The sequence below is a fragment of the Bacteroides graminisolvens DSM 19988 = JCM 15093 genome (assembly GCF_000428125.1).
Classification (GTDB): domain Bacteria; phylum Bacteroidota; class Bacteroidia; order Bacteroidales; family Bacteroidaceae; genus Bacteroides; species Bacteroides graminisolvens.
In genome coordinates, this window is the sequence record NZ_KE386628.1 from 59,057 (window position 1) to 100,193 (window position 41,137).

The following is a 41,137-nucleotide window of genomic DNA, read 5'->3' on the forward strand; positions in this document are numbered from 1 at the left end:
TTTCAGGATGTTTCCCTCTAAACTGTTGATAATACAATTTGATTTCACGCATATCTTTATCCACATCACCGGAAGGAATAATAACCTTGTTTGAAGTGATTGTCTTGCTTGGGTAATCAATAGCAACCAATATGATGGGCACCTCTGCTTTCATTGCAATATAATAAAAGCCTTTCTTCCAGTTAGGATTTGCTGTACGTGTGCCCTCAGGGGTTATTGCCAAATGAAATCTTTTACTTGTGCGAAAATGATTAACCATTTGGTCAACTAATGATGTTTTACGACCGCGATCAACGGGAATTCCACCAACGGCTTTAAATAAAAGTCCCAGAGGAAAGAAAAACCATTCTTTTTTCATCATGAAACTAGTCTTTCTACCAATGGCACCGTAATATAATTTTCCGATAAATAAATCCCAGTTGGTTGTATGAGGAGCTGCACATACTATGCACTTGTCGTAGTTAGGTACATCAAGAACTACTTTCCATCCTAAGATACGAAAGTAAATAAAGCTGTAAATTGCTTTTTTCATTCTAACAAATACTCTGACTATTAATTTAGCTTACCGATTGAATCAATGATTTCGTTTACTTTGGCATCGAAATCAGCACGCAATTTTTTGTAGAATGCTTTTACATTACCGGGTTCCGTGTGGCTTATGCGGCATACTATGTCATCTTGTACTTTAAGAATGTTAAGCATAATTTCTTCAGCTTTATCCTTATTAGTTCCGGGTACATAGTTTGTTTGTATGAGGCACTCGGTGAATAATTCTCCCAAGATATAATTTACATTCTTTTTTAGTTCTCTTCTACTTGCCATAATGTTTACAATTTATGTGGTTTAAATTAAAATATATGGGGTAAAGATAAGGAGAATCTTTGGATTTATGCTATTAAATGTACGTTTTTTCGTATTTTGAGGTACTTAGCAGGTATTTACTCCTCTTGTATTTTCATAATTCAGAAAAAAAAGCGAAATTTGCTCGCGTTTAAAAACAGAACTTACTAACCCCTTTAAATAAAAATAGAAAAATGACTAAAAGTGCATTGCAAATTGCAAGAGCAGCTTATCAACCCAAGCTGCCAAAAGCGTTGAAAGGATTTGTTCAGGTGAAAGAGGGAGCTGCTACACAATCGGTTGCAGATCAGGAAGCTATTAAAGAGCTTTTCCCCAATACCTACGGAATGCCATTGATACAATTTGTTGAATCAGCATCAGAAACATCTTTTTCTCCGGTCAATGTAGGTGTTATTCTTTCGGGCGGACAAGCTCCCGGCGGGCACAATGTTATTTCCGGATTGTTTGACGGTATTAAGAAATTGAATGCCGATAGCAAACTTTACGGATTTATATTGGGTCCCGGTGGATTGGTTGATCACAACTACATGGAACTAACTGCCGATATCATTGATGAATATCGCAACACAGGTGGTTTCGATATAATCGGTTCAGGCCGTACCAAACTTGAAAAGGAAGAACAGTTTGACAAAGGTTATGAAATTCTGAAGCAATTAGGAATCAAAGCTTTGGTTATTATCGGTGGTGATGATTCTAATACGAACGCTTGTGTTTTAGCAGAATATTATGCTGCTAAAAAATACGGTGTTCAAGTGATCGGTTGTCCTAAAACAATTGACGGTGACTTGAAAAATGAGATGATTGAAACTTCTTTCGGTTTTGATACAGCTTGTAAAGTATACTCTGAAGTGATTGGAAATATTCAGCGCGACTGTAATTCAGCCCGTAAATACTGGCACTTCATTAAGCTGATGGGTCGTTCGGCTTCTCACATCGCTTTGGAATGCGCACTCCAGGTTCAACCGAACGTATGCATTGTTTCTGAAGAAGTAGAGGCTAATGACATGTCTTTGGACGATGTGGTAACTTACATCGCCCAAATTGTAGCCAACAGAGCTGCTCAGGGCAATAACTTCGGTACCGTACTGATTCCCGAAGGTCTGATTGAGTTTATTCCGGCAATGAAGAGACTTATCTCCGAATTGAACGACTTCTTGGCTGCCAATGCAGAGGAATTTTCGCACATCAAGAAATCTCATCAGAGAGACTATATCATTTCAAAACTTTCAAAAGCAAATGCAGATATCTATGCTAGCTTGCCTGAAGGAGTAGCTCGTCAATTAACTCTTGACAGAGACCCTCATGGAAATGTACAGGTATCATTGATTGAGACCGAAAAGCTTCTTTCTGAAATGGTGGCTACTAAATTGGCTCAATGGAAAGCAGAAGGTAAGTTTGTTGGAAAATTCGCTTCTCAACATCACTTCTTTGGTTATGAAGGACGTTGCGCAGCGCCTTCAAATTATGATGCAGACTACTGTTACTCATTGGGTTATACGGCTTCTATGCTTATAGCAGACGGTAAAACCGGTTATATGTCGTCGGTTCGTAACACAACAGCTCCAGCCGATCAATGGATTGCAGGTGGTGTGCCCATTACGATGATGATGAACATGGAACGTCGTCACGGCGAAATGAAACCGGTTATCCAGAAAGCTTTGGTTAAACTTGATGGTGCACCATTCAAAGCATTTGTTGCACAACGTGACAAGTGGGCTATAGAAACAGCTTATGTATATCCGGGTCCTATTCAGTACTTTGGTCCTACAGAAGTTTGTGATCAGCCAACCAAAACATTACAGCTTGAACAAGCTAAATAATATTTTTTGAATACCGGCCGGTAATAAGCATGTATTTCTTCATGACTGTTACCGGCTTTTTATTTCTTTTCAGCCTGAGACATGACCGGAATTAGCACTGTGCGGGGCAGACGAACCTCTAAAAAATCAACAACTTCCCGAAGTAAATCAACGAAACGTAAGCGGAAAAAAACTTCCCGCTCCATGCCTGTGTGGTTACGCAATGTGCTGGCTTTGTTTCTCATCCTGGCTTTTTCTGCCAGTTTTTATTATTTCTTTATTCGTCCGTATGCTTACCGCTGGAAACCGTGTGGCGGACAAAAAGAATACGGCGTTTGTATGCCTTGCTGCTATGATGTTCACGGCATAGACGTGTCACATTACCAAGGAAGAATTGATTGGGAAGAACTTTTTGCTCAGAACCAAGAAACTGATTTCCCTATCGAGTTTATATTTATGAAAGCAACAGAGGGCGCAACCCTGGGTGATGATACTTTTCAAAAAAACTTCGCTTTAGCCCATAAATACGGATTTATTCGAGGTGCCTATCACTTCTTTTCGCCGAAGACCGATGCACTGAAACAGGCTGAGTTCTTCATTAAAACCGTCACTTTACGAAAAGGAGACCTTCCACCAGTACTTGATGTGGAGCTAACCGGCAGGAAAAGTAAAAGTGAGCTTCAAAAGAGTCTCAAGATATGGCTTGACCGTGTGGAGGCGCATTATAAAGTAAAGCCCATTTTATACACTTCCCACAAATTCAAAACCAAATACCTCAATGATCCCTCTTTCGATGTTTATCCGTATTGGATAGCACATTATTATGTTGATTCAGTTAAATACGCAGGTAAATGGTATTTTTGGCAGCATACGGATGTTGGCTCGGTAAAGGGAATCAAAGAAGAGGTTGATTTGAATGTATTTAATGGTACTCTTGAAGATTTAGAGGCACTTACTATTAAATGATTGAGCCTTTTTTATTTTGTCAGACTGTTTTTTTTATGACATTTTGCTCATAATACAAATCCCGTTACCACCCAAACTGTACCGGTACATTCTGTAACTCCGGTCTATTATTATACAATGATCGTGTGTCTTGTGATTGTGGATGCACTATGATGGCATATTTCCACCATACATTAGTAGCGTTGACAATATCTTCCCGTCGATATACTCTGTCACATCCCATGTAGAGACCATTGGTATAGGTTTTCCCTTTTGACCAGGGGTCATATATTTCAAAGAGAACAGTATTGTTAATCACCTAATACCCCTTTCGGGTAGTTCATTATACTGATGAGTGTACTTCGTTGCAGCCCGGTGTTAGGACTTGCTGTGATAAAAACGGTTGCGGTGTCATCTTTGTTAGCTTCTTTATTAATGTAAAGCCAGTTGTCTTCATTGCTTTTTATCTCCCATTCTGCATTTGATATGATTTGTATCTTTTGACTTTGTGCACCTTCGGCATCGAGATGGATTTCTTTATTTGTTATGGTAATTACTGCTCTCTCCTTTTCTGCAGAGCACGATAAGAGTACGATAACTCCAACTGTTATCGTACACCATATTTTTAAATCCTTATAATACCTTAAGGCTGCTATTTTTTTCATGTTCACCTTTTCATTGCTGATGCACGAAAGTAGCTATAAATTATTTTTTCTTCAAGTAATATTCACAGAAATTGATTCAATTATAATAGGAATCTTACATAATATATTATATTTGTTGTAAGTTGTTAATGTTTTAGGACTTTGATTAGTTATTTCGGTGGTTGTAGGCTATTTTGATGTTAAGAATATTAGACTATGATAGTAAAATGGAAATTTGTTTTAATACTTGTTGGAGTACTAATAGTATTCTGTTGCTGTGAATCAGGAAAAAAAATCCAAAATCAAGGGGTTAAGGATATATATGGTCATCCAATTGGCTTTTTATTTAAAGACAATAGATGCGTGTATTATTCTACAGATGGTAAGAGAATAACTGCTTGCTCAGGAGGTGTAGACTTTAATGGAGGACGAGATTCTTTGTCTGCATATCTTGGGCGAAAATATATTAATCATCCAAGTTACAATTATCAAGAATATAATATGCATGAATATTTCATTGTATTGTTTGATGAAAATCTAAAAATAAGAGAGGTGCGAATCTTATATCGAAAAGGCTACAATAATGAACGATTCTTTTATGATAGTATTTTTGTAAATGCCTTAAAGAACACTACTGGCATGTGGCATAAAACTATTGAGAATAAAAAATGGTACACTTATTTACATCGCCAGAAGATTTATTAAAATATGGAGACGGTTTGCAAGAGGCGGTACTACAGCAGTAATAAAAAGCAGACAGATGAGAAAATATAATTTAGACTCTGAAGGATGGTACTTTCTAATGAACAGGGTTGATATCGACAGAAAGCTGAAAAGATGCGTGTGTGAAATTTTTCAAAATGATTAGGGGCTTATAAAATATTATAATAAATGTATAACCGAAATATCATATAATGTATTAAATTTGCAAGTGACTTTTTGAAATTTATTTCGTGCCAAATGTAGTATTTATCTTTGATATATATGAATCCTGTAAAGAAGACATTATTAACCTTATTAGGTTGGATTATATTGATCTTTTTCGTTAATTTAGTAATTGGGGCTAAGGGCGATTTTAATTTTATTTTAACGGTCTATGCCTTTTATTTGATCCCTGTTGTAGGAATTATATCTTATGTATTGTTCTTGCTTATTGATAAGAAAAGTTGGATACGCGACAATTTAAGCATAACAATTGCTTTTGGTGGATTTTTATTCTTTTGGTTGCTGAGTATAGTCTTTTATATTTATGATCTTTTTGAATAAGATGATTGATTCAATCTCTGTTTTGTAAGCCTCAAAGAGGACTTTAGGCTAGCAGTAAAATTAGAATCAAAATCTTATATAATGTGTTAAAATTGTTGCTGATAGTTGTTGTTTATTTTATTATGAACACATGCACTTTGCAGCTTATAAGTAAAAGAAGTTATAACTGTAGGAGATTGTATACGAAGTCTGGATTTAATTTTTATGATTGTTTTACTTGTTAGGCTACCGCAAGGAAGGTATGAGCCTGTAGGTGGAAAACGCTAAAGATAGTAATAATGAACCCCATTAAAATAACTTTACTTGTATTGTTTGCTTGGATAATACTGGCAAAATTATATGTGTCTAACTTTATAGAGGATGTTTCAGAAAAACCGTTTGAAGTTGCGATGTATTCTTTCTATTTGGCTCCGTTTGTATGTATTATAGCTTTTGTTGCGAGTCTTTTCTTTTATCGTTCATGGATAATCAATAATAGAATTGTAATTACAATATTCTCATTAATACTGCTTGCATGGTCTTTTTTGATAGTTTTTTATATTAAATCATTATTTCAGTAACTAGGCTTTTTAAATTAAATAAAACATATGGCTGTTGACTTTGCTGAACTAATAGGTAGGGTGATTCATTGGTTAATACATAGTTGGAAAACAAGTTTGCAAGATGAAGTGGAAGGTAGCCTTGATGCTACTTGGGGCAGAATGTACGACATGGAAAACTATATAATTGGAGTGGTTACAGTTGTAATCATATTAGTAATTGTTCTTCTGTTAGTTTTTTTATCTTCTATTGAATGAGATAAAAGGCTCGGAATTTCTCTAATTTTGATTTAGCATTAGCTACTCAATTAGAGTACAGAATGGTTATAAAAATGATAAAGTAGAGACTTATGGTGTTGTGATATTTTTTTTTATAATTCAAAAGGATAAGTACCTCAGAATAGATGTTTTAATGTTAAACAATTTTTTGCTATGAAAATAAAGTATTGTATTTTATTGCTAATAAGTGTTTTGTGCATGGGAGTTAGGGCCCAAACTAAGCAGCTTGGGACCATGTTTTTATTTGAGAATTATCTAGAGACTTTTAAAAAAACATCTTTACCAATTAATTTGGATAGAGATGCTGTATTTGAAATAGTTAACAATGGGTCTCGATTACATGAAATAAATAATAGTTTTAAAAGATTTATCCCTACAGAACTTCTGAAAAGAAATCTTAATAGCACATTTAAAAGCTTGTATTTGCTTCCTAGTCGCGATAGTATTGTTGTTACTTTAGTAATGCAAGAGTATACAGATAAACATGAGATGGAGAATGCTAGAATTTATATTATAACCTACAATAAAAAAAATCATTTTGTTGATTATCAAGAGCTTGCAGGTGTCGTGGTTGATTTTTGGGAGGCTTTTGGAGAGATAAGTTGCGATTATGCTATCGTTAGTAAATGTTATCAATATAAAATGGGTAATAAAGTTGATATGATTAAATATTTTTGTTTTGCAGAAGATATATATGAGTATTATATTACTAACTCTGGGATGGTAAAAAAAACGAAAGAAACTAAGAGGAATGGCTATTTTGAATGTGGGGAGACGGGATATAATTATATTAAACCTATGAACAACTAATAAACTGCATAATTAGCCATGATCATGAACTGAATATTCCTTGTAATCACAATGCTAATATATTCCCTGAATAACCCTTTATTCGCAGAATACTGTATATGTAATAGGGAAAAGCTATAAAGGCTATATTTTCCCAAAAGAAGTTGTTATTGTAATGGAATTAAAATCAAAATAGCCTCTCCCCAAAAAAGAAAGAAAAGAAATAAATATGGTAGAAAAAAGACATTCCAAAATATTTAGGCATAAAGCATTCACAATTTTATCTCTTATTGCTGTAGTAGTGGCAATTATAATTTTACTCAGGATTAAGAGTTTAAAAGATACATACAAGTCTGAATCCGAGGATCTTGTTCCTTTAGTATCTTTGATTTCTACTGTTTTACAATGGAAAGACTCTGCTTATTGCGTGGTAGCAGAGAGCGGAGATTTATGTCCCATCTTGGAAAGAGAAAACGAAAAAATAAGTGAGTATAAAAAACTCACTTACAAAGAATTTATTAATCTCTCATATAGAGACACCTTGGTCGTTGATAGTATTTCTTTTGCAATTTTAAAGAAGTATGTTGTTCTTCCCCAGGCTCGCGTTGATTCCATTTACATAAGTAATGGAGTACAAGGTTTACTTTTTGCTTATTTTAAAGATGCATGGTTTAATGGAGATAGTTTACTTACTTTACCTGAGCAGCGGTATGTCGTTTTTTTGTTGCGACATAATCAGTATGATGTAGATATTGATGACGAATCAGGTTGCTTATACATCACTCCTCGTGATCCTAATTGAAAATAGCGAAAGAAAGGTGATATAATTGTAAGCAGAATCATTTTGGTAATAATGGTGTGATTGTAAGTGCCAGCGGTGGCGCTCAGAAATATTAAATGTATAATAAAATGAGATACTTATTATTGAGTTTATTGTTATTACTTAGCAGTTGTACAAATAAACGTCCTGCTTTTAACTATTTTGTAGGGACATGGGAATCTAAGGCAGGAGGACAGATAGTATTAAACGCAGATAGCAGTTGTATCGTTCAAAATGTGAATGATATAAGTGGTGCAAAGAAAAGCTTTCTAGGAAAATGGTTATTTAGGATGAAGGATGATCTAGATGAGAATAGATGTAATATATCTATACGGGAAGATGATGGAGTGGAATATATGTTGTTTTACATTTCAGGAAAAGGTCTGTTTGGAAATCAGGCACCATGGTATCTTTTTCAGTACATAGGAGATCCTGATGATTTTAAGAAATATGAGTTTAATAAGAACGTGACACAATATTAAAAACCACATTGTGTTAGTTGTTAAATTTTTAGATTTTCAGTGCTGTTTAGTAGTCGGCATTTAACAACTTAATTGCCCATGATCATGAAAGATACATATTACTTATAATATTTGTAACTATTTGAAAAGAGAAAAGGTTTATACTCATTCAATAAAGTAAAAATGAGATAAGTAAATATAAATGTCAATACGTGGACTTTATAACTGAAAATGGTGATATTTTTATAGCTTTTTTAAAAGACATTGATAATATGAATATGTTATCATAAGATATTGTTGCGATTTTTGTTAAAGGATTCAGTGTAAGCCGGCAGCCTTACAAGTACAATGAATGATCAGGAGAAGGATTGAAAGAATGATAGTATATTTGGAAATAAAAATAATGGAGGACAATAGCAATGAAAGGCCTAATTTTAAGTGTATGTATTTCTCTTTTGAGTGTAGCTGGTTCGAGAGGAACAAATCAGTCTAGCTTTATATATTGGGAGGATATGACTACAACTGAACAAGATAATATTTTATATTCTCCTGCAATCTGTAAAAATGCTGTTAGGTATTATCTGAAGAATTTTAGAACCACAGATAATAAGTTAACTGAAGAACTTTTAAGTGAGATAACCTGCAATGGTAATTCTAATCAAGAAGTAATATTTTATTTCTATATTTTCAATCAAATATGTTTGGAATCTGACAGTGCTTTAAGTGAAATTTTAGGAAAGTATTGTATGAAGTTCGCGTTGATAAATCCTGAATTTACTCTTTGGTATTTTAAGAAAAATCCCAAGGTTGAAAAGGTATATGCAGAGTTGATGGGAACTGAATTTTATTTTAAGGAAGATGGTAGTTCAGATATTGAGTACAATTATAAAGACTTTAAGAAGGCAATTGAAACAAGAATAAAAAATAACCCCGAGTATAAAGAAATAGCATCTTTATTTTATCATGAAATTGAAATTGTAATGAAAAAAATGGATTGATGGACCAACAAATGAAAGATATGCATACCTCATAGGCAAGCTAAACGAAACTTTATACGTATGCCTACGATCATGCGGGAAGACTGAGCAAAAATATAATAAGAATATAGTCAAAGTCTCATATTATATATTAAATTTGTTGCAGATTCTTAAGTCATATGACCAATGAAAACGGCTTATTTAAACTTATCAGTATGTCTTTTGCTGAGGTGTCCGCTACAAGTCAGCAATCTTATAAGTACAACGGTAAGGAACTGAATACGGAAAGAGAGGATGTTTTTTATAATTATTCTACTCGGTATATAGACTCTGCATTGGGGATTTATATTATGTATCCCTGAGGAGTGATTTTGGTGAAGTAATAGGAAAATGTGTTGACCGGACAATAGGAAAGGCTGTGCCAACTACTAAAGCGATTGTACATATGGGAAAAGATGGCGCACATATTGTTCCCACAAAACTTTAAATATTATGGAAAGAAAAGACATACTATTATCAGCACAAAGAGCTATGCTTGGCGCAGTAACGCCCAATATGCAAGCTATTACAATTGGCTATAAAAAAATGCCTGTCATCTTAAGAGTTTATTTTAAGACACAGCCAAGAGAGGATGAATGCGAATTGGTAAAATAAATTACAACTGAGATTGTTGCCGATTTTAATGAGAAAGAGATAACATACATAAAAGAAGAAATTTTTGTAGCTCAAAAACTTGAATGTTTAGACGATTGGCTTTATTTGCAGTATGTAAATATCTAATCATGTGACAAAATTGTTGTGTTTGTTTTTTTTTGTGAATCATATCAAAGCTTTGATTAATTGTTAATTCCAAGTAGCATACTAATTTAATATGAGAAAAAAATAAGAAGGTATATGAGGTTGCAACCGCTAAAGGTAATAATCTAATTACGCGATCGCTTAAAGAGATAAATTGATGAAAATTATGAGATAAAAAGACAATTAACAATGGAGAATTTCAATGAATTGCTAAAAGATGCAATAGCTTGTAATGATATTCATTTTTTAGAGATGAATAGACATAAATACGACATTAATCATCGATTTCCGGACGAAGATAATGATACATTGTTGTTATATTCGATAGGTGATTCCCAAAGTGATACTTATTCTTTTTTCATAGAAAATGGAGCTGATATAACACTAGTCAATGATTTGGGAGAAGGTGTTTTTCATAGTATTGTTTACTCCGGCTTAGTAGAAAGAATGGCTGATATTATTAATCAACCATTGAATGCTATTTGCTTGCTAAATACTCAAACGAAAGAAGGTGTGACTCCTTTATTGCTATCTGTATTATTAGAGAAAAATGACATTTTTGATTTTTTATTAAAGATGGGAGCAGATGTGAATCTGTCTGATAATACAGGAAATTCGCCTCTTCATCCTGCTTGCTTTCAAGGGCATAAAGAGATGGTTTCACGATTGCTCGAAAATGGAGCTAATCTACGCTTAAAAACGCACAAAGGAAATTATCCATTGGCGTTGGCTATTAACGGTGATCATGATGAGATTGCAAAGTACTTGTTTCATAGAATATATGATTAGTTCTTTATGCTTAACTTAATCTTCGGATAAGGTTAGCTATTCCACAAGCTGTAGATGGTTAACTAGTAACCAATTAATTAAATCATTTAATTATGGAAAGGGTAAATTTGTGGTTTATATTACTTGCTTCTTTTTTTTATATTGGGTATGTGTATATCTCATAGCTTTGATAATGGAATCACATGCGTCAGGATTTGAACAATATCTTTTAAGGATTATTGCCGAAGGCTTTGATTTGTTCCCTTTTTTTGAGATTATTGTTATGATATTAGTGGGTTTTATTGATAAAAAATGGTTTAAATATAACAAAGCAATGTTAACACTTACTGTTTTGTATTCAGGAGCTTATCTGCTGTTGAATTTAATAATTATATACTTGCCTGTTTGTTTCTTACTGTTCGTACTTTAGGTTGATTAACATCAGCCTTATTAGCCTTTTGCGGAATTGTACGATTGATACGCCTGTCTTTCAAATGATTTGTATTATTTTAATTTTAAATTTGTTGGTATTTTATGTTTTTCTCTTGATTGTTCAAAGGAAAGAGAATCCAATGGACCAACTAATCCCGATTTTATAATTCTATACGAATACGATTTGTTTAAATATTGTGATTTTTCAACAATACTATCAAAAGTACTTGAATCATTGAGATTTACAGGAATACTCTTGTCGATAATCCAATAATGCTTATTCGATTTTGCAATAATCCACCTTTTATCAAAATTGTACTTTTCAACTTTATCTTTTACAACATAATACCAATTGTATTTTTTTGTTGTTCCATTAAAAGAACGATAATAAATACTTTTATCCATTTCCAATGTGTAATTATTGCCAAAATCTATCTCCGTATACCAATTGTAAGTTGGCATAAAGAAAAAAATATAAATAAGTACAGTGACTATAATAGCAATTAATGAAATTGCTATCACTTTGATTATGCGTTTCATTGACTTTTGATCATGCAATATCGTCCGAAATACTAATGGTTGACTCCTCTTTCCGTATCCAGTTTCTTACCATTGTACTTGTAAGGCTGTTGGCTTATACTCGAGCTCCCAATCATTTTACTACACCGAGCACCGCTTTTAATTTCCGTCCATCGGCTGCATATGTATATATGTATCCGTGGCAGAATAAATTTTAAGTGTCTGCAGCAAATTTAATACATTATATGATATTTATGCTATACTTTTATTTTATTTTTTCAGTTTTCTAGCATGACCATAGGCGTAGGTCTTGGTCCTTATTAATTGCATGTTTATTTATGATGATTAGTATATTTCACAGCTATCCCATTAAAATCTATAATCGTCTTTTTAAAATATTAAATATTGCCATCACTGTTATCCAGTATGGCGAGATCAATGCTGTAGCTTCCATTTAATAGAATATATTTAATATAAAACGGTTGCCTGATAAAATATTATAATATTATTATAGCCCAGATTTCACATAACATATTAAATTTGCGGCAGATGAGGTCTGTCTTTTGCTGAAGGGTTCAGTACATGCCAACAATATAACAAGTATAATGGGTAAGGAGGAGCAGATGATGAAAATATTTATCCCTATATTACTTAGTCTTTTTTTTCTGTCAAACAGCAAAGCATAAGATTCAGAATTTAAAATGTATTTAAATGAATTTAGGCAAATATGAAAGGCCTCTTTTGGGGTAATGATAAACAGTTCTTTTTCTAATTTATTATTTTTATTATGGTAAAAAAGTTTTTTATTACTATCATGGTTCTTGCTATGTTTGTTTTCGTATGGAGCCAGTTTCGCCATTTCTATATAGTGAATAACATATCTTTTACTGTATGGAAAAGAGTGGGAGGATATTGTTATGTAATACCAGGCAGATATTACTCTTTAAAAAAACCTAAAAAGGATTATATACGCGTATCCAATGTCGGAAGTTTATTAATCTGCTTAAAAAATGATTCTAGTCTGGTTCTTTTTAACAATAGATATATAGATAATGACTCAGTTTATATTAACTTTAAGAATTATAAGTTTGAATATTATAGCCCTAACTCTAGATCTATAGATGAAATAAAAAAATGGGATGAAATGAGGAGCGTTAATAGGCGTAATTTACCTTTTTTAGAAGTTGATATTCGGGAAATGTCTGCTGTTATAGATGATAAAGAACAATAGTTTTATAGTTTCTGATAGTTAGGTTTATATACTCAGAAGACTGCTGTTCCGTTAAAGATAGGCTAATATATCTACATTCCTTTATTAATAATTCCTACAGAAGTTTTAGACAATCCTAAATACTAAGGTTGCCTTTTATTCTCAGGAGTTATTCTTGCTTCTGCACTTAAAAACAAATACTACAATATTATTTTGAAAAAAAGAGGAACTTGTATAAAGGCAAAGGTTTCTAATGTATATAGAATAGGAAGAAAAGGAACTATGAATGTCGAGTATGAATTTAAAGTTAACAATATAACTTATATGAACTTTGATATGGGTTTTGAAGAAGTTAGCGATACTATGCCTGTGGTTGTGTGCTTCCCTTTAAGTCGGACTGTTTGTAATTAGACAAATCTTATTAAATTTGTCAAGGAGGAATAAAAGATGAAAAAGTCAAGACTCAGTGAGCATGAAATCGTAAAAGCAGTCAATCAACTTGATAGTGGTTTATCTGCAGATGTTATCTGTCGTGAATATGGTATATCTCGTGCTACTCTTTATAATTGGAGATCGAAGTACAGCGGTATGGATTCAAGCCATATTAAGTGCTTGAAAGAGCTTGAAGAAGAGAATCGTCGCCTAAAGCAGATGTATGCTGATATAGCTTTAGATAATAAGATCCTAAAGGATGTCATCGAAAAAAGCTATAGAGCCCGAGGTAAAGAAAGACGTTGTAGCAGAAATAGTAACGGATTACAAAATCAGCATCACTCGGGCATGCAGGTTAATATCGATTCATCGTTCGTATTTCTATTATGCTGAAAAGAAGGATGATAATGAGGTAATTGATTCCATTCGAGAAGCCTCAGAGTTTGGCGATGGATTCTGGAAAATCTATTCAAGATTACGTCGGGAAGGTAAAAAATGGAATCATAAACGAGTGTATAGGGTTTATAAACTGATGAGGTTTAATAAGCGCTCAAAGCTAAAGAAACGATTGCCAGCAAGAGTTAAGCAATCTCTTATTACTCCAGGTCTTCCCAATCAAACTTGGTCTATGGACTTTGTAAGTGACAGCTTGGAGTGTGGTCGTAAGTTTCGTGTATTGAATATATTGGATGATTTTGACCGTTCCGCCATAGCTCAAGAGATATCAATCTCAATGCCGGCGGAACGTGTTATAAGAATATTGGAGAAAGTAATATGGCTTAAGGGAAAGCCTGAAGCTATAAGATGTGATAATGGACCTGAATTTATTTCAAATAAATTCCAGGATTGGTGCAAAGCTAATGGTATAACGATCAAATATACCCAACCGGGATGTCCTACACAAAACAGTTATGTAGAGCGTTTCAACGGTAGTTACCGAAGAGGGGTGTTAGATGCATATATCTTTAGAACACTAACTGATGTTAGGGAAATAACCGAAAAGTGGATGGAGGACTATAATGAGTGTCGCCCGCACCATTCATTGGGTGACATGTCACCCAATGAATACAGAAGGAAGTATGAAACTGATAATAATATTATTAATTTAGCAGTCTAATTAAATACCGTCCTAAAAAAGGGAAGCTGACATGGTATAGCTTACCAATGATCCGATAATTAATAGACCTAGTAATATTCTACATTATTAAAATACGATATTTCGTTAAATTGCAAAAAAGGCAACCTGACAAAATATTATAATAAAAGTATAACCGAAATATAATATAATGTATTATATTTGCCGCAGACGCTTAAGATCTCTTCTGCCAAGAATACATACACGTATGCAGTCGACGGGCGGAAATTGAAAGCTATAAAAATGTGGGCTCTTCCATGTCAATTCAAACAAGTGAAAATTCTTGTTTGAATTATTGATCGTCAGATAAGAAGTACTCTCGTGGGCATTGCAGCTGTAGAACTCGCAGGGTCGTTAGCAGGAAGAACATTGACCTTTTCAGGGTCATGGTTGAAAGCTCTTTTGAAAGGGGCTGTTAAGGAAGCCAACATTTAAAAACCTTTAGGATTAGGTTCTACGGGCAGAATCACAGCTGAAAATCTTACAGAATAATTAGCTATGGAAGAAACTATGTTCAATTCTACACTTGGCAAAACGATGATGACAGGTATGAAAGATAGTTGTTGGTTGGGTTGGAATAAGATGCAATGCACGCATACTGCATTGGATGGAACTAAAACTACCATACATTACGTGGGGAAGATTAAATGGTATTTGAAAAGCTGTTGATGATTTTGAATTCAAATAACTTATGAAAGTACGTTGCGTATACAATACAGGGGAAGCTTTAAGGGTGTATGAAAACAGCCCACAAAAAAAGAATGAATTTCGGCGATTTGGTAGTTCTGAGAATAGTCAGTTTAATGAAATAACAATTGGGAAAGAATACTTGGTAATGGGGATAATAGTTTTTGAAACTTACCAAGCCTATCTTATAGATGACCAAGGCTTTATTTCTGCCTGCCCTTGTCAATTATTTGAAGTGGTTAATGGTGAAATAAACACTAATTGGTTTTTTAGAATCATAGATAAAGATGAAGATATTTACCCTTTTGTACAAGCTATTTTTGGTTATCCTGAATTATGTTTTAATAAAAAATCTTATGTGAATCTTATTGTGGAAAAAGATGAAGAATCTCAAAGGATTTATTTTAGGTGCAAGATAGAGCAGGAAAAAGAATTAGCAAAATAAAGCAGAAGCCTTTCAGAGTTGGTACTTTTGTCTCTAATTTTAATGTTTATACTAAATGTATCAAGGATAGCAAAACGAGAAATTCTGATTTTACGTATGACGGCCTGAACATGACTTGTGCCGGCAATAAACTGGTGAAAACAGAAGACACAGGTTTCTCTGTGACTCTCTCTCTCAATCAATGGATTTTAAGAACAATGCCAACCTTGCAACAGAATACCTTTACGATAAAAATGGCGACCTGATAAAAGATTATAATAAAAGTATAACCGAAATCTCATATAATGCATTAAATTTGCCGCAGGCGCTTAAGAATTCTTCTGTTACGAATACATACACGTATGCAGCTGACAGGCGGAAATTGAAAACGACATATATTATTTTTACCTGACGGGTTATTTGGGTCTTAATCGTGTGATTGCCAGTGCTAGTATTGTTCTGAGTAGTCACTATTATCCGTTCGAATGCTGACTATATTGATATATCTCATGGCGGAATTAAGAGTCTGTCTTGGAATTTATCTGCAAATGAGAGGAGAGGTGTTGGTTATGAGATGGACTCAAAATATGCAAGTTACTTTTTGTTAGCATACAGAGATGATATTGGTATGGGTGCTGGTGTTGCTACTGATAATGACAAAAATAAAGGGTGTTCAATTCAATACCTTACCGACAAAATTTAAAAATTACCAGCAGGAGCATGTCAAGTGGTTAATGGTGAAATTATTCCTCGATAAAGAACATAAAAAATAAGATATGAAAAAGTGGAATCCTTTGTTAATATTGTTTTTATTATTTATTTTTTATTGGATCATTTTGTTTATTGTAGCAATTACAGTTGATTCTCAACATGCAGGTGGAGAACAATACTTCCTGACTATTTTTGCAAAGGGAATTGATTTGTCTCCAATAATTGGAACGATTTTGTTGGGAGTTATATGTTTAATATATAAAAAATGGACTATTAGACATAAACTATTGTCGACAATTCTGTTGATATTCCTATTGGTAGCATCTACGTTCTTATTGTTCTTTGATCATTCGTAAAACAAATAGTTCTATAAAATAAACGTCCTGTATTTCGGGTGTTTATGTGTATATGCATTTTTATTAAATAAGTCTTTAAACTTCTTGGCGATATGCATTCCGAAGGTTATGGCTATCAGCTTGGCAATGTCTTGTTTTGCTTGGCTAGTCCATTCTTCCAACATTTCCGTATGAATTGGTATCTGAAACTAGCTATTTCAATCCGGGAATAATGGTTCTTACTATAATGATACTTATGCCGGCAATCAGTTGGTGGAAACTAAAGACACAGGTTCGGTTGTGACTCTCTCAATCGATGGATTTTAAGCATAATGCCAACCTTGCAACAGAATACCTTTGCGATAAAAATGACAACCTGATAAAAGATTATAATAAAAGTATAAGCGAAATCTTATATAATGTATTAAATTTGCTACGGACGTTTAAGATTTCTTCTATCGCGAATACACACACGTATGCAGTCGACGGACGGGAATTGAAAACGGCACATGCTATTTTTACTTGACGGATTATTGGGGTAATAATCGTGTGACTGATAGTGACAGTATTGTTCAGAGTAATCATCATTATCCGTTCGGGATGTCTTTTGTTGAGGGTTTCGCTACAAGCCAGCAACTTTACAAGTACAACGCTAAGGGACTGGATACGGAAGACTCAATCTTTATGATTATTCGGTAACTTTCTTGATGGCTCAGGCACACGGATGCAACTCCTGCAAATTAACCTATATAGCCAAATTGGTACACACCCTAAATAATATAAGGCTTATGAAATATTTAATAGGAATGTTTTTAATACTAAGTTCATGTACAATGAGCAAAGAACTAAATACCGTAAAATACAGTCCTAAGGCTCATTTAAAATATTTATTAGATGTGCCAAAAGGTTATGAAATTAAAGGATACGAAGTTACCGTAGAAAAAGAAAGGCGCTATGTTTATAAAGACTCATCTTTTGTCTATATCACAAATTTTAGGAAAACGCATAATTATGAAAACATAAAGAGTTTGGGGGATAGCGTTCTACAACTTAGATTTCAAAATGAAGAATTGACAAAACAAGTTAATGAGCTTTTAGAAAAAAAACAGGTTGCAGTTTTGCCAGACACTTTTGAATTATCCGGGGTGAATAGTAAATTACTGTTTTGGAAGGATGTTAAAATTGGAAGGGTAAGTATCGGATATGATAATGTTCCAAAGGAAAAGAAAGAACTCTTTGATAAATCTTTGAAAACTCTTAAAATGAAATAGCATAAAAGCCCCAGCAATCAGGCTTTTTGCTTATACTGCAGCGATATTTTTCTGAAAGGAATATTTTATAAGCGTTATGTTAATCATTGAAAATATAATGCCTTTATGCTTTTTGTCGAGTTCCTGGATAAGCCTCATTTGCTCACTGGTGGTCTTATCTTCAATCATAATCTCTTTAGGCACTTCGCCTTCCATGTATATAATGGCGTCAATAGAAACACCGTAAATCTTGGCCGGTTTGTCTAACAGTTTTGCAGAAACTTCACGCTACCTGTTCTCAATTTTGTTGTAATGGGAAATCCCCCAATCCAATCTCAATGACTACCTGTTTTTGCTGTAACCCTTTGTTTTTCCCTGAAGCGCTTTATATTATCGGCTAAACTCATATAGTCAATGTTTTTATAACGTTTCAAAGATAGCCATTAAGTCAATAAACATCCAAATAGTCATAAATATATTTGCAGAATAGTCAATTTGTATTTAATTTTGCGATGTATACATTGGCAATGTTTTTTTGACTATGGAAATAAGTGAGATTAAACAACGGCTATCAATGGCAACCGTGTTGCAGTGTTACGGCCTTAAACCCGACAAGCATAAACGTGTCTGTTGCTCGTTCCACGACGATAAGTCCCTGAACATGCCGGTTTATTACAAGACCTAAATGGCATACTGCTTTAACCCCAATTGCAAGACCCACGGCAAAAACTTTGATGTTATTGTTTTTATCATGCACAAAGAGATCCAGCAGAATCACAACGCCATTTTAAAAGCAGACTGTTTGGCAATGGCCTAATGTTGCTCAATAGGATTCAAATGTAATAAAAGTTGTAATTTTTATAGATGATGAAAAACGATAATATGAATGATAACTGTAGTATCCGTATTTTTGGCAAGAAAATTTCTTCTCACAATTTTTTTGCACTAATATTATGTACTATAATTGGTGTTTTTATGATATGCACTACTCTATATAGAAATAAAAAACTTTCCACTAATACAGATGTTGTAGCTGCTAAAATAATTGATATTAACCAAGTCCATAATGGGATAGGATTGTGGGGATATGAAATGAAATATACATTTTATCTTAATGATAAAATGTATACTGGGACACATTCTATTCAAAAAAAAGAACTAGACATAATCCATGTTGGAGATTGCATAGAAATAATAGTAAGTTTAGATAATAAGAAAGTCCAAAAATGGAACAAATCAAAAGGTCTTTTAAATTGTCAATAAATTTACAGTCAGCTTTTACGAGACTTTCTTTAGGGATAACTTAATTAAGCTTTGTTGAATCTGCCGCTCTAATGCTTGAAGAAAATGTAAAAAAATAGATATAGATGGTAATTAAAATGTTTCTGTTCTTCTTGTAAAAGATCGTTCTCGAAATGGATATGGGATTGCGGTTGTAACTGATAGATATGGTAATGAAGTTTATAGATTTAGTGTTAGAGCAGAAGGCTCAGGAGGAAGGAATCGGATGAGTAAAAATGCTGATACTTTTTTAGGGACTTACGATATACCCGATAAAAGTTCATGGTTGACAGAAGGTCGTCGACGATCTTATGGTCCTAATGCTTCACCGTTGTCAGTCTTCCCGCATGGCTGGCTATCTTTTAGACGAAACCGATCAGGAAAATATCTTAAGAGATCCCGAGATGCTTGAAAGGCTCAACGAAATTGATAAAATGGACAAGGAAGACAAAAGCAAAAGCCACATCCTTTATGCTATCGATGCCTTTATTAAAAGTACAAAACTCAAAAATATTGCTTTTTACCAAGTAGTCAAAACTTCTTGTTCTATTGGAATGAACTTCATATTGTTCGTATCAACCTTATAGGACATAGGTAAATTAAACTCGCATGTTTTCCTGCCGTTACTGCTAACTTGCAAATAGATGAATTGAAGACACGATCAAGTATTTTATTCTTTTTTATCTTTTGCTTTTTTCTCTTTTGAAGCTCGTTTTCTTGAACATCATAATCAAACGTTTCAATGAAAGCATGAAATTTATATGCCTCAGATGTTTTGTGTATCAAAAGTACTTTTTTATCAATACTAAAAACAAGACAAGTTATATCTTCTGATTCAACACCAAGCACCTTTTCGATGGCATTATTAGCACGTGCAACACTAACAGAATCGACGGATGCTAGCTTTTGCGTTATCTCTGTTTGTGCATAAGCAACTGCAGAAAACAAAAAGCAACCTAAATATGTAAATACCTTTTTCATTATCTATAGCTTGGTAATATACTTGGTCCAACTACTGGGGTCATTGGTCCATGATCTTTGCCTGTTCTTTGAATAAGACGACTTCACATTACTCTCAATGTCAAGTTCTATAACCTAATTGCATCGGGATGTTGATTAGCATCACCCCTACCTGTAGCTAACGAACGACCATGACCAAAATTTTCATGAAAACTAGTGCCTGCTCTGCCTCCAGGATTAGCAACAAGTATATTAGTGCTTGTATTTAAGTAATCATTAGCACTTTTCCCTCCTTTCACTATTAATGCGTATGAGCCATTTTCAGTCTTCTTTGTTTGAGACCCAATTAATCCGGCTGTTATCGTCCATCCGTTTTATCAAAAGCAGCTTTTAGTTCAGGTGATGCCATACTCATATCTGGCAGTACATCACTTGCCGCAGCATATTCAACTTCATGTACATCGTCTAAGTTAATTGTATTTGAAACGATTTCAATCAATGCCTTATCATTATCGGTTAAACCTTTGGCACCTTTCAAATAACTAGCTAAAGCCCTAGAGTCAATTTTGTTAAAAGTATTTCCGTTTCCTTTTTTGGGGTTTTTGTAATTAAACTTTTAAATCCAGAAAATTTATCATCGGCAAAAACGGTGTTAATATCTTCGTGCATTTTGTTTGCATCATCTTTACTAACTCCTTTCAGTTGCATGCCATCTGGGTCTATAAACAATATTGGGTTATTAGCACAGTAAGCGTAAGGTGAGATAGAGTAATACTTCTCCGCCATGGGATCCTCAGTACTAAACCGTCTCAATGCAGGGTCCATGTACCTAGCCGAATAATCATAAAGATTGAGTCTTCTATTATAGTAAAGAGTTCGACTAAAAAGAGGAAAAGCAACGGACTTGATTCAAGAACGGATATTATAGGCATACGAACAGGTTAGAACGGATTGCTTATTCTTTTTGTTCGTTTTAAGACGACCTAGTTCGTCGTAGGTATTTTCTGCCAGTGTCACTTTACTACCCGTATTAAGTTTATGTTTTACCGTTGTCAGTCTTCACGCGTGATTGTTTTTTTTGATGCCGCCCGACCAAGTGGTTCTGTGATTTGGTTTGAATCACACGCCCGCGATTATCGTAGTAGATTACACTGCAAAGATAAGAGGGAATGGAATGGGCATTCGTGAGGCATAGAAGGGTAATGCCCGATAAGGAAAATCATCATAAAAGAACCGTTATTACCGGATTGAAATAGCTAGTTTCACAGACGAATTCATACGGAACGATGTGCATATGACATCAACGCCCGGCGATTTACCGGACGTTGATTGTACCAGATTTGAAATACATCAATCCATTTTTTCATTGCAATTTCAATATCATGATAAAATAGAGATGTTATTTCTCGCAGGGTTTTGAACAATACGTTTTTAGTTTATGGTTGATGGTTCATTTCGCTGTGCAACCTTTTCAATTAAAAGAAAAAAATATCAAACAAAGATCGATTTTCAAAAAAACATGATAAATAATTTGAAATTTAGCTTTCAAGTTTCACTAACTGTTTTTGGGGGATTGCAAGGTGTCTTATTGTGTGTCATATTTACTTTTTGCCTAGCCGATCTTAGGGATATAATTCTCCCTGTAGTCGCATAAAAAAAATGAGAATAAAAAGATTTCTCTGAAGAATTACGGAGTTTCTCATTTTTCAAAAGCAAAATATCTTAGAGAAGACTGCAAGGAATGTAATGAACAAGCAGGAGGGTGTGTCAAAACTAAGCGTTTAATTCACCCTCTTCTGTTTAGAAGTTATTTTTGCTGAGAACAGTAATATATCTAAATATTACAATACTAATTTTTTAGATCAATTTGCTTCTACCTTATAAAACTTCTGTTTGTCAATTATTAAATAATTATCCCCAATCTTGATATTCGCAATAGCTTTTATTGATGGGTTTAATTTCACAATAGATATTTTGCTACCTTCAATCGACCAAGAATCGTTTAGAGTGCTTGTTTCACTACGACACAATTGACCTCCAACAGCTTTCTTGATATATGTTACTGAAAAAAATATTTTTCCATTCTTTATTGCATATTCACCGCCAAAAGCTGTTATAGGATTTAAACCATCGTATCCGTTTATTGTATATTCGAAGGTTTTATCTGTAAAGTGATACCCACCAAGATACGCGTCGGACACATTTTGTGTTTTTTCCTGCCAAAAGCCATTTGAAATTTGAGAAAAACTAAATTGTGTTGCTATGAAAAATACAACCGCAGAAATAAATACTCTTTTCATATCGTCTATTTTTTTTATTCTACTACCGTTGCGCTTGGAAGCACATTAGGTAATAAAATGAAATACTCTTTAGGTTTGTTCTTGTTGATGGCTCTATTTAAAGAAACAAAACCTGTATGTTGAGCAGTTCCAATATTGGCAATTTTACCGTCATCCAAATTAGCCCCAACACTAAATGTTGCAATATGACCACTCTTATTGGAATCAGGATTCATATAGGTTACCAAGGAGAGTCCTCAGTTTTGTGCCTTTTTGCTGCTTCTGATTCGTTAACCTTCAAATAATTTTCATTTTTACCACTCGAGAGTGTTTTTGCCATATCATTTATCCTCCCATTAACCACAATTGAGGTCTTGTTTTCCAATGCTGAGTCTACTGTTTTCATAACATTTCGTGTTGTTTGAGTACAGCGAGTTTCATTGTTCCCTTCTGCATTTTGCTGTAATACAGGATTTTCCATGTTTAATTGTTATTGTTCCTGAATTGCATTTGTCAAATTCACCACTTTGGGATCACTTGAATTTTCATTACGTCCTTTGAATTCGTAATGTGGATCAGTACCTTTTCCGATCTGCTGAAAAACTGCAGATGAACCATCATAAACATGCTTAACTAAATCTCCATTTCTATCTTCAAAGTCAGTTAACACATTCCTGTTGGATCAATAAATATCACAGGATTCCCAGCTCAATAAACATAAGGTGAAACATTCTGATATTTCTCCATCATAATTACCCAAATGATCTGTCAGGTAAAAATAGTATGTGCCGTTTTTAATATTCCTCCGTCGGCCACATACGTATATGTATTCGTGGCAGAAGAAATCTTGAGCGTCTGCGGCAAATTTAATACATTATATGATATTTCGGTTATACTTTTATTATAATCTTTTATCAGGTTGCCATTTTTATCGTAAAGATATTCTGTTGCAAGATTGGCATTGTTCTTAAAATCCATCTATTGAGAGAGAGTCACCCCGGAACCTGTTTCTTCTGTCTTCACCAGTTTATTGCTGGCATAAGTATCATTATAGTAAAGAGTTCGACTAAAAAAGAGGGGAAGTAACGGACTTGATTCAAGAACGGATATTATAGGCATACGAACAGCTTACAACGGATTGCTTATTCTTTTTGTTCGTTTTAAGACGACCTAGTTCGTCGTAGGTATTATCGTAAAGATACAGATAAGCATAGTTTCTAAGGACAGAAGAGGATAAATTGCTCCATGAAGTGCCACTTTTCATTCCATCGGATGCCAAAAATCTCATATAATGTATTAAATTTGCCCCAGAGTATTGCAATTAGTAACAGGCTGGGACAGGCAACGAATACGTACGCGTATGCTACCGATGGTAGTAAACTGCGGACGTTGCAACAATGAAGCAGCAGGAATAGTAAGCAGACGGACTATGTTGGCATGTGATCTATGAAAGTGCAAATGGAACTGGAGCACCTCTCAAAAGAATCCTAGTTGATGATGGTTATATAGGAGGTGATGCTTATTACTTCTATCTGACTGATCATTTGGGCAAAAACCATGTGATTACAAGTGCCAGTGGTAGTATTGTTCTGAGTAATCATTATTATCCGTTCGGTATGCCGTTTGCTGAGGGTATTACTGCAAGTCAACAACCTTACAAGTACAATGATTCTACAAAAGATTTTTCAATAACTTTTAATCTAGATAGATTCGATAAGATTACGGGTATACAGCACAAGAAATCGAACGAACTTATAAAACAGTTTATAAAGATAAACCTAAATGGTTGAAAATAGCATTAGATTATTTGTCTGAATAACATTCTTAAATTGTATTGATTATGAAATATTTTGTATTAGACTACAATAAGGCAGCTGTAGGATAAAGTGGAGAAGCTTGTAAAAGTAATTATGATCTTAGCTTTTCTTGTAATAAATGTGGAACAGGCTCTGTTTTGCAAGGGCAATTAAGGACAGCAAGATTGCCCAAAGTCAGCAAAGATTTTTTTGCTACTTTAGATGATGATTACATCATATCTGAACGTTTGTATAATTGTTTAAAAGAGGAAAAAGTTAAATTGGGAGAATTAAATCGAATTCTCAATTATAGAAATATAGAACTTCCTTTTTATCATCTATATTCGACTTTGACATTACCACCTGCGACAAAAAAAGAGGGTCTCACAGTTGAGGGACAATGTTCTGAATGCAAACGTAATGGTTATTTTAATACTGCCATATTTGCTCCTTCTGGGAGTAATGTACCTACAAAAATACTTCCTTACGATTTACATTATCAACCTTTTGATATGGATATTTTTAGCCTGGCTGATTTTGCCTTTACTTGGGAATGTATGGGCTTATCCAATCTGAAAGCGCATGGGAATTTTGTGGTGAGGTATGCAAGGCCATTATTGGTTGTTAGTGAAAAATTTAAGTCAATACTTGAAAAATTGAAAATTAAAGGATTAGAATTTGAACAAATAATTATTGATTAAGTTGCTGTAGTTGTTTTAATTTTAGTAACTATTACTGTCTCGTTAAGGTGAATAAATCGTTCTTTGAAATGATTGAAATACAGTCTGTTATATACTATCTTCTGTTCGCAACGATTTGAAATCCTAACTTTGAGGTCGATAAAAATGATCTCAAATCAACCAAGATAAATACGTTTTCGCTTAGTTAGTAGAATTCTTGAAAAATGATAAATTCAGAAGACTCGTAGACAGGTACGCTACATTTCCTTGGGCGAAGTTCCGTAAGAGAAAAGCTGGGGTTAAAGCTCATGTCCTTTATGACATAGAAGCACAGGTCCCTGTTTTTTATACAGTAACTACAGTATCCCAAACATGATTCAACTGCAATGTCTACAATTAATTATGAGCCAAATGCCTATTATATATTCGACAGAGCATATGACTCGTTTAAGGAACTTTATCGGATTCATCTTACAGGTTCTTTCTTTGTAGTCAGAGTGAACAAATCTAAAGTGCAAGTTCTGTAAATGGAAGCGTAAAATGCCCAAGAATATCCTTTCGGATGTGGAAGTGAAACTGATTGGGTACATCTCTGAAAAGAAGTATCCTGAATCATTCAGGGTCATTTGCTTCTATGATGAAGAGAATGATCGTGAATTTACTTTCTTGACAAATGCCAAACACATATCTGCACTTGATATTGCCAATCTTTATAAAAAAAGATGGCTCGTGGAACTGTTCTTTAAATGGTTAAAACAGTACCTCAAGATAAAAAGGTTCTGGGGGTACCACAGAGAATGCAGTGCGAATACAGATCAGTATAGCTATCATCACCTATTGCTTGGTAGCTATCGTCCAACATGATATGCAGCTGAACCGTTCAACATATGAGGTCTTACAAATTCTGAGCATCTCACTGACGGATAAAACACCTTTACAAGATCTGTTCAATAAGACTAATTTCTATGAAGTCAAAGAGCAACTTAATCCCTTTTTTTCGGGATGGTTTAATTAATTATTAATTCGTCCCGATTTTAACGGGATACTAATGTTTAGTAATATTAAAAAAACCTTGCACCAAGACCCGTCTTTCTCACGCCAGTGCTGTGCAAAAACTTCGCCATTACGCCTCGTTCATCGGTACCAGCAACCATAAAGACCTGCTCACCGACATATCAGGCAGTCGTCGTTTCGCCTGCATCGAAGTAACCGCATCGATCAACATGAGTCACCCCATCCATTACGAACGACTCTATTCCCAAGCCATAATCTCCCTTTATAGCGGCGAACGCTACTGGTTCGACAGCAATAATGGTGGGGCGTTGTATTATGTTTTTTAAGAAAAAAGAAGCAAATTAAAAATTGAGTATAAAAACAGCAAGATTGATTAGCTGGTTTGATAGAAAAACTGATGAACTTGTTGCCGAATAAAATATAGATAATGTCACTAGTATCTCATTAAAATTGGGACGTTATTAAAAATCAAATAAATTTGGACCATTAAGGTCGCATCTCTCTTTGTTATTTTGAAAATTAGTTTTATTAAATAGATCTTTCAAATGGTTCTTATCCGTTAGTGTTATACTTAAAATTTGAAGAATTTCGTATGTATTTTTGTTGATTTTCATATTATATTGAATGATTGCAACCAGACAATATGTCATATAGCAACATCGATTTGGATTCTAACCGCATTCTCAGTAGTTCCCCAGAACTTCTTGACTTTAAGATGATGCTTTTGTGCCTTTCGCAAGGTTGCTTAAATAACCCAGTAAAGAATAAAGACATGTAAAATATTATTATCCCTATAAATAAATATGATAGTTTAGTTTTCATAGTCAATCTTTAATTTTATTTTTTGCTCTTGATAATTAAAATTATAATCGACTATCGCTACGCTTGATACATTGCCAGTTTCATCTCAATCATATAAAAAATTTTGAAAATTATCATTCTTCCAATAATAACTAAATGATATACTTTCACTAGCCCAATCTACACTAATTCCATCATGTTTAATATTTATTTTACCTTTAGAAGTCTGCCAATATCCTTTCTTTTCTACTGAAATAAAAACATCTATCAAATTCTCATTTAAGTTGAATATATTTACTCTATGTATGGAGAAGGAGTGCATGTTATCTGACAAAAAAACTACAAGTAAAATTTCTTTGTAGTTTTTAGATAATAAAATTATTGCATAATCTTTTTTTGAGTCTCCATTAAAGTCAGAGAAAGCAAATCTAGGTGTTGATATGTGATCATATGATTTCCATTCATCAATGAATTGATTTTCATTGGGGACAGAATACTCACTCAAAGAATCTTTTATAAAATTTTTAATTGAATTTGGCAAAAAATCATCGTCTAATTTCTTTGCATTTACGGTGTTTGAGATCGATAGATCACAAAATGATAATGTCATCAAAGATAAAAAAGTCATTTTTTTTAATAGAGTGTTCATTTTCGAAGCCTTTTAGATGTTAAATATCCATGATTTTTATATCTTTTAATAGGTTTTCCATTCACTGTTAGATTTCCACAAACTCCTTTCCGAGGCGAGATATAATTATTTGCAACTCCCCATTCCTTTAATGATTACTCTGAACAATACTGCCACTGGCAATGGCTATCACACGATTATTACCCAAATGATCCGTCAGGTAAAAATAATATGTGCCGTTTCCAATTTCCTTCCGTCGGCTGCATACGTATATGTATTCGTGGCAGAAGAAATCTTCAACGCCTGCGACAAATTTAATACATTATATGAAATTTCGATTATTCTTTTATTATAATCTTTTGTCAAGTTGCCATTTTTATCGTAAATGAATTCTTTTGTTTTGTTCTCTCCCGCAACGCTCCAGCTCATGGCAGAGATGTTACCGTTATAACGAGGGGTGTTGCCCGATTATAGTAAAGAGTCTGACTAAAAAGAGGAGAAGCAACGGACTTCATTCAAAAACGGATGTTATAGGCATACGAGCTGGTCAGAGCGGATTACCCATTCTTTTGTTCGTTTTAAGACGTTCTAGTTCGCCGTAGGTATTTTCTGTCAGTGTCACTTCAATGCCCATATATGAGTTTTATGTTTCACCGTTGTCAGTCTTCCTGTGTGATCGTTTATTTTCGATGTCGCCCGATAAGTGGTTCTGTGATTTGGTTTGAATCACACGTCCGCGATTACCGTAGTACATTACACTGCAAAGATAAGAGGGGATGGAACTGCCTTCCAGCCTGGCTGTCAGACTGCCTGTCGGGAATCCAGAATCTAGTTGGCTTTGCAGCGATTACGGCTACCGTAAAGATACAGATAAGCATAGTTTCTAAGGACATAGAAGGAGGTATTGCTCCATGAAGTGCCGCTTTTCATTCCATCGAATGCCAAAAATATCATATTAATGTATTAAATTTGCCGCAGACGTTGAAGATTTCTTCTGCCACGAATACATATACGTATGCAGCCGACGGAAGGAAATTGAAAACGGTGCTCGGTGGTAGTAAAACAACTGATTAAGTTTGTGTGATTACTCAGCTAGGTTGATGGATCCTGCATTGGGATGGTTTAAGATGGTGGATTCATTGGCGGAGAAGTACTATTTATAGATGACGTCGATCCTAATTCGCTTGCACCGACGATTAGTAGTAGTTCTTCTGCATCTAATGAATCTCATTATAATATTGGACAAGTTATAGGACACGTGGCAGCAGGTCTTGTAGGGCAGCAACAACTATTGATGGTGGAAAAATATGGTAGCTGGAGCTGGTTCTGAAACGGTCGTTTTGGTACCTGCTGGTGCAGCGGTAGAGGCAGAATACGAAATTATGATTATGTCTAAAGTCGCAAAAATATTGGGAGCGTAGGAGAAATCAAAATAAAATCTGAAATAAAATAAACAGAAAAAAACTAAATCCTCCTACTAAACCTGGTAATGCTCCAACGTTCAAAAAAGATGGAAAACCAGTAGAAATTCATCATGAAGGACAAAATCCTAAGGGACCATTTAAAGAAATGCATCCAAATCAACATAGAGGCAAAGGAAATGATGCTATAAATCATTCAAACAAAAATAAACCAAATTAAATAGATAGAAAAGAGCTTAATAAAGCAAAAAAAGTATTGGAAAAATGAATATGGAAACAAATAATTACAAGCTTGTGATCGAAAATATTATCATGGAATTGAAAAAAATCTCTGATAATATTGTAACATTAAATCCACCTATTAACCCAATATTAATTGTTGGATTTGAAAAAAAATATCAGTTGGAATTACCTAATGATTATAAGTACCTATTGAGTCAATCTAACGGTATTAATTTAATGGGTGATGAAGTATTAGGTATCACTTTTTCAAATTATGGATATGACCTAACGAGTACTTATGAATTTGAACATTTTAATGTTCAAATTCCTCAATTTGACTACTTAATACCTTTTTCGCCAGATGGAGGAGGTAATTTTTATTGTTTTGATACAAGTAAAAGAACAAATAACGGAAACTCATGTGAAATTGTTTTTTGGTGTTCTAATTATGAGTATTCGGAAACTGATGAGCCGGAAATTACACACGATAATTTATCTGATTTTATTAGCGAATGTATTATCGGTTGGACGTTGGAAAATTATAATTATGACGGAAGCAGAAAAGTTCTTGGTAATGGGTAATGCTTCAAATTTGGTGATACCAAATTAAAAGTTTGATTGTCAAAAATAATTACAAATATTAGGCGTAAAGGCAGAGGTATATTCCTTATCGGTTATTACCCTTGTAAGCTCCACTGTGCTGAACGTCAGCTACTATGATGACTATGCTTTTATGGGCGCTAATGGTATACCGGCTTTTACGGATGCAAACTTCAAATACGATGCCGAAACAGGTTACGACACCCGTTATACAATTGCCAAAACCTTTTTGACAGGCACCCTGACAGCCAAGCTGGAAGGCAATTCCACTCCCTCTTATCTTTGCAGTGTAATGTACTTCGATCACGCAGGAAGACTGACAACGGTGAAACATAAACTCAATACTGACAGTATAGTAACACTGGCAGAAAATACCTACAACGAACTGGGACGTCTTAAAACGAACAAAAAGAATAAGCAATCTGCTCTGACCAGTTCGTATGCCTATAACATCCGTTCCTGGATGAAGTCCGTTGCTTCCCCTCTTTTTAGTCAGACTCTTTACTATAATGATACTTATGCGGGCAATCCCCCTCGTTATAACGGTAACATCTCTGCCATGAGCTGGAGCGTTGCGGGAGAGAACAGAACAAGATAATTCCTTTACGATAAAAATGGCAACCTGATAAAAAAAATATAATAAAAGCATAACCGAAATCTCATATAATGTATTAAATTTGCCGCAGACGTTTAAGATTTTTTTGCCGCGAATGCATATATATATATGCAGCCAACAGAGGAAAATTGAAAACAGCACATACTATTTTTACCAGACGGATCATTTGGGTAATAATCGTGTGATAGCCAGTGCCGGTGGCAATCTTGTTCAGAGTAATCATTATTATCCGTTCGGGATGTCTTTTGCTGAGGGTTCCGCAACCAGCCAGCAACCTTACAAGTACAACGGTAAGGAACTGGATACCGAAAGAGGACTTAATCTTTATGATTATTCTGCAAGATTGATGGATCCTGCTTTGGGACGGTTTAGTACTGTGGATCCATTGGCGGAGAAGTACTATTGGATCAGCCCATATGCGTATTGTGCTGGTAACCCTGTGAATGCAATAGATCCAGACGGTTGTAGTACATGGGTAATGACTAATTCAGATGGAACTTACGGAGTTGTGGGAGGTGATTTGAATGATAAAGATAAAAACATATATACATATAGTATTAAGGATGGTAACTTAGTCCGAGGAGAATCAATCGGTACAACAACTTCTATGACCTCATTTTATAATAGTGATAAGGATAATGGAAAAGGAAAAGAAAAAGGAGGTTGGGCAAGTGGAAGCGTAATAAATCCCAATGATAAAAGTGGAGATAATTTTTTAGGGAATATGTTTAGAAATACACCTCCAATGTTTGATGGCTATATGGCAAACGCAGGAAATGGTGGTAAATATGACTTTAAAGTAACTAATGGAGAGGATAAGCCAATAAGTGGAATTGATATATATAGAGGTATGCCTGTAGGGAAAAATGCAAATGGTCAAACTATCTATACTTCTGCAAGGGATGTTGGAAATATGGCGGCAGGTTTTGTTGCTGGGGCAAATGGAATGGCATGGGGAGAGTCTCGTATAGCCTTTGATGCTTATCAATCGAAAAAAAGTGGTCGTCCAGATATTGAAGGAATCTCCACTAGAAATGCAGAGTATTACGGTTGGAGAATAGGTGCTTCAAATTCTACTCCAAATGATAAAATTCGACAATTTGGAAGATCTATTACTAGAGGTTTAAAGAAATTGTGGGAGTCTTTCTAATTTACAAATACAACAATGTCCTATGATGTTGTTATAAATTGAAACATAAAATGAAACAAAGTATTGTGATTATATTGACATGTATTTTATTTTTTTGCTGTAGAAGTATAACGGAAAATAAAGATGAATTTTCTGAACTTTACAGGCAACGATTACCGAACAGTAGCAAAATTATATATTATTTTAGTTATTGGGGATCATTTGTAACCTCTCGTAATTATACTGGTTATTCCATTCTTGATTCAACAGAGACTTTTACAATTGATAGGATTAAGAAGATTGAAGGAGATATTGCTTTATACAAAGATTCAAGAAATATAACTAGGACACTAATTTTATTCAATGGTGAGAATCATAAGATAGACAAGGATACAATTGTTATTGTTAATCATAAAGACAATGTGAGAATCTCAAAAGAAAATACTCCTGTTGATTTTGACCCAAATTTAGGTATCTCTTTTAGATATTTTTTTGAAGGGATTATTGACAAAGCTGATAGTATAACATTTTATGGTGTGAAAGAAGACTTCGGAAAACAACTTTCAGATAGAATAAGTTTTAAGAAAATTGGAATGTTTGTTGATCAGAAAGACAACATATTAAAACAAATAACATTTAGAAGGACTAAACTAATTAAAATTGATAATGAAATTAAAATTGGAACTGAAACATTAGAGTTCCTTCCTAAAGATACTATAATGACTTTTTCGTTACCTGATTACGGCTACTTTAAGAGAATAAAGTAACTCTGTTCACCCGTAGTATATAGTTCGGCATTTTTGTTCGATCAAGCAGGTGTTAACGTATTAGATGTGGCGATATTCAATTATTGGAATTTTATAGTTGAACAATTTAAATAAAGAAAATGAAAAATAAAATATTTGTGGCGTTCGTTATTGATCTGGCAATTGCTGTTATATTAGCTCTTCTAGTTTATATGATATTAAATTGTCTGAATGTAAAAGTCATTTCTCCCATGATTTGCTATATTGCGTGGGTTGTATTGATTTGTAAAGATTGCTTCAGTGGTGTGAGTGTAGGAAAGCGTTTGGTCGGTATTCAAGTTGTAACTAGTAATAATATGCAAATAGCATCTCCTGTAAAATGCGTAATTAGAAATTTATTTTATTTCCTAACTTATATCGATATACTTGTTATGTTCTTTAATTCAAAAAATATGCGACTTGGAGATCGTGTCGCTCACACAGAAGTGACTTTACGTGATAAAACATTGCAAAAAGTGAAATTCTCTAAAGCTGTAGTTGCTATAGGATATGTTTTAGTAGGACTGATAATTGTGGAAATTATCTTGTATTTTCGTGCATCTTCCTTCGGCTTATTATAATAAACAAGATGTTGATATATTATTAAAGTAAATACCTTTTATAAACCGATAAGCATTAACGCCCGGCAAATCGCTGGGCGTTAATGCCCTATGCACATGGTGGAGTGTTTATTCTGCGGCTTCCCATTGTTCTTGTAAGCTCCGCGAGGTGAAATATAAGCTCAATACGGGTACTGCAGTGACATTGGCAGAAAATACCTACAACGAACTAGAACGTCTTAAAAACGAACAAAAAGAATAAGCAATCCGCTCTGATCAGTTCGTATGCCTATAACATCCGTTCCTGGATGAAGTCCGTTGCTTCCCCTCTTTTTAGTCAGACTCTTTACTGTAATGATGCTTATGCGGGCAATACCCCTCGTTATAACGGCAACATCTCTGCCATGAGCTGGAGCGTTTCGGGAGAGAACAAAACAAAAGAATTCATTTACGATAAAAATGGCAACCTGATAAAAGATTATAATAAAAGTATAACCGAAATCTCATATAATGTATTAAATTTGCCGCAGACGCTTAAGATTTCTTCTGCCACGCATACATATACGTATGCAGCCGACGGACGGAAATTGAAAACGGCGCATACTATTTTTATCTGACAGATCATTTGGGTAATAATCGTGTGATAGCCAGTGCCAGTGGAGGTACTGTTCAAAGTAATCATTATTATCCGTTCGGGATGTCTTTTGCTGAGGGTTTCGCAACCAGCCAGCAACCTTAGAAGACAACGGTAAGGAACAGGATACCGAAAGGGGCCTTAATCTTTATGATTATTCTGCCCGGTACATGGATCCTGTATTAGGAAGACTTAGTACTGTGGACCCGATGGGGGAGAAGTGTTATTCGATATCTCCGTATTTGTATTGCAATAATAATCCGATAAAGTATATTGACCCAACAGGGATGTTATTTAGTGATCCACCAAGAAACTACTTTCAAAACCTTTGGAGTTATTATAAGGAGGTATATAAATCCGTATCGGTCACTTTTAGTGCGGGACTCCAAGCTGGCGCGAGTACTAAAATTTCTAATAAAGAAGTTGGCGCACATTTAAATGTTATAAGTAGCGAACTTGGAATATTAAATGATGATGAGTTTTCAGTAAATTACACGTCAGTTAGATATTAATGTTGGTGGAGTTGGAATTAGCGTCACAAACGAAATTAAAGATAATAACAACGGAACCGCTACAAAAACAGAAACATGTAAAGTGCATGCTGCTATATTTGAAACTAAATTCAAGACAACAAGTGAATATATCGAAAGTAAAAATAATATACATGTTGAAGTATTAAAGAAAACTGAATTCATTGTATAGGATGCAACTTTATCTGTTAATGTACAAGTCTTTGTTGGTGCAGAAGTAACAGTCGATATTAGTAAAATTTGGAAGGCTTTTAAAGATTTAATCAAAAACACGTTTAATCCTGATTGAATATATATTATTATGTCTACAAGTATTCAAATGTATATAATGGCCGTCATACTTCTTAGCATGTCAGTACTTTCATTGATTGTCTTTCTAGCTATTGGCGATAGCGAAGCCTTGTTTACTGCTATTTGTTCTGCTTCAGGAGCTATTTGCATATTAGCTATTAGAGCAAACGTTTGGAATAAAAAGAAAATAATAAATATAAAGTCAGATCTTTATTTTTTGCTTAGTATTTTATTCCTAGGTATTTTAGAATGTTTATTCATTTATTTGTTTATTTACTCAGACGACAATAATTGGCTAGCGAAAATAGTTTTTTTTGCAAAATGGGGAAGATATTTTGTTCTTTTAATCCCCGTTTGGATAATCACTTTGTATAATTTAAAGAGATAATAATATGATTTTAAAACGTTTAATCGCATTTCTTATTGATTTATTGTTAATTGCAATTATTGTAAATATGTTCTTTTTTGCTACACAAACAGTTAAATCTCAACTTTTAGTGCAATTTCTTTCTGCGATGATGGTTACAATGCTATTATGTAAAGATTGCATAAACGGAAAGAGTGCAGGAAAAAGAATAATGAAAATAGAGATTGCCAATGAAAAAGAAGGTGAAAAGGTTTCTGCTGTAAGTTGTGTTGTGAGAAATATTTTCGTTGTTTTGTGGATTATTGAAATTCTTGTTCTTTTTATATCAAAAGAGAAACGAATTGGAGACTATGTTGCGAAAACTAAAGTAGTTAGCAACAGTAAAGTTGAAAAAATAAAACTTGACAAAAATGCTTTACTTACCATATTGCTTTGCTTTTGTATTATTTTCCTATTCATGTTTTTTGTATTTAAAATTTTCAGTTCTTCATCGTTTGAATTACTGTATTGGATATAAATCCATTGTTTAAAACAGATTACTTTTGAGAGCTTGCCTTTTAGATTTTTATAAAGGACAATTTTACTTTGTGCAATAGTGTTGTTCAGACTCATTATTATTATCCGTTCGGTATGTCTTTTACTGAGGGTTCTGCAACCAGCCAGCAACCTTACAAGTACCACGATAAGGAGTTGGATACGGAAAGAGGACTCAATCTTTATGATTATTCGGCTGGATATATGGATCCTGCTTTGGAACGGTTTAGTACGGTAGAACTGCATGCTAAAAAAATATTCTTGGTCTCCGTAGTGATAAATATGGCACATCTTCGACTAATCAATTAACGATAAGTAATAATAAGATGACTGGTTCCTATAATCATGGGGGTAGAAACTATAATTACACTATAACAACCGTAAGGAGGAGTAGATAATGAAAACATTTGTATGCGTATTACTTTGCTGTTTGTTTCTGACCAACTGCAAAGCGCAAAATTCTGATTTTAAATCTTATTTAGATAATTTTGGAATTACGAATATTCCACTCGTGATTAGAGATTGTCAAAGTTACCATTCTGTTTTTAATCAACGATACGACAGTATCTTTCATGAAACTTATAAAGAAATACCAGAAAATCTTGTTACAAAATATATCTTCACAAATGGATTTTGTAATTCGGATAGTGGTTACTTTAGATACGATTACGGTGTGAAGATTGCTTTAAGTAGTGACTTTATATCAGTGCTTGTGTCAAAATTACAATATGAAGGAGATTCTGAATGGAATTTTGATTTAGGCGAAACACTTCTCATTACCTATAACAATAAAGGGAAAATTTTGTCTCGTTTATCTTTGACTAAAGATAATGACAGGTGGCAGAGTTGTTTAAAGATAACTAAACAAGGAATTACTGTGCGACAAATAAAAATTACTGAGCCTAAAATAGACCAGTATCATCGTGATTTGCGTTGTGAATATTGGACTACTACTTACCAAATAGCTACCGATGGGATAATTAAGACTATTGATACGAGTCCGGTTTCTATCGGTATTGTTATTTGGGATAAAGTTAATGAGGAGTATATATTGAAAGAATGACGAGTTTTGCTAATATTTTTGTTATTTCTAACAATAGATTAGTAGGAACTCATATTAATAATGGTAAAACTATTGTTGTGACAAGTATTAGACCAACCCGATAAAATGAAAGTAAATATGTTACAGTATGTATTAAGATGTCTGTTTTTTGTTTGTTGCACTTTAATATTTGTCAACTGCAATGGACAAGTTTATAACAGGGATTTTGATTTGTTTTTGTTAAAATTTGCCAATTTTGAAATGCCAGCTAATCCTACTGAACTTTTAGCTGCAATAGAGAGAAAAGGTAATTTTGAGCAAAATAAAATATTAAGTAATGATTATGATAAGTTCATACGCGAAAAAGGAGATACTTATTGGGAGTTTAGCGATTTTTTTGAATATAATTTTATAGGCAAAAAGAAATTAGAGAACTGTTGGATTCTTCTTTATTATAGAGGGTTTCTTTGCGATGATGTAAACTTACAAAAAAGTGAATTTATTTTATCCACGTTTGCTTTAGATGGTAAAATAATTTCATCGTTACCTGTTGCGGGAGGCTATGGAGATATATTAACTTTTAACTCTGAAATATATTCTCCGGAGAAGATAGAGGTAAATTACACAAAATATTCAGAGAAAGGGGAAAAGAAATACTCAAAATACTATTGCATTCAAAAGGATGGTAAGATAGTATTGAAAAAATAGGTTACTGTACTTGTATAGAATAAACGTCCGGCCTCGCCGGGTGTTTATTCTATATGTATTTTCATTAAAAAATATTTAAAATTTTGGAGTTGCACATCCCGCAGGTCATGGCTATCCGGTTGGCAATGTCTTGTTTTGCTTGGCTAGTCCTACCTCTTAATTTTCATCACCTTATAAACTGTTCCCTAGCGAACTTGTGGTTACTGAAATGTTTTTTCAACGATTGCCCCAGTTTCATGGCTATTGCGGTGCTACACCTGAAGCCTCAATGTTTACGCTGAATGCGTTCCAACATTTCACAGCAAGTGAGTCCTTCAAACAATTCCGTGTGAATTGGTATGTGAAACTAGCTATTTCAATCCGGAATAACGGTTCTTATATGATGATTTTCCTTATCGGGCATTACTGACTGTGCTGAACGTCAATTCCACTCCCTCTTATCTTTGCAGTGTAATGACTATGATTATTGCGGGCGTGTGATTCAAATCAAATCACAGAACTGCCTGTCGGACGGCAACGAGAAGAAACGATCATGCGGGAAGACTGACAACAGTGAAACATAAATTCAATACGAGCAGTGAAGTGACACTGGCAGAAAAAACCTACGACGAACGAAGTCCGTTGCTTTCCCTCTTTTTAGTTAGATTTTCTACTATAATGATACTTATGCCGGCAATCAACTGGTAAAGACAGAAGATAGAGGATCAGTGGTGACTCTCTCTCAATCGATTGATTTTAAGAACAATGCCAACCTTGCAGCAGAATATCTTTATTATAAAAATGGCAACTTGATAAAAAAATATAATAAAAATATAACCGAAATCTCATACAATGTATTAAATTTGCCGCAGACGCTTAAGATTTCTTCTGCCACGAATACATACACGTATGCGGCCGACGGACGGAAATTGAAAACTGCGCATACTATTTTTACCTGACGGACCATTTGGGTAATAATCGTGTGATAGCCAGTGCCAGTACCAGTGGAAGTATTGTTCAGAGTAATCATTATTATCCGTTCGGGATGTCTTTTGCTGAGAGTTCCGCAACCAGCCAGCAACCTTACAAGTACAACGGTAAGGAATTGGATACAGAGAGAGGGCTTAATCTTTATGATTATTCTGCCCGGTACATGGATCCTGTTTTGGGGAGGTTTAATACTGTGGATCCGATGGCGGAGAAGTATTACTCTTGGTTTCCTTATATGTATGTTGGGAATAATCCAATAATACGAACTGATCAAACAAGAATGATATGGGATTATCCGAAGGAAGCAGAGAAATTTAAAAAGGATATTGATAAAAATATTACTTCGCTTAATAAAGATATAGCTAAAAATCAAGTTGAATTGGACAAAGGGGGATTAAGTGAAAAGCGAATAGCAAAACTCGAGAGTAAAATATCTGAAGCTAATGATCGGATCTCTAATCTGACTACTAGTAAAGGCGATATAGATAATCCTGGAGCAGATAAAGATAATATTTATGATTTAAGTAATATTCCTGGAGGCAACATAAGGTCAGACCAGGACGTGATGGGAGTAAATTTGTTTACCCCGTAATAAATCAATATTCTAGATATTTAATTAAATTTCAAAAAAGAATAAAAAGTTGTTTAATATTTCATAAATAATTCATTTATATATGAAAAGGCAGTGTTTTTTACTTGTATTTTTTATATCCAGTATATTTATTTCTTTTGCTCAAAATGAATTATCAGGATATTATTATTCAAAATCAGGTACCTATATTGAAATAAAAGATAATATGTTCAAACTAATTATGCCCAATAATGCTATAAATGGTTGGTATTCAAATGTAATGGCAGAAGGTATAATTAAGTGGGTTAGTACTTCCTTTATTGAATTAAATACGGATAAAGATTTTATGATTGAGGCAATTAAGAATATTGAAATTAGTCAGCTGATAGACTCAGTCGTTGCAGATAGCATTAAAGTGCGTTTTTTAATACCGTACCAAAGAAGCAAACTTAAAATTTCAATATCTACTAATAATTTTCGCACATTTGAATTAGATTATTCAGATAACAATAAGGAACTAAACATTCCTAGTGATGTTAAATCAATTTCATTTTATATTAGTCCTGATTACATACAAGCGCATACGTCAGATGGATTATTTTATGGGACAGTAGGTTTTGATTCAATGATAGAATATCAAGTAGAAAATTATGCTAACGTTCTTGAAATACAAATCCCATCTTTAAATGATTCTTTCTTTGAAACTTATTGTATAAAGGGGGATTATGCTCAAATTGTGAATGATTGTATAATTTGGAAAGGAGAAGTTTATAAAAAATCTAAATAACCAGTCAAATTTACACTTTTGAACTTTTAGGGTAGTTAGACTACTTGTGGAAGATGCTTACCAAGAAGAAGTTCAGAGAGTTATTCCAGAAGAATATGGCGGCATTGTAGGTTCATTTTTATAAAAAGTAAACCTGACTACTAACTGAAAATCAAACATCATAGTTTTCAGCTGCTTTGAGCAAAAAATCCCGTTAACCAACAAAGACCAACAGGATTTTTACTATTCAAGAGTTTTGGTTAGACAAAAACACTAACTTGCGGACAATCATTTTTCTTCTTGATTAGCTTTCAAATAATCATATGCTTTCCTAGCCAGTTTATACCCCAAATATATTCCAAGTAACATGAAAAATAGATAAGATAAGAGCAAAGGAATGTCCTCACTTATAAAAAAACGATATATAACTATCAAAAGAAAATATCCCCAAAAAAGACGATTCACTATTATATTTGAGTTATAATATAATTTATATACTAAGTCCTTATTTTTCATTTTTCTTTCTATTTAATATTTTGCAACCTATCAATATTAATAATAATATAAAAAAAATATACCATAGTGCCTATCTATTACTCCCAAATCTATGTAAGTGTCAAAAAACATTTTCTTGATAGAAAAAATCAATATTACATATACTGCTATTTTATTTATGTACCTCATTGGAATAAATCTAAAAATGATTGCCACCAACTGTTATTTTGTTGCGTCCTTTGCGGCTTAATTTCCGGTTGATTTAAAGGCTGTTGTGGCACTACTTCAGGTTGTGCACCTTCTGTTACAGATTCAACAGCTGCTCCACCAGTTCCTATTGCAGAGGATCCAATTGCTATTTTTGTTTATTTCCCCCATCATTAGGATCTCTTTTAGGAGCAGGATCTCCATTAGGCATAGTACCTTAGATATTAGTATCAATGCTTTTGGTGACATTCGCTTGTTCTTTTGTTTCGTTTATTTCCTGCATCCCTTTCTTGTTTACGCTGATTACTATATTCTGGAGAAACTGCAGTATTTTGATTTGCAATACTTTCAATCCCATTAAGCAATGATTGCTGTGCTTTTGCTGCTTGACCAGGACTTTTCATCGGGTTATTCATACAATAAGCGTACGGAATAATCGAGTAATATTTTTCCGCTATCGGGTCCACAGTATTGAACCTCCCCAATGCAGGATCCATATACCGAGCTGAGTAATCATACAAATTCAATCCTCTCTCTGTATCCAGTTCCTTACCGTTGTACTTGTAAGACTGGTGGCTGGTAGCGGACCCCTCAGTAAATGACATCCCGAAAGGATAATAATAATTACTCTAAACAATACTGCCACTGGCACTGGCAATCACACGATTATTACCCAAATGAAATAGTATGTGCCATTTTTAATTTTCCTCCGTCGGCCGCATACGTATATGTATTCGTGGCAGAAGAAATCTTTAGTGTCTGTGGCAAATTTAATACATTATATGAGATTTCGGTTATGCTTTTATTATAATCTTTTATCAGGTTGCCATTTTTATCGTAAAGGAATTATCTTGTTTTGTTCTCTCCCGAAACGCTCCAGATCATAGCAGATTGCTTATTCTTTTTATTCGTTTTAAGACGTCCCAGTTCGTCGTAGGTATTTTCTGTCAGTGTCACTATACTGTCCGTATTGAGTTTATGTTTCACCGTTGTCAGTCTTCCTGCGTGATCGAAGTACATTACACTGCAAAGATAAGATGGCGTGGAATTGCCTTCCAGTCTGGCTGTCAGGGTACCTGTCAAAAAGGTTTTGGCACTTGCCGTATAACGGGTATCGTAACCAGTTTCGGCATCGTATTTGAAGTTTGCATCCGTAGAAGCCGGTATGCC

General features: G+C 34.1%; 55 protein-coding genes and 4 pseudogenes (1 of these 59 only partly in view). 38 read left to right on the top strand and 21 right to left on the bottom strand.

Translation table 11 applies throughout. From position 1 onward, the window contains the following. Window positions 1-532, bottom strand: the 5' portion of a protein-coding gene (locus C511_RS0115535; RefSeq protein WP_024996788.1) for a lysophospholipid acyltransferase family protein. The gene continues 20 nt to the left of window position 1, outside the view; the window shows 532 of its 552 coding nt (coding positions 1-532); its start codon is at window positions 530-532; its stop codon lies off the left edge, out of view. A gap of 20 nt (window positions 533-552) precedes the next feature. Further along, on the bottom strand, window positions 553-822 hold the full coding sequence (locus C511_RS0115540) for a hypothetical protein (RefSeq protein ID WP_024996789.1): 270 nt from the start codon (window positions 820-822) through the stop codon (window positions 553-555). Window positions 823-1,034: 212 nt separating this feature from the next. Here C511_RS0115540 and C511_RS0115545 point away from each other — a divergent pair, with 212 nt between their 5' ends. Together C511_RS0115545 and C511_RS0115550 are read left to right on the top strand one after the other, a co-directional pair. Beyond that, a complete protein-coding gene (locus tag C511_RS0115545) occupies window positions 1,035-2,681 on the top strand; it encodes a diphosphate--fructose-6-phosphate 1-phosphotransferase (protein ID WP_024996790.1) in 1,647 nt (548 codons plus the stop codon). 81 nt (window positions 2,682-2,762) lie between these two features. Continuing rightward, a complete protein-coding gene (locus C511_RS0115550) occupies window positions 2,763-3,626 on the top strand; it encodes a glycoside hydrolase family 25 protein (protein WP_027318378.1) in 864 nt (287 codons plus the stop codon). 64 nt (window positions 3,627-3,690) lie between these two features. Here the strand turns inward: C511_RS0115550 and C511_RS18005 are convergent, their stop codons facing one another. Next, the gene (locus tag C511_RS18005) at window positions 3,691-3,924 is read right to left on the bottom strand and encodes a hypothetical protein (protein ID WP_148297734.1); all 234 of its coding nucleotides are present in this window, start codon (window positions 3,922-3,924) and stop codon (window positions 3,691-3,693) included. After that, on the bottom strand, window positions 3,917-4,270 hold the full coding sequence (locus C511_RS0115555; RefSeq protein WP_027318379.1) for a BACON domain-containing protein: 354 nt from the start codon (window positions 4,268-4,270) through the stop codon (window positions 3,917-3,919). Before C511_RS0115555 ends, C511_RS18005 begins: the two co-directional genes overlap by 8 nt. A gap of 195 nt (window positions 4,271-4,465) precedes the next feature. Here C511_RS0115555 and C511_RS0115560 point away from each other — a divergent pair, with 195 nt between their 5' ends. The 10 genes from C511_RS0115560 (at window position 4,466) to C511_RS0115605 (ending at window position 10,967) form a co-directional block, all read left to right on the top strand. Then, entirely contained in the window at window positions 4,466-4,954 is a 489-nt protein-coding gene (locus C511_RS0115560; protein WP_024996793.1) for a hypothetical protein, read from the top strand. Window positions 4,955-5,233: 279 nt separating this feature from the next. Beyond that, the gene (locus C511_RS0115565) at window positions 5,234-5,515 is read left to right on the top strand and encodes a hypothetical protein (protein WP_024996794.1); all 282 of its coding nucleotides are present in this window, start codon (window positions 5,234-5,236) and stop codon (window positions 5,513-5,515) included. Between the two features lie 587 nt (window positions 5,516-6,102). Further along, window positions 6,103-6,312, top strand: coding sequence for a hypothetical protein (locus tag C511_RS0115570; RefSeq protein WP_024996795.1), 210 nt, complete (start codon window positions 6,103-6,105; stop codon window positions 6,310-6,312). 174 nt (window positions 6,313-6,486) lie between these two features. Next, the gene (locus C511_RS0115575) at window positions 6,487-7,143 is read left to right on the top strand and encodes a hypothetical protein (protein WP_154657506.1); all 657 of its coding nucleotides are present in this window, start codon (window positions 6,487-6,489) and stop codon (window positions 7,141-7,143) included. Between the two features lie 208 nt (window positions 7,144-7,351). Then, entirely contained in the window at window positions 7,352-7,924 is a 573-nt protein-coding gene (locus C511_RS0115580; protein ID WP_024996797.1) for a hypothetical protein, read from the top strand. A gap of 107 nt (window positions 7,925-8,031) precedes the next feature. Continuing rightward, entirely contained in the window at window positions 8,032-8,424 is a 393-nt protein-coding gene (locus C511_RS0115585; protein WP_034782778.1) for a hypothetical protein, read from the top strand. A gap of 491 nt (window positions 8,425-8,915) precedes the next feature. Further along, window positions 8,916-9,401, top strand: a complete 486-nt coding sequence (locus C511_RS0115590; protein ID WP_024996799.1) for a hypothetical protein — start codon at window positions 8,916-8,918, stop codon at window positions 9,399-9,401. A 337-nt stretch (window positions 9,402-9,738) separates the two neighbouring features. Beyond that, on the top strand, window positions 9,739-9,867 hold the full coding sequence (locus C511_RS18610) for a polymorphic toxin type 50 domain-containing protein (RefSeq protein WP_369440834.1): 129 nt from the start codon (window positions 9,739-9,741) through the stop codon (window positions 9,865-9,867). A 5-nt stretch (window positions 9,868-9,872) separates the two neighbouring features. After that, entirely contained in the window at window positions 9,873-10,034 is a 162-nt protein-coding gene (locus C511_RS18010; RefSeq protein ID WP_154657507.1) for a hypothetical protein, read from the top strand. A gap of 333 nt (window positions 10,035-10,367) precedes the next feature. Then, window positions 10,368-10,967: an ankyrin repeat domain-containing protein gene (locus C511_RS0115605; RefSeq protein ID WP_024996801.1), complete on the top strand. Its 600-nt coding sequence runs from the start codon at window positions 10,368-10,370 to the stop codon at window positions 10,965-10,967. Window positions 10,968-11,450: 483 nt separating this feature from the next. Here C511_RS0115605 and C511_RS0115615 read toward each other — a convergent pair whose 3' ends face one another. After that, complete coding sequence (locus C511_RS0115615) at window positions 11,451-11,918, bottom strand: hypothetical protein (protein ID WP_024996803.1); 468 nt, start codon at window positions 11,916-11,918, stop codon at window positions 11,451-11,453. A 766-nt stretch (window positions 11,919-12,684) separates the two neighbouring features. Between C511_RS0115615 and C511_RS0115620 the strand changes: the two genes are divergently transcribed. From C511_RS0115620 to C511_RS0115655, 6 genes are all read left to right on the top strand, one after another. Next, window positions 12,685-13,128, top strand: coding sequence for a hypothetical protein (locus tag C511_RS0115620; RefSeq protein ID WP_027318381.1), 444 nt, complete (start codon window positions 12,685-12,687; stop codon window positions 13,126-13,128). Window positions 13,129-13,554: 426 nt separating this feature from the next. Continuing rightward, a protein-coding gene (locus C511_RS0115625) for an IS3 family transposase (RefSeq protein WP_244877246.1) occupies window positions 13,555-14,656 on the top strand; the annotation gives its coding sequence in 2 pieces (ribosomal slippage) (window positions 13,555-13,808 and window positions 13,807-14,656; 1,104 coding nt in all). Between the two features lie 516 nt (window positions 14,657-15,172). Then, complete coding sequence (locus C511_RS18015; RefSeq protein WP_154657509.1) at window positions 15,173-15,343, top strand: hypothetical protein; 171 nt, start codon at window positions 15,173-15,175, stop codon at window positions 15,341-15,343. Window positions 15,344-15,365: 22 nt separating this feature from the next. Further along, complete coding sequence (locus C511_RS0115635; RefSeq protein ID WP_024997690.1) at window positions 15,366-15,806, top strand: hypothetical protein; 441 nt, start codon at window positions 15,366-15,368, stop codon at window positions 15,804-15,806. A gap of 1,547 nt (window positions 15,807-17,353) precedes the next feature. Beyond that, complete coding sequence (locus C511_RS18020; RefSeq protein WP_154657510.1) at window positions 17,354-17,530, top strand: hypothetical protein; 177 nt, start codon at window positions 17,354-17,356, stop codon at window positions 17,528-17,530. Between the two features lie 89 nt (window positions 17,531-17,619). Then, window positions 17,620-18,102, top strand: coding sequence for a hypothetical protein (locus C511_RS0115655; RefSeq protein WP_034782745.1), 483 nt, complete (start codon window positions 17,620-17,622; stop codon window positions 18,100-18,102). A gap of 30 nt (window positions 18,103-18,132) precedes the next feature. On the opposite strand, the gene C511_RS18025 is transcribed toward C511_RS0115655, so the two are convergent. After that, window positions 18,133-18,297: a transcriptional regulator gene (locus C511_RS18025; RefSeq protein ID WP_148297784.1), complete on the bottom strand. Its 165-nt coding sequence runs from the start codon at window positions 18,295-18,297 to the stop codon at window positions 18,133-18,135. Window positions 18,298-18,945: 648 nt separating this feature from the next. On the opposite strand from C511_RS18025, the gene C511_RS0115670 reads away from it, so the two are divergent. Together C511_RS0115670 and C511_RS17355 are read left to right on the top strand one after the other, a co-directional pair. Further along, window positions 18,946-19,344 (top strand): hypothetical protein, encoded by a 399-nt coding sequence (locus C511_RS0115670; protein ID WP_024997685.1) that lies wholly within the window; start codon window positions 18,946-18,948, stop codon window positions 19,342-19,344. A gap of 365 nt (window positions 19,345-19,709) precedes the next feature. Then, window positions 19,710-19,949, top strand: coding sequence for a hypothetical protein (locus C511_RS17355; RefSeq protein WP_024997684.1), 240 nt, complete (start codon window positions 19,710-19,712; stop codon window positions 19,947-19,949). On the opposite strand, the gene C511_RS0115680 is transcribed toward C511_RS17355, so the two are convergent. From C511_RS0115680 to C511_RS18030, 8 genes are all read right to left on the bottom strand, one after another. Beyond that, window positions 19,924-20,343, bottom strand: coding sequence for a hypothetical protein (locus C511_RS0115680; RefSeq protein ID WP_024997683.1), 420 nt, complete (start codon window positions 20,341-20,343; stop codon window positions 19,924-19,926). The two genes, C511_RS17355 and C511_RS0115680, sit on opposite strands and share 26 nt — an antisense overlap. 337 nt (window positions 20,344-20,680) lie before the next feature. After that, complete coding sequence (locus C511_RS0115685) at window positions 20,681-20,860, bottom strand: hypothetical protein (protein WP_024997682.1); 180 nt, start codon at window positions 20,858-20,860, stop codon at window positions 20,681-20,683. A gap of 8 nt (window positions 20,861-20,868) precedes the next feature. Continuing rightward, the gene (locus C511_RS0115690) at window positions 20,869-21,147 is read right to left on the bottom strand and encodes an RHS repeat-associated core domain-containing protein (RefSeq protein ID WP_024997681.1); all 279 of its coding nucleotides are present in this window, start codon (window positions 21,145-21,147) and stop codon (window positions 20,869-20,871) included. A 1,037-nt stretch (window positions 21,148-22,184) separates the two neighbouring features. Then, window positions 22,185-22,622 carry a hypothetical protein gene (locus tag C511_RS0115700; RefSeq protein ID WP_027318383.1) on the bottom strand — a complete coding sequence of 146 codons (438 nt, stop codon included), beginning with the start codon at window positions 22,620-22,622 and terminating at the stop codon, window positions 22,185-22,187. 14 nt (window positions 22,623-22,636) lie between these two features. Beyond that, window positions 22,637-22,837, bottom strand: a complete 201-nt coding sequence (locus C511_RS0115705) for a hypothetical protein (RefSeq protein ID WP_024997678.1) — start codon at window positions 22,835-22,837, stop codon at window positions 22,637-22,639. Window positions 22,838-22,842: 5 nt separating this feature from the next. After that, a complete protein-coding gene (locus C511_RS0115710) occupies window positions 22,843-23,082 on the bottom strand; it encodes a hypothetical protein (protein WP_024997677.1) in 240 nt (79 codons plus the stop codon). Window positions 23,083-23,369: 287 nt separating this feature from the next. Further along, entirely contained in the window at window positions 23,370-23,579 is a 210-nt protein-coding gene (locus C511_RS0115720; RefSeq protein ID WP_024997675.1) for a hypothetical protein, read from the bottom strand. A 118-nt stretch (window positions 23,580-23,697) separates the two neighbouring features. Further along, window positions 23,698-23,889 (bottom strand): hypothetical protein, encoded by a 192-nt coding sequence (locus C511_RS18030; RefSeq protein ID WP_148297783.1) that lies wholly within the window; start codon window positions 23,887-23,889, stop codon window positions 23,698-23,700. Between the two features lie 666 nt (window positions 23,890-24,555). Here C511_RS18030 and C511_RS0115730 point away from each other — a divergent pair. The 3 genes and pseudogenes from C511_RS0115730 to C511_RS17645 all read left to right on the top strand — a co-directional run. Beyond that, window positions 24,556-25,098, top strand: a complete 543-nt coding sequence (locus tag C511_RS0115730) for a hypothetical protein (RefSeq protein WP_148297782.1) — start codon at window positions 24,556-24,558, stop codon at window positions 25,096-25,098. 359 nt (window positions 25,099-25,457) lie between these two features. Further along, window positions 25,458-26,092 (top strand): annotated as a pseudogene (locus C511_RS17090) (IS4 family transposase); the annotation flags it as partial. Window positions 26,093-26,135: 43 nt separating this feature from the next. Beyond that, a pseudogene (locus C511_RS17645) lies at window positions 26,136-26,381 on the top strand (VapE domain-containing protein); the annotation flags it as partial. A 171-nt stretch (window positions 26,382-26,552) separates the two neighbouring features. Here the strand turns inward: C511_RS17645 and C511_RS18100 are convergent. The 4 genes and pseudogenes from C511_RS18100 to C511_RS18470 all read right to left on the bottom strand — a co-directional run. Beyond that, a pseudogene (locus C511_RS18100) lies at window positions 26,553-26,815 on the bottom strand (IS4 family transposase); the annotation flags it as partial. A gap of 183 nt (window positions 26,816-26,998) precedes the next feature. Next, a complete protein-coding gene (locus tag C511_RS0115750) occupies window positions 26,999-27,541 on the bottom strand; it encodes a hypothetical protein (RefSeq protein WP_024997670.1) in 543 nt (180 codons plus the stop codon). Between the two features lie 195 nt (window positions 27,542-27,736). Further along, window positions 27,737-27,949, bottom strand: a complete 213-nt coding sequence (locus C511_RS0115755) for a hypothetical protein (RefSeq protein WP_024997669.1) — start codon at window positions 27,947-27,949, stop codon at window positions 27,737-27,739. A gap of 399 nt (window positions 27,950-28,348) precedes the next feature. Further along, window positions 28,349-28,474, bottom strand: coding sequence for a hypothetical protein (locus tag C511_RS18470; protein WP_262482348.1), 126 nt, complete (start codon window positions 28,472-28,474; stop codon window positions 28,349-28,351). Between the two features lie 495 nt (window positions 28,475-28,969). Here C511_RS18470 and C511_RS18615 point away from each other — a divergent pair, with 495 nt between their 5' ends. The 15 genes from C511_RS18615 to C511_RS0115845 all read left to right on the top strand — a co-directional run bounded on the left by C511_RS18615 (window position 28,970) and on the right by C511_RS0115845 (window position 39,286). After that, window positions 28,970-29,161: an HNH/ENDO VII family nuclease gene (locus C511_RS18615; RefSeq protein WP_081698333.1), complete on the top strand. Its 192-nt coding sequence runs from the start codon at window positions 28,970-28,972 to the stop codon at window positions 29,159-29,161. Between the two features lie 44 nt (window positions 29,162-29,205). After that, window positions 29,206-29,745, top strand: coding sequence for an SMI1/KNR4 family protein (locus C511_RS17095; RefSeq protein WP_024997668.1), 540 nt, complete (start codon window positions 29,206-29,208; stop codon window positions 29,743-29,745). 115 nt (window positions 29,746-29,860) lie between these two features. Continuing rightward, window positions 29,861-30,361 (top strand): hypothetical protein, encoded by a 501-nt coding sequence (locus tag C511_RS0115775; protein ID WP_034782751.1) that lies wholly within the window; start codon window positions 29,861-29,863, stop codon window positions 30,359-30,361. A gap of 184 nt (window positions 30,362-30,545) precedes the next feature. Further along, a complete protein-coding gene (locus C511_RS17365; RefSeq protein WP_244877247.1) occupies window positions 30,546-31,529 on the top strand; it encodes an RHS repeat domain-containing protein in 984 nt (327 codons plus the stop codon). A gap of 50 nt (window positions 31,530-31,579) precedes the next feature. After that, a complete protein-coding gene (locus tag C511_RS0115785) occupies window positions 31,580-32,275 on the top strand; it encodes a hypothetical protein (RefSeq protein WP_027318386.1) in 696 nt (231 codons plus the stop codon). A gap of 119 nt (window positions 32,276-32,394) precedes the next feature. Next, complete coding sequence (locus C511_RS0115790; RefSeq protein ID WP_024997745.1) at window positions 32,395-32,874, top strand: RDD family protein; 480 nt, start codon at window positions 32,395-32,397, stop codon at window positions 32,872-32,874. Window positions 32,875-33,161: 287 nt separating this feature from the next. Then, window positions 33,162-33,470, top strand: coding sequence for a hypothetical protein (locus C511_RS18385; protein WP_024997744.1), 309 nt, complete (start codon window positions 33,162-33,164; stop codon window positions 33,468-33,470). A 187-nt stretch (window positions 33,471-33,657) separates the two neighbouring features. Then, window positions 33,658-33,999 (top strand): RHS repeat-associated core domain-containing protein, encoded by a 342-nt coding sequence (locus C511_RS18390; protein WP_024997743.1) that lies wholly within the window; start codon window positions 33,658-33,660, stop codon window positions 33,997-33,999. 319 nt (window positions 34,000-34,318) lie between these two features. Beyond that, window positions 34,319-34,696, top strand: coding sequence for a hypothetical protein (locus tag C511_RS0115810; protein ID WP_154657511.1), 378 nt, complete (start codon window positions 34,319-34,321; stop codon window positions 34,694-34,696). A 4-nt stretch (window positions 34,697-34,700) separates the two neighbouring features. After that, entirely contained in the window at window positions 34,701-35,192 is a 492-nt protein-coding gene (locus C511_RS0115815) for an RDD family protein (RefSeq protein ID WP_024997742.1), read from the top strand. Window positions 35,193-35,305: 113 nt separating this feature from the next. Next, window positions 35,306-35,518 carry a hypothetical protein gene (locus C511_RS17110; protein ID WP_024997741.1) on the top strand — a complete coding sequence of 71 codons (213 nt, stop codon included), beginning with the start codon at window positions 35,306-35,308 and terminating at the stop codon, window positions 35,516-35,518. Between the two features lie 88 nt (window positions 35,519-35,606). Next, window positions 35,607-36,272 (top strand): hypothetical protein, encoded by a 666-nt coding sequence (locus C511_RS0115825; RefSeq protein WP_034782758.1) that lies wholly within the window; start codon window positions 35,607-35,609, stop codon window positions 36,270-36,272. A 117-nt stretch (window positions 36,273-36,389) separates the two neighbouring features. Next, entirely contained in the window at window positions 36,390-36,959 is a 570-nt protein-coding gene (locus tag C511_RS0115830) for a hypothetical protein (RefSeq protein ID WP_154657512.1), read from the top strand. Between the two features lie 946 nt (window positions 36,960-37,905). Beyond that, window positions 37,906-38,520, top strand: a complete 615-nt coding sequence (locus C511_RS17375; RefSeq protein WP_051260551.1) for an RHS repeat domain-containing protein — start codon at window positions 37,906-37,908, stop codon at window positions 38,518-38,520. 82 nt (window positions 38,521-38,602) lie between these two features. Further along, complete coding sequence (locus tag C511_RS0115845) at window positions 38,603-39,286, top strand: hypothetical protein (RefSeq protein WP_024997736.1); 684 nt, start codon at window positions 38,603-38,605, stop codon at window positions 39,284-39,286. 911 nt (window positions 39,287-40,197) lie between these two features. On the opposite strand, the gene C511_RS18395 is transcribed toward C511_RS0115845, so the two are convergent. The 3 genes and pseudogenes from C511_RS18395 to C511_RS18105 all read right to left on the bottom strand — a co-directional run. Then, a complete protein-coding gene (locus C511_RS18395; RefSeq protein WP_244877248.1) occupies window positions 40,198-40,371 on the bottom strand; it encodes a hypothetical protein in 174 nt (57 codons plus the stop codon). A gap of 6 nt (window positions 40,372-40,377) precedes the next feature. Next, a pseudogene (locus C511_RS18400) lies at window positions 40,378-40,575 on the bottom strand (RHS repeat-associated core domain-containing protein); the annotation flags it as partial. Between the two features lie 238 nt (window positions 40,576-40,813). Next, on the bottom strand, window positions 40,814-41,137 hold a 324-nt coding region (locus tag C511_RS18105; RefSeq protein WP_027318389.1), incomplete at its 5' end, for a hypothetical protein.

Bases quoted from the DNA above. Each gene is read 5' to 3' on its own strand.
- C511_RS0115815 (WP_024997742.1), top strand. From the start codon at position 34,701: ATGATTTTAAAACGTTTAATCGCATTTCTTATTGATTTATTGTTAATT.
- C511_RS18395 (WP_244877248.1), bottom strand. From the start codon at position 40,371: ATGAAAAGTCCTGGTCAAGCAGCAAAAGCACAGCAATCATTGCTTAAT.
- C511_RS18390 (WP_024997743.1), top strand. From the start codon at position 33,658: ATGGATCCTGTATTAGGAAGACTTAGTACTGTGGACCCGATGGGGGAG.
- C511_RS0115705 (WP_024997678.1), bottom strand. From the start codon at position 22,837: ATGAATCCTGATTCCAATAAGAGTGGTCATATTGCAACATTTAGTGTT.
- C511_RS0115615 (WP_024996803.1), bottom strand. From the start codon at position 11,918: ATGAAACGCATAATCAAAGTGATAGCAATTTCATTAATTGCTATTATA.
- C511_RS0115585 (WP_034782778.1), top strand. From the start codon at position 8,032: ATGAGATACTTATTATTGAGTTTATTGTTATTACTTAGCAGTTGTACA.
- C511_RS0115635 (WP_024997690.1), top strand. From the start codon at position 15,366: ATGAAAGTACGTTGCGTATACAATACAGGGGAAGCTTTAAGGGTGTAT.
- C511_RS0115830 (WP_154657512.1), top strand. From the start codon at position 36,390: ATGTTACAGTATGTATTAAGATGTCTGTTTTTTGTTTGTTGCACTTTA.
- C511_RS17095 (WP_024997668.1), top strand. From the start codon at position 29,206: ATGAATATGGAAACAAATAATTACAAGCTTGTGATCGAAAATATTATC.
- C511_RS0115785 (WP_027318386.1), top strand. From the start codon at position 31,580: ATGAAACAAAGTATTGTGATTATATTGACATGTATTTTATTTTTTTGC.
- C511_RS0115680 (WP_024997683.1), bottom strand. From the start codon at position 20,343: ATGAAAAAGGTATTTACATATTTAGGTTGCTTTTTGTTTTCTGCAGTT.
- C511_RS0115690 (WP_024997681.1), bottom strand. From the start codon at position 21,147: ATGGACCCTGCATTGAGACGGTTTAGTACTGAGGATCCCATGGCGGAG.
- C511_RS18025 (WP_148297784.1), bottom strand. From the start codon at position 18,297: ATGGAAGGCGAAGTGCCTAAAGAGATTATGATTGAAGATAAGACCACC.
- C511_RS0115590 (WP_024996799.1), top strand. From the start codon at position 8,916: ATGACTACAACTGAACAAGATAATATTTTATATTCTCCTGCAATCTGT.
- C511_RS0115575 (WP_154657506.1), top strand. From the start codon at position 6,487: ATGAAAATAAAGTATTGTATTTTATTGCTAATAAGTGTTTTGTGCATG.
- C511_RS18385 (WP_024997744.1), top strand. From the start codon at position 33,162: ATGAAGTCCGTTGCTTCCCCTCTTTTTAGTCAGACTCTTTACTGTAAT.
- C511_RS0115825 (WP_034782758.1), top strand. From the start codon at position 35,607: ATGAAAACATTTGTATGCGTATTACTTTGCTGTTTGTTTCTGACCAAC.
- C511_RS0115670 (WP_024997685.1), top strand. From the start codon at position 18,946: ATGATGAAAAACGATAATATGAATGATAACTGTAGTATCCGTATTTTT.
- C511_RS0115755 (WP_024997669.1), bottom strand. From the start codon at position 27,949: ATGAGCTGGAGCGTTGCGGGAGAGAACAAAACAAAAGAATTCATTTAC.
- C511_RS0115540 (WP_024996789.1), bottom strand. From the start codon at position 822: ATGGCAAGTAGAAGAGAACTAAAAAAGAATGTAAATTATATCTTGGGA.
- C511_RS18010 (WP_154657507.1), top strand. From the start codon at position 9,873: ATGGAAAGAAAAGACATACTATTATCAGCACAAAGAGCTATGCTTGGC.
- C511_RS0115550 (WP_027318378.1), top strand. From the start codon at position 2,763: ATGACCGGAATTAGCACTGTGCGGGGCAGACGAACCTCTAAAAAATCA.
- C511_RS17355 (WP_024997684.1), top strand. From the start codon at position 19,710: ATGGCTGGCTATCTTTTAGACGAAACCGATCAGGAAAATATCTTAAGA.
- C511_RS0115545 (WP_024996790.1), top strand. From the start codon at position 1,035: ATGACTAAAAGTGCATTGCAAATTGCAAGAGCAGCTTATCAACCCAAG.
- C511_RS0115605 (WP_024996801.1), top strand. From the start codon at position 10,368: ATGGAGAATTTCAATGAATTGCTAAAAGATGCAATAGCTTGTAATGAT.
- C511_RS0115810 (WP_154657511.1), top strand. From the start codon at position 34,319: ATGTCTACAAGTATTCAAATGTATATAATGGCCGTCATACTTCTTAGC.
- C511_RS0115700 (WP_027318383.1), bottom strand. From the start codon at position 22,622: ATGAAAAGAGTATTTATTTCTGCGGTTGTATTTTTCATAGCAACACAA.
- C511_RS0115580 (WP_024996797.1), top strand. From the start codon at position 7,352: ATGGTAGAAAAAAGACATTCCAAAATATTTAGGCATAAAGCATTCACA.
- C511_RS0115555 (WP_027318379.1), bottom strand. From the start codon at position 4,270: ATGAAAAAAATAGCAGCCTTAAGGTATTATAAGGATTTAAAAATATGG.
- C511_RS0115750 (WP_024997670.1), bottom strand. From the start codon at position 27,541: ATGAACACTCTATTAAAAAAAATGACTTTTTTATCTTTGATGACATTA.
- C511_RS0115710 (WP_024997677.1), bottom strand. From the start codon at position 23,082: ATGGAAAATCCTGTATTACAGCAAAATGCAGAAGGGAACAATGAAACT.
- C511_RS0115620 (WP_027318381.1), top strand. From the start codon at position 12,685: ATGGTAAAAAAGTTTTTTATTACTATCATGGTTCTTGCTATGTTTGTT.
- C511_RS18015 (WP_154657509.1), top strand. From the start codon at position 15,173: ATGGAAGAAACTATGTTCAATTCTACACTTGGCAAAACGATGATGACA.
- C511_RS0115655 (WP_034782745.1), top strand. From the start codon at position 17,620: ATGAAATATTTAATAGGAATGTTTTTAATACTAAGTTCATGTACAATG.
- C511_RS0115720 (WP_024997675.1), bottom strand. From the start codon at position 23,579: ATGGATTTTAAGAACAATGCCAATCTTGCAACAGAATATCTTTACGAT.
- C511_RS18470 (WP_262482348.1), bottom strand. From the start codon at position 28,474: ATGATATTTTTGGCATTCGATGGAATGAAAAGCGGCACTTCATGGAGC.
- C511_RS0115790 (WP_024997745.1), top strand. From the start codon at position 32,395: ATGAAAAATAAAATATTTGTGGCGTTCGTTATTGATCTGGCAATTGCT.
- C511_RS0115565 (WP_024996794.1), top strand. From the start codon at position 5,234: ATGAATCCTGTAAAGAAGACATTATTAACCTTATTAGGTTGGATTATA.
- C511_RS0115560 (WP_024996793.1), top strand. From the start codon at position 4,466: ATGATAGTAAAATGGAAATTTGTTTTAATACTTGTTGGAGTACTAATA.
- C511_RS18030 (WP_148297783.1), bottom strand. From the start codon at position 23,889: ATGAGATTTTTGGCATCCGATGGAATGAAAAGTGGCACTTCATGGAGC.
- C511_RS0115570 (WP_024996795.1), top strand. From the start codon at position 6,103: ATGGCTGTTGACTTTGCTGAACTAATAGGTAGGGTGATTCATTGGTTA.
- C511_RS17110 (WP_024997741.1), top strand. From the start codon at position 35,306: ATGTCTTTTACTGAGGGTTCTGCAACCAGCCAGCAACCTTACAAGTAC.
- C511_RS0115845 (WP_024997736.1), top strand. From the start codon at position 38,603: ATGAAAAGGCAGTGTTTTTTACTTGTATTTTTTATATCCAGTATATTT.